Source organism: Actinocorallia sp. B10E7 (assembly GCF_039871655.1).
Taxonomy (GTDB): Bacteria; Actinomycetota; Actinomycetes; order Streptosporangiales; family Streptosporangiaceae; genus Actinocorallia.
The window spans coordinates 1-55713 of sequence record NZ_JBDPLZ010000017.1 but is presented as its reverse complement, the minus strand read 5'-3'; the positions used below and the strand labels follow the sequence as shown (position 1 = coordinate 55713).

Below are 55713 nucleotides of genomic sequence, written 5' to 3'. Positions count from 1 at the left end.
TTCTCGCCCAGCAGCGAGGTCTTGGCCACCGAGGCGGTGACGCCCTGGGGCAGCTTGAGGCCGGGTTCCAGTTCCATCTTCACGTGCGCGCGGAACCTGTCGTCCAGTTCGATCCCGGTCACGGTGCCGACCGGCACGTCGGCGATCTGCACGCTGTGCCCGACGACCAGGGTCTGCACGTCGGTGAACTCGGCCTCGAACTCGAAGCCGCCCTGCGGCGCGCCGAGCGTCTGCACCGAGCACGCGCTGGTCGTGGCGGCCAGCACGGCCACGACGAGGAGCTTTCTCATGGTGCCCCCGCCTTCTTCTTTTTCTTCTTCTTGCTGTCCTTGTCGGTCTTCTTGATCGTCGGGTCGGCGCAGTTGCCGAGCGGAGCGTCCAGGCAGGGCACCGATCCCCAGCCCATCGCCGTGAAGATCGGCTGGAGCCAGGCGCGGGCGATCCCGCCCGGTGGCAGCCGGACGGTGACGACGTGCCGCTTGGGGTCCCAGGCCTTGACCACCACGCCGGCGAAATCCGCCAGGGCGGCGATGGCCTCTGCGGTCGAGCCGCTGTTCGCCTTCATCGTCATGACGATCTCGGAGAGGTCGGCCACGGTCGACGGCAGCTTCTCGTGGTAGACCTTGATGACGACGTCGCCCTGGCGGATGACGGCTTCGAGCCCGCTCAGGAAGCCGCGCAGCTGCTCGCGTTCGTCGCCGAGCAGCCCGCCCGCGTCGTTGAAGGCCTTGAACAACGCCTTCAGTTTCTCGTCCCGGCGGTTCAGCGAACCGGCGAGGTCGTTCAGCGAGGTGGCCAGCGAGATCAGCCGCTTGTCCTGGGCCGCCAGGTTGTTGGTGAGGTCGCCGATGGTCTGCAGCCCGTGGTTGATGTCCTCGCCGTTGTCGCGCACCAGGTCGGCACCGCCCTTGAAGGTGGAGCGCAGCTTCTCGGGGTCGACCGACTCGGCGAGGGTGGTGAAGGCCGACAGCGCGTCGTCGATCTCGACCGGGAGGTCGGTGCGCTCCTGCGGGATGACGGTGCCCGGCTTCATCCGCTCCGCGCCGGGCTTCCAGGCCGGGTACAGGACGATGTTCCGCTCGCCGACGGTGTTGGCCGACACGATCGCCGCGTGGGCGTCCGCGGGGATCGGGATGTCCCCGTCGATGAGCAGTTTGGCCTTCACCCGGTTGTTGGCGTTGTCCACCTCGATCCGCTCGATCGTGCCGACGTTGGCGCCCATGATCTTCACCCGGGACTTCTCGTACAGCGAGGGGGTCTTGGCGAAGAACACCGTCAGCTCGTAGGTCCCCCCACCGCCGACGGCCGAGCAGCCGCCGGCGGTGGTCATGACGGTGAGCGCGAGCAGGCTCGCGAGCCCTCTTCTCATTGCGACTCCTTCAGCATCTGCGCGAGCTGGGCCAGGTCTCCCGGGGACACCTGGCCGATCTGGCTGAAGATGACGTCGGTGAAGTTGCCGTACTGGCCGATGGACGCGAACGCCGAGAGGGTGGGGCCCGCCCAGGCCAGCGCGGTGTTCAGCTCGTCCACCTTCGGGTCGAGCGTGTCCATCGTGTGCTGCAGGTCGCCGATGATCTGGTTGAGCTGCTTCTGCTGGTCGGAGATCAGGTCGCCGACGCTCCGCACCGCCGAGCTGCCTCCCCCGAGCAGCAGGGTGAGCTGGGTGCGCCGCTGCCGCAGTACCTCCAGCAGGGTCATCGCGTTGTTCACCAGGGTGGACAACGTCGCGTCCTTCTCCTTGACGATCTTCAGGATCCGGTCGCTGTTGTCGAGCAGCTCGGTGATGCGGCCCTGGCCGGTGTTGAGCTCCTCGGCGAGGTCGACGAGGTTGGACAGGGACCGGGAGAGTTTCTTGCGGCTCTCCTCCGACAGGCCGCCGAGCTGGTCGATCACCTTGCTGAAGGTCTTGGCGTCTATGCCCTTCAGCAAGGTGGCGCCCTCCTTCAGCACCTCGTTGACGGTGATCGGGGTCCGGGTGCGCTCCAGCGGGATGCGCCGCCGGGACTCCGGCTGGTCCGCCAGGTAGGGCGTGGTGACCGGTCCGGTGAGCCGCAGGTAGCGGCCGCCCAGGATGTTGGACATCCGGATCTCCGCGCGGGTCTGCGGGCCGAGGTCGATGCCGCGGTCGACCTTCCACTTCACCAGGACCAGGCCCTTGCCGAAGTCGGGTTCGACCGCGGTGACCTCGCCGACCTGGACCCCGGCGACCAGGACGTTGTTGCCGTCGCGCAGCCCTCCGGTGTCGCTGAAGACGCCGCTCATCTCGTAGCGGTTCTTCAGCAGGCCCATGGTTCCGGTCAGGAAGGTCCCGGCGATGGCCAGCACGAGGGCCGTCAGGGAGACCAGGCCGACGGTGATCGGCGAGCGGTCGCGGAAGGACTTGAGCGCCATCACTTCCCTCCGACGAGGATCTTGCGCAGGGTCTGCGGGCTCTGCGGGTTGCCCTGGTAGTCCTTGAGGACGACCGGGTAGGGGCAGGTCCCGTCGACGAGGGTGAGGCAGGCGACCCCGCCCTTGGCGTAGTCGCCCGCGTTGAGCATGGAGAACAGGCGCTGCAGCTTGGGCCCGGCCAGGTCCAGCGTCTTCTTGACGCCGTCGAGGTTGCCGTCGACGCCGGCCGTGATGATCGCGAGGGCGGCGATGACCTTCTCCAGCTGGTCTCCGTTGCGGCCGATGACCTTGTCGGAGGTCTGGAACGTCTTGCTGAGCTCGACCAGGGACTTGTCGAGCAGTTCGCGGTTGCGCACGAAGGCGTCGCTCAGCTCGACCAGGTTGTCGGTCATCTGGCGGATCTGCTGGTCCCTTCGTGCGATCACCCCGGTGACCGTCGTGTAGTCCTCCAGGAGCCGGTTCAGCGTGGTGCGCCGGGAGGCGATGGTCGAGGAGAGCTGGTCGACGTTGGAGATCAGCTGGGTGACGTTCTCCTTGTTGCCGTCCAGCGCCAGGTAGATGGAGGTGAGCAGCTCGTTCAGCTGCTCCGGGTCCAGGCTTTTGGCCAGCGGGGAGATCTGGTCGACCAGTTCGCCGATGTCCACCACCGAACGGGTCTTCTCGATGTGCGCGCCGTCCTTGATCTTCTCGGTGCTGGTACCGGGGATCACGTAGACCACCCGCTGGCCGATCGCGCTGCGCCAGCGGATGGCGGCCTCGCTGTCGGCGGGCACCCGGTACTTCTCCTGGATGGTCAGGGTGACCACCGCCTTGCCCCGTTTGACCTCGATCGAGGCGACCTGGCCCACCGGAGCTCCGGCGACCTTGACGACGTCGCCCTTCATCAGTCCGGTGACGTCGTCGAAGGTGGCCGTGATCTGGTAACCGCCGCCGAAGGCGACCCGGGCGATCTGGGTGCCGATGAGGAAGGTCAGGGTGCCGGTGACCGCGAAGAACACCGCCAGCTTGAGCAAGGTCGTCCGGCGCAGCCTGGAGCGGGAGCTGAGCGTCATCACTCGCCTCCCTTCTTGGTCTTCTTCGAGCCGCCCTGAGGGCAGACCCCGAGCAGGATCTGGCAGGGGTCGCTGGGCAGGAGGATCTTCACCGCCAGCATGCGTCTGCCGTCCGTGCCCGTGGCGGGCCAGCTGAGCTTGCGGTAGACGGGCAGGAGGTTGTTGCCGGTGCGCAGCCCCGGGCCGATCAGCCCGAGCTGGGCGTAGATGACGCCGACCGCGCGTTCTCCGGAGTGGAAGCCCTCCCGGAGGTCTCCTCCGTAGTTGTGGAGGCCGCGGCCGGTCGTGGCCGACAGTTCCGCGACGTTCAGGGCGAACCGCCGCAGCCGTCCGTCGCCCTTGGCCGCGGTGTCGATGACCGCGTTGGTGTCGGCGACGATCGAGGCGACGTCCTCGCCCGCGCCCCGGATGCTCGCCAGCCGGCCCAGGTCCTTCAGGAACGTCCGGGCGTTCTTCCGGTTGTCGTGCGCCACCTGGACGATCACTTCGAGGCTCTCGATGGTCTCGCGCAGGTTCTCTCCTTGGCCGCCCAGGCCCTGGGCCAGGGCGTCGACCACGATCGCGATGTCCGAGGGGTCGAGCGCGGCCAGGGCCGCGTTGGCGTCGGCGAGCAGGTCGTTCAGGTCGCGCGGGTCGGAGGTGTTGGTGATCTCGGATCCGCCGGGCAGGTAGGGGCCGGTGGTCTCGTGCTCGCCGGGCAGCAGGTTGACGAACTTCGGGCCGAACACCGAGGCCGGCTCCAGCGAGGCCACCGTCGTGTCGGGGAGGCGCACCCCGTCGTTGATCCGCAGGGTGAGCCTGGCCCGCCCGTTCGGCAGCAGCTCGATCCGGTTGACCTTGCCGACCTCCATGCCCCGGATCTTCACCGGGGAGGTGGTGCCCAGTCCCTGGCCCGCCTGGGTGAACTCGGCGGTGAAGGGGGTGCCCTTGGACGCGAAGGGCTTGAAGATCGCGGTGTACAGCGCCAGCACGACGACCAGGAGCGAGGCCGCCGAGACGACGAGCCGGCGGCGCAGCGTGAGTTCCTTCATCCGGACAACCTCACCGTTCCGCCCTGACCCCAGAACACGTAGGACAGCAGCAGGTTCAGGACGACGATCATGATGATCGACAGCCGGATCGCCCGGCCTGCGGCGGTGCCCACGCCGACCGGGCCGCCGCTGGCGTAGAAGCCGTAGTAGCAGTGGATCGTGATGACCGCGAAGGCGAACACGCCCACCTTGACCGCGCTGAAGAGCAGGTCCTTCAGCGGCAGGTAGAGGTGGAAGTAGTAGTCGTAGACGCCGGGGGCCAGCCCGAAGAACTCGGTGCTGACGAACCTCGTGGCGAAGAAGCTGGCGAACAGCGCGATCAGGTAGAGCGGGACCAGCGCGATGAGCGCGGCGACCACCCGGGTGCTGATCAGGTAGGCGAAGGAGTTGATGCCCATCACCTCGAGCGCGTCGATCTCCTCGGAGATGCGCATCGCGCCCAGTTCGGCGGTGAACGCCGAGCCGCACTGGGCTGCGAGCGCGATCCCCGCGATGATCGGCGTGATCTCCCGGACGTTCATGAAGCTGCCCACGAGGCCCATGAAGGACTCCGCGCCGATGACCTGCAGGCCGGTGTAGACCTGCAGGCCGATCTCGGTGCCGACGAACAGCGACATGGTGAAGGTCACGAAGACCATGCCGCCGCCGACGACCGTGCCGCCGACTCCGATGACGATGTCGCTGACGTGCTGGGCGACGGTCTTGGCGTACTTGAACCTGAAGAGGATGTCGCGGATCGCGTACAGGAGGACCCGGCCCAGGAAGATCGGCCAGCCGGACAGTCCGGCGAACCGCTCGACCGCGGCCGTGGTGCCCTTGCTCGCGCCGAGCGCGACCTTTCGGGGGGCGTTGATCAGCATCCGGTCTCAGATCTTGGGGGGGAAGGCGATGACGTAGATGGTGGTGATCACGTAGTTGAAGGCGAAGACGAGCATCAGCGCCACGACGGTGGCCTGGTTGACCGCCCGTCCGACGCCGACCGGGCTCTGTTCGCAGCTCATGCCCTTGTAGCAGGCGACCATCGCCGCGATGAAGCCGAACAGCCAGGCCTTGAACAGGGTGACCACGAGGTCGGAGACCCGCAGCAGTCCCAGCGCCCCGTCGAAGTAGGCGCCGGGGGTCACGTTCTGCAGGAGGACGTTGAAGAAGAAGCCGCCGATCGCCCCGGACAGGATGACCAGGGAGGCCAGCATCGTGGAGACCAGGCTGGCCGCCCACATGCGCGGGGTCACCAGCCGGTGGATCGGGTTGACGGCCATCACTTCCATGGCCGACAGCTCGTCGCGGATCCGCCGGGCCCCCATGTCCGAGGTCATCGCGGAGCCTCCGGCGCCGGCGATGATGAGGGCGGCGGCGAGCGGGGCGACCTCGCGGACGAGCCCGACGAGGACCGCGCCTCCGGTGGCCGACTGCGCGCCCAGCTGTCCGGCCAGGTCACCGACCTGAAGTGCGACGGTCGCGCCCAGCGGAAGCGCGATGAGAACGACCGGAAGGGTGGTGACCTTCGCCAGGAACCAGCACTGTTCGACGAACTCCCAGAACCAGTTCTTTACATCCCAAGTCCGTCTCAACCCTTCCAGAGCGATGGTGAACAACTCACCGATCTGGGTAAGAAGGTCGCGGATCCTACTGGTGACCATCACCGGCACGCTTGCCAAGGCCACCTCCAGTGACGTCATGCATCAATTAACGACCAAGCGCTTGGTACGGTAACGCGCGTCACACGAGAACCACAAGACCTCACGTCCAATAGATGGTGAAGCGGGACGGTCCTCCGGCTTTCACAGCTATCACTTGGCTTTCTCCCCTGGCAGCACCGGTGACACGATCCGGCCAGACCTGGTCGTCCGCCGGCGCCGGAAGGCATGTCAGTAACCACTTACTTCGATCGGTTAGGGTGTTCTCCGAAGCCAAGACCTAGATCAAGGAGGCGACCGGTGGACTTCACCCTCCCGGAGAGCGCGCAGGCCGTTCGCGACGGCGTCGCGGCCGTCACCGCCAAGTACGGCTACGAGTACTGGGACAAGTGCGACGCCGATCACCGCTGGCCCGAGGAGGTCTTCCAGGACCTGGCCGAGGGCGGCTGGCTGGGTCTGGCCATCCCCGAGGAGTACGGGGGCGGCGGGCAGGGCCTGCTGGAGCTGGCCGTGGCGCTGGAGACCCTCGCCGCCTCCGGGGCGGGCGCCGCGGCGTCCTTCATCTACCTGCTGACCCCCGGCTTCGGCGCGCTGACCATCAACCGGCACGGCACCGCGGAGCAGAAGCAGAGGTTCCTCCCCAAGCTGGCCGCCGGCGAGCTTGAGACCTGCTTCGCGCTCACCGAGCCCGACGCCGGCAGCAACGCCATCAACATAGCCACCCACGCCCGCCGCGACGGCGACGGCTGGCTGGTCAAGGGCCAGAAGATCTGGATCTCCGGTGTCGAGCGCGCCGACCACATGCTGCTGGTCACCCGCACCATCCCGGCGGCCGAGGCCAAGCCGCGCACCGCGGGCTTCACCGTCTTCCTGGTGGACGTCAAGGCGGGCGTCGAGGCCGGCACCCTCACCTACCAGCCGATTCCGAAGATGGGCACCAACACCGTCGCCTCCAGCATGGTGTTCCTCGACGACCTGCGGGTCACCGAGGCCGACGTGCTGGGCCGGGTCGACGGCGGGTTCGCGGTGCTGTGGGACATCCTCAACCCCGAGCGCATCCTGGCCGCGGCCTCCGGCGTCGGCGGCGCCGAGGCCGCCCTGAAGGTCGCGGTGGAGTACGCCGTCGACCGGGCTCCCTTCGGCAAGCCGATCGGCACCAACCAGGCGCTGGCCTTCCCGCTGGCCAAGATCAAGGCGCAGACCGAGCTGGCCCGGCTGATGACCTACAAGGCCGCCTGGCTGTGGGACCGCGCCGAGCCGTGCGGCAGCGAGGCCAACATCGCCAAGCTGACCGCCTCCGAGGCGGCCTGGATGGCCGCCGACCGCGCCTTCCAGACGCACGGCGGCATGGCCTACTCGCTGGAGTACCCGGTGGCCCGGATGTTCCGCGACGCCCGCATCGGCAAGAACATCCCGGTGGCCGAGGAGCTCGTCCTGGCCCACATCGCCCAGCACGACCTGGGGCTGCCCAAGAGCTACTGAGCAGGGCAAGGGTCACTGAGCAGGGGCCGCCGGCCCCGGCTCACTTCGCGGCGGCCTCCGCCAGCGCCTCGAAGAGGCGGAGGTCGTCGCCCTCCTCGGGGTGCCACTGCACCCCGAGGCCGAACCGGTGGCCCTGCACCTCGACGGCCTCCACCACCTGGTCCGCCGCCCAGGCGACGGGGACCAGGCCCCTGCCCGGGTGCCGCACCGCCTGGTGGTGGTAGGTCGGCACATCGACCAGCTCGCCCAGGAGCCGCCCGGTCAGGCTGTCGGGGGCGATGCGCACCCGGTGCCGGGTGAACCTCCCCTGCTGCGGCAGATGCCTGTCGTGCCCGACCTCGTCGGGCAGGTGCTGGATGAGGGTGCCTCCCTGCACCACGTTGAGCAGCTGCATGCCCCGGCAGATCGCCAGGAAGGGCGTGTCGGCCTCCATCGCGGCGCGCAGCAGCGCCGACTCCCACCGGTCGCGCGCCGGGTCCGGGGTGCCGGTGCGCTCGTGGGGCGCCTCCCCGTACCGGGCGGGCTCGACGTCGGGGCCTCCCGCGATCACCAGCCCGTCCAGCCGGGACACCAGCGACTCGACCCCGTCCAGGCTCGCCGGAGGCGGCAGCAGTACCGGCTCTCCCCCACCGCGCTCCACCGAGCGGGGGTAGGAGGTGGCCAGCAGCGCGGCCTCCCGGATCCACACGCCCCAGCGCGCGGCCTCCTGGTAGGTCGTGATCCCGATCAGAGGTCTGGTCATCCCGCCCCTTCCGTCTCACCAGTAGCTTGCCGCAATTCGACGGCGGGCGCAGCCCCTCCGCCGCTCCAGGCCCCTTGCGATCAAGGTGAGATCGGCGCGGGCGTCCCGTGAATTCCCGAGGATCCGCCCCGGAAAGACCACACTCCCATTTCCTAGAAAATCAAGAAAAATCATGCAACCTCTCTCATTTCGAGACTTACGGTTTCTTGATGGGAACCTGTTGAGGTTCTCCACCTGGGATGCGACACTCCCCGTGAGTGATCGACAGCACGCGATTCCGCGATCGGGTACCGGGGAAGGGGCGGCCCCGGTCAAGACGCGCTGGATCGGAAGAGAACCGCGCGCCAGGGGGGCGTTGATCCGGCATGTCCGTGAACACCGGACTGATCAAAGAGAGTCTGGCACTTCTCGCACCGCACACCGATGCTTTGACCTCCTATTTCTACGGCAGGCTCTTCGCGGCGAATCCGGAGCTGCGCGCGCTGTTCCCGCCCGCCCTCGACGCACAGCGGGGACGGTTCTTCCCGACACTCGGCGAACTGGTCGAGGATCTCGACGAACCGGGCGGGCTGCTGCCCTGGCTGTCGGAGATGGGCCGCGACCACCGCAAGTACGGGGTCGTCGACGAGCACTACGCGGCGGTGGGCGAGGCGCTGCTGGCCACCCTGCGCCGGTTCCTCGGACCGCGCTGGACCCCGCGGCTCCAAGAGGAGTGGACGGCCGTCTACCGCTTCGTCGCCGAGGCCATGATGGAGGCCGCCCGCGCCGCCGCGGAGAACTCGCCCTCCTGGTGGATCGGCGAGATCGTCGGGCACGAGCAACGGGCCCCCGACCTGGCCGTGCTGGCCGTCCGGCCGGGCCAGCCGCTGCCGTTCGCCGCGGGCCAGTACGTCACCGTCCAGACCTCGCACTGGCCCCGGGTGTGGCGGCCCTACTCCATCGCCAACGCCCCGCGCGAGGACGGGCTGCTCAGCTTCCACGTCAGGGCGCTGCCCGGCGGATGGGTGAGCGGCGCGCTGGTGCGGCGCGCCGAGGTGGGTCAGGCGCTGCTGCTCGGGCCCGCCAGGGGCTCCATGACCCTGGACCCCGGCTCGGACCGCGACCTGCTGTGCGTGGCCGGAGGCACCGGGCTCGCCCCGCTCAAGGCGATCGCCGAGGAGGCGCTGGCGCGGGACCGCGACCGGCGCGTCCTGCTGGTGTTCGGCGCCCGCACCCGGGAGCGGCTCTACGACCTGGACGGCCTGCGCGCGATGGAGGCCGCCCATCCCGGGCTCAGGGTCATCGCGACCGTCTCCGACGACCCCTTCTACCCGGGGCTGCAGGGCACCGCGGCCGAGGCGGTCGGCGGCCTGCGGGACTGGTCGGGACACGACGTCTACGTCGCGGGGCCTCCCGGGATGGTCTCGGCGACGGTGGCCCGGCTCCGCCGGCTGGGCGTCCCGGAGGAACGCGTCCGCCACGACGCGCCGCCGCCCGCCGTGCCCGGTCCGTCCGCTCCCGGGGGAGCGGACGGACACGGGTCCGCGGTGCCGTGCTCCGGCGCGTGAACCGCCGGGGCACGGCGATCAGCCCCTGGAGGCCCCGGCGGCGCTCTCCGAGCGGGCGCGCGCCTGCCGCAGCACGTTAGCGACGATCCGGTGGCCGTGGCCCCCGGCGGCGGTGAGGATCGACTCCGGGTGGAACTGCACGGCCCAGCGGCGGCGCACCGGGTCCTCGATGGACATGACGACGCCGTCCTCGGTCATCGAGGTGATGGTGAAGCCGTTCTCCCCCAGCAGTTCCCCGGTGGTGTGCAGCGAGTGGTAGCGGGCCGCGGTGAACTCCTCGGGCAGACCCTCCAGGATCTCCCCGCCGGTCCGCCGGACCCGGCCCGGCTTGCCGTGCTGCGGGTAGGACAGCACCGCCAGCTCGCCGCCCGCGTGCTCGACCATGGCCTGCAGGCCCAGGCAGACGCCGAAGGCCGGCTTGTCACGGACGTCGATCGCCTTGAGCAGCGCGTCGGTGTCGAAGTCCGACGGGCGGCCCGGACCGGGCGAGAGCACCACCAGGTCGGGGTCGAGCTCGTCCAGCATCCGCTCGGGGAAGCCGAAGCGCAGCGTCGTCACCTCCGCGCCCTGCTGGCGGAAGTAGTCGGCCAGGGTGTTGACGAACGAGTCCTGGTGGTCGACGAGGAGGACCTTCATGCCGCTGCCCGCCGTTTCCGGCTCCGGTTCCGGCGCGGCGGCCGCGGCCTCGGCGGCACCGCCCTGCGAGGTGGCCAGGGCCTCCAGCAGCGCGCTGGCCTTCAGCAGGGTCTCGCGCTCCTCGGCGTCGGGGTCGGAGTCGTACAGCAGGGTCGCCCCGGCCCGCACCGCCGCGACGCCGTCGCGGATCTGCGCGGTGCGCAGGGTCAGGCCGGTGTTCATGGAGCCGTCGAAGCCCACGTATCCGACGGCCCCGCCGTACCAGCGGCGCGGGGTCTCCTCGTTGTCCTCGATGAACTGCATCGCCCAGGTCTTGGGCGCGCCGGTGACCGTCACCGCCCACATGTGGGTGAGGAAGGCGTCGAGGGCGTCGAAGCCGGGCCGCAGCCGCCCCTCGATGTGGTCGACGGTGTGGATGAGGCGGGAGTACATCTCGATCTGGCGGCGGCCGATGACCTTGACGCTGCCCGGCACGCACACGCGGGACTTGTCGTTGCGGTCGACGTCGGTGCACATGGTCAGCTCCGACTCCTCCTTGAGGGAGCTGAGCAGGGTGCGGATGTTCTCGGCGTCCTCCAGCGGGTCGCCGCCGCGCTGGATGGTGCCGGAGATCGGGCAGGTCTCCACCCGGTCGCCGGTGACCCGGACGAACATCTCGGGGGACGCGCCGACGAGGTACTCGCCCTCTCCCAGGTTGAAGAAGAACTCGTACGGGGCCGGGTTGGTCTCGCGGAGCCGGTCGAAGAACCGGGCCGGGGAGTCGCACGGCCCGTACATGACCTGGCCGGGGACCACCTCGAACAGGTCGCCCCTGATGAACTTCTCCTTGGCCCGGCGGACGACCTCGGCGTACTGGCCGGGCTCCGGCTGGCCGGGGACCTGTCTGGGCACCGGGACCGGGGTCGGCTCGGTGCCCCTGGGCAGGCCCCGGGTGTCCCCCGCGTCGGTGGAGAACTCATAGGACAAGCGGGTGTAGGACTCGCGCTTGCGGTCGATGACCAGCAGCTCGTCGGCGAGGTGCAGGACCAGGTCGCGGTGGTCGGGCGAGCGCGGGATGCGCAGTTCGATCGGCTCGAACTGGAAGGACAGGTCGTAGCCGAACGCCCCGTACAGGCCCAGGTGGGGGTCGGCGTCGGCGGGGTCGGCGGGCCGGAACAGACCGGCGACGGCGCGCAGCGCGGTGAACACCGTGGGCTGGCGGCTGCGCTCCTCCTCGGCGAAGACCTCCTCGCTCCGTGGGACGTGGACCTCGATGAGACCGGGCTCGTCGAGGCGCACCTCGCCGGTGCCGCGCATGACGGCGGCGACGGCGGGCAACAGGGTCTCGCCCCTGGCGTTCAGGGCGCGGGCGCTGATGGTGCGCCCCCGGGCGACGAGTTCCAGTGACGGGTCGACATAGCCCATCGCCCAGCGGCTGTAGCGCCCCGGATACTCCATTCCGGAGCTGAGCACCCCGCCGCGCCGCACCTCGACGGCGGAGACGAGCCGGGCGAGGAGCTCGGCTTCGCTGTCGGCGTCCACCGGCACCGCGGTCCGGGTCACCGTGATGCCCCCGGCGGTCCGGTAGGTCGTGCTGGTCTGACTGTCCACCCTCTGGTCTCCTCTTGGCCTTGCCGGCTCAGGACGGAAACACGAAACGACCGCCCTGAGGGCGGTCGCTTGGGTTCAGAACATGCTCAACCGGCGCCGCCTCAGCGACGCCACCACCACTGGATGATCGTTTCGGTCCGCATGATGTTCAGCAGGTTACCGGGTCGCCGGGGCGTTGGCCAAGCAGAACTCCTCCCCGAGAGGGTTTTGTCACGGCACGGTTCCTGCCAGGATAGGGATAAAAGCAATCACTTACTTGGTGGGTGGGTTCGTGGCGAACAACGAATTCGAGATGCGGGGCTTCAACCACCTCGCGGTGGTGTGCAGCGACATGCAGAAGACGGTGGACTTCTACCAGGGGCTGCTGGGCATGCCCCTGATCAAGACCATCGAGCTGCCCTTCGGCTACGGCCAGCACTTCTTCTTCGACGCGGGGGGCGGCAACGCCCTGGCCTTCTTCTGGTTCGCCGACGCCCCCGAGGCGGTGCCCGGGATCTCCGCGCCCAAGGGCGTGCCCGACTCCGGCGAGCTGCTCTCGGCGGTCGGCTCGATGAACCACATCGCCATCGACGTCCCGGCCGAGAAGCTCGAGGAGTACCGCGAGAAGCTCATCGCCAAGGGCATCGAGGTGGGCAACATCCTCAACCACGACGACAGCGAGTACGGCGCCGCCCCCACCTGGGACGAGGGCGTCTTCGTCCGCTCCCTGTACTTCAAGGACCCCGACGGCATCCTCGTGGAGTTCGCGGGCTGGACCCGCGCCCTGGACCGGCCCGAGGACGTCCGGCACACCCCGAAGACCGCCGCCGACCTCACCCGCAACCGCACCAGCGACTGAGAGGACCAGACATGCCGAGACTTCGCCAGGTCAAGCGCGACGAGACCGACGACCCGCTGGTCCTGTTCTTCTACGACCGGCTGTTCGGCGAGGGCGTCGACCCCGTCGACAAGCCCGGCACCGCGACCGGCACGCCCGGCGACTGGTGGACGACCTTCGCCCTGGACAGCACCATCTTCAAGCACTGCGTGAAGGGCTTCCAGCTCTACCGCGGCGTCAAGCTCGACCCGCTGCTGCGCGAACTGGGCCAGACCCTCGCCGGCTACCTGCGGGGCAGCCAGTTCGTCTTCTCCCAGCACTGCAAGCAGATGCGCGCGATGGGGGTGCCCGAGGAGAAGATCCAGGCGATCCCGTCCTGGGAGGTCAGCGACGTCTTCGACGAGCTGGAACGTGCCGTTCTGGCCTACACCAACGCGCTCGTCCTGGGCGGCGGCCGGGTCCGCGACGAGGTGTTCGACGTGCTGAAGAAGCACCTGCCCGACGAGCAGATCCTCGAGCTGACCTACACCACCTGCCTGTACGACATGCACGCGGTCATGACCAAGGCCCTGCGCCTGGAGTACGACAACCGGGAAGAGGTGATCGTCGAGGTCGCCGCCCCCGAGGGCTACGACGGCCGCGACATCGCCGACGACATCACCGGCGGGGCCTGAGGCTCAGGGCGAGAAGGCGGCGGCGGGCAGGCCGCTGAGCACCAGGTCGGTCAGCGCGTCCACCACGCTCTCGCGCGGCACCTCGGGATGGTCCAGCCACCAGTCACCGGCGTTCTGGACCATCCCGACGATCGCGTGGCCCCACACCTGGGCCCGGATCCGGTCCCCCGGCGTGCCCTCGCCCGCCATCAGCTCGGCGATCTCCCGCCCCAGGCTCTGCATCACCGTGGACATGACGCTGTGCGTGGCGCTGTCCTCGGCCCGGGCCCGGTGCATGAGGAAGCGGTAGAAGTTCAGGTTCTCGGAGATCATCGCCAGATAGGTGTCGATGCCGCCGCGCACCCGGTCGGGGGTCTCCTCGGCGCTGAGCATCCGCGCCCTGATCGCCTCGATCAGCACCCGGCTGTGCCGCTCGGCCAGGGTCCGGTAGAGCCCGCTCTTGGCGCCGAAGTGCCGGTAGAGGATGGGTTTGCTGACGCCCGCCTCGGCGGCGATGGCCGCCATGGACGCCTCGGGGCCCTCCCGCTGGATCACCGCGTCGGCGGCCTCGAGCAGCGCGCGCCGGCGGTCGGGGTCCCGGCCGCCGAGAGCCGTCCCGCCCGTGCCCGCGGTCACGCTGCCTGTGCTCACGGCGCAAACGTTACGGGCAGGGCGATCTCCCCCGCCAATCGGATCCGGGTATCGTCTGCGCGTGCCCGAAGGTCATGTCATCCACCGTCTCGCCCGCAGGTTCACCGAGGCGTTCGCGGGACGGCCCGTGGCGGCCGCCAGCCCCCAGGGGCGCTTCGCCGAGGGCGCGGCCCGGCTGCACGGGCAGCCGGTGACCGAGGCCGAGGCCCACGGCAAGCACCTGTTCGTCGGGTTCCCCGTCGGCTGGCTGCACGTCCACCTGGGCCTCTACGGCAAGGTGACCTGGGGGATTCCGCCCGTTCCCGCCCCGGTCGGCCAGGTCCGGCTGCGGCTGGCCGATCCCGACACCTACTTCGACCTGCGCGGTCCCGCCGCCTGCGAGCTGCTCACCCCGGGCGAGAAGGACGCGCTGCACGCCCGGCTCGGCCCCGACCCGCTGCGCCCGGACGCCGACCCCGAACGCGCCTGGGCGATGGTCGGCCGGAGCAGGCAGCCGGTCTCCACCCTGCTCATGGACCAGAAGGTCATCTCCGGAGTCGGCAACATCTACCGCGCCGAGGTGCTCTTCCGCCACGGGATCGATCCCCGGAAGGCCGGACGCGACCTGACCCGCGAGGAGTGGAAGGCGATCTGGGCCGACCTGGTGGAGCTCATGGCCGACGGCGTCGAGGCCGGCCGGATCGACACGGTCCGCCCCGAGCACACCCCTGAGGCGATGGGACGCCCGGAGCGCGTGGACGCGCACGGCGGCGAGGTCTACGTCTACCGGCGGGCGGGGCTCCCCTGCCTGGTCTGCGGGCGGGAGGTGCGCACCGAGAGCCTCCAGGCGCGCAACCTGTTCTGGTGCCCCGGCTGCCAGGCCGCCCCCTGAGCCGTCCGGTGCCCGGGGAGCGGGAACGGGCCTGTGGGACAGACCACTAAGATCAGTACATGGTGAACGAGCGCGCCGGGCTGCAGGCCCGCCCCGAGGATCTCGTCGACGTCGCGAAGCTGGTCACGGCCTACTACGCCCTCCAGCCCGATCCGCAGGACCCCGCGCAGAGAGTGTCCTTCGGCACCTCCGGGCACCGGGGATCGTCGCTGCGCTCGTCCTTCAACGAGGCGCACATCCTGGCGACGACCCAGGCGATCTGCGAGTACCGGGCAGCCCAGGGCATCGACGGTCCGCTGTTCCTCGGCGCCGACACCCACGCGCTGTCGGAGCCCGCGCGGGTCACCGCGCTGGAGGTCTGCGCGGCCAACGGGGTGACCGTGCACCACCAGGACGGCTACACCCCCACCCCCGCCCTCTCCCACGCCGTCCTGGCCTGGAACAAGGCCCGCGCCACCCACTTCGCCGACGGCATCGTCGTCACGCCCTCGCACAACCCGCCGCAGGACGGCGGCTTCAAGTACAACCCGCCGCACGGCGGCCCCGCCGACACCGACGCCACCTCCTGGATCCAGGACCGCGCGAACGCGATCATCGCCAACGGCCTGAAGGAGGTCAAGCGCCTCCCCTACGAGCGGGCGCTGAAGACCGCGCAGACCCACGACTTCCTCGGCTCCTACGTGGCCGACCTGGGCTCGGTCCTGGACCTGGACGCCATCCGCTCGGCCGGGGTCCGCATCGGCGCCGACCCGCTGGGCGGGGCCAGCCTGGAGTACTGGGGCGCGATCGCCGAGACCCACCGGCTCGACCTGACCGTGGTCAACCCGGTGGCCGATCCCACCTGGCGGTTCATGACCCTGGACTGGGACGGCAAGATCCGCATGGACTGCTCCTCCCCGCACGCCATGGCCTCGCTCATCGGGAACCGCGGCGCCTACGACGTCTCGACGGGCAACGACGCCGACTCCGACCGGCACGGCATCGTCACCCCCGACGCGGGGCTGATGAACCCCAACCACTACCTGGCCGTCGCGATCTCCTACCTGTACTCCCACCGGCCGCAGTGGCCCGCCGGGGCGGGGGTCGGCAAGACCCTGGTGAGCAGCGGCATGATCGACCGGGTGGCCGCGGGCCTGGGCAGGCGGCTGGTGGAGGTCCCGGTGGGCTTCAAGTGGTTCGTGCCCGGCCTGCTGGACGGCTCGCTGGGCTTCGGCGGCGAGGAGAGCGCCGGCGCGTCCTTCCTGCGCCGTGACGGCGGGGTGTGGACCACCGACAAGGACGGCATCATCCTGGCCCTGCTCGCCGCGGAGATCATCGCGGTGACCGGGAAGTCCCCCAGCGTGCTGTACACCGAGCTCACCGAGCGGTACGGCGCGCCGAGCTACGCCCGGGTGGACGCTCCGGCGACCCGCGAGCAGAAGGCCGTGCTGGCGAGGCTGTCGCCCGAGCAGGTCACCGCCTCACAGCTGGCCGGGGAGCCGATCACCTCGGTGCTGACGGCCGCGCCGGGCAACGGCGCCGCCATCGGCGGCCTCAAGGTCGGCACCGAGAACGCCTGGTTCGCCGCGCGTCCGTCGGGCACCGAGGACGTCTACAAGATCTACGCCGAGTCCTTCCGCGGGCCCGAGCACCTGGCCCGGGTTCAGGAGGAGGCGCGTGCCCTGGTGTCCTCGGCGCTGGGCTGAACCTCCGCCGCGGTGAGCGGCGCGCGTCTCCCGCCGGCCGCCAGGCGGAACTCCTCGTAGGGGTTCTGCAGGCGGCCGAGCGCGACCATCTCCCGGTGGAAGAAGAGCGCCAGCGTCCAGTCGGCCACCACCCGCACCTTGCGGTTGAAGGTCGGGACCCGGGTCAGGTGGTAGGTCCGGTGCATGAACCAGGCGGGCAGGCCGCGCAGCTTGACCCCGTAGACCTGGGCGACGCCCCGGTGCAGGCCGAGGCTGGCGACCGAGCCGACGTAGGCGTGCCGGTAGGGCTTCAGCGGCTTGCCGGCGAGGGTCGCGATGACGTTGTCGGCCAGCACCCTGGCCTGGCGCACGGCGTGCTGGGCGTTGGGGGCGCAGAACCCTCCGGGGTTCGTCAGGTCGGGGACCGCCGCGTTGTCTCCGGCGGTGAAGGCGTCGCGGTGGCCTTCGACGGTGAGGGTGGGGTCGGTCTTGATCCGGCCCTTGTCGTCCAGCGGGAGGTCGGTGTCGCGCAGCATCGGGTGGGGTTTGACGCCCGCGGTCCACACCAGGGTGGAGGCCTCGAACTCCTGGCCGTCCGACAGGACGATCCGGCCGCCCTCGGCGGACTCCAGCCGGGTGCCCAGCAGCACCTCGATGCCGTGGCGGCGCAGTTCGTCCACGGTGTAGCGGCCCATCTCCTCGCCCACCTCGGGCAGGATGCGGTCGCTGGCCTCCACCAGCACCCAGCGCGGCTTCTCCGGCAGGTCCGGGAGGTACTTCAGGGCGTCGTCGGTGAGGTCGGCCAGTTCGGCGAGGGCCTCCACGCCCGCGAAGCCGCCGCCGACGAACACGTACGTCAGGGAGCGGCGTCGCTCGGCCGGGTCGCGGGTGGAGGCGGCGCGGTCGAGCAGGCCGAGCACCCGGTTGCGCAGGTGGATGGCCTCCTCGATGGTCTTGAAGCCGATGCCGTTCTCGGCCAGCCCGGGGATGGGCAGGGTGCGGGAGACCGAGCCCACCGCCACCACGAGCAGGTCGTAGCGCACGGGCCAGTCCTCGCCCTCCACGATCTCCACCCGCGCGGTGTGCCGCGCGTGGTCGATGGAGGTGACCCTCCCGATGATCAGCCGGGTGTGCTCGAGCACGGCTCTGAGCGGGACGGTCACGTGCCGGGGCTCGAGGTTTCCCGCCGCGGCCTCCGGCAGGAACGGCTGGTAGGTCATGTAGGACTCGGGGTCCACGAGGGTGAGCTCCACCTCGCCGCGTCGGAGCCGGCGCCGCAACTTCCGTTCCAGCCGCAGAGCGGTATAGAGGCCGACATATCCCCCGCCGACGATCAGGATTCTTTTCGTCATATCCCATGCGGTGCCCGATGTCCCCCCGGGGAAACTGTGAGCCTATCTTCAGTGACATGTCACGTTTGGAACCGTCACGCTGGACCCGTCCGATTCCACTGATCGGTGACCCCTCCGCCGCCTCGGAGCGGGCGTCCGACCCCGCTGCCTGGGCCTTCGACCCCGCGGAGCGCGCGGCCTTCTACGAGATCGTGGGGGCGCGGCGCGACATCCGGCGGTTCCGGCCCGACCCCGTGCCCGAGGAGGTGCTGCGGCGGGTGCTGGAGGCCGCGCACGCCGCGCCCTCGGTGGGGCACAGCCAGCCCTGGCGGTTCCTGGTGGTCAGGGACGGCTCGCTGCGGGACGCCGCCGCGCTCATGGCCGAACGGGAGAAGCTCGCCCAGGCCGACCTGCTGGAGGAGGAGCGCGCCCGGAGGCTGCGCGACCTGTCCCTGGAGGGCATCCGGGCCGCGCCGCTGGGCGTGGTGGTCTGCTGCGACCGCCGGACGCCCGCCGCGGGCGTCCTGGGGCGCGCCACGTTCCCCGACGCCGACGTCTGGTCCTGCGCCTGCGCCATCCAGAACCTGTGGCTGGCCGCCCGCGCCGAGGGGCTCGGCATGGGCTGGGTCACCCTGTTCCCGCCGGAGGAGCTCGCCGCGCTGCTCGGCCTGCCCGAAGGCGTCGTCACTCTGGGCTGGCTGTGCCTGGGCTGGCCCGACGAGCGGCCTCCGGAGCCGGGACTGCAGCGCAGGGGCTGGTCCAGCAGGCTGCCGCTGGAGGAGGTCGTGCTCACCGACCGCTGGCCCGGCGACGAGCCGGCTCCTCCGCCGTCCCACCTGGCCGCGCCCCCTCCCCCGGCGGTCGTCGCCGCCCGGGACGACGCCGACGAACTGCTGACCGTCCCCTCCTCGCTGGGCGTGCTGGACACCGTGCTCGACCGGATCCTCGCGGTACGGCCCGAAGGAGTGGACGGCGGCCATCTCGTCCTGGCCGCCTGCGACCATCCGGTGACCCGGCACTCGGTGTCGGCCTACCCCGTCTCCGTCACCCGGCAGATCCTCGACGCGACCAGCGCGGGCACCTCGCAGGGCGCGGTCGCCGCGCGGGCGGCGGGGCTGGGCGTGCTGGCGCTGGACGGCGGAGTCCTGCCGCCCGAGTCGGTGCCGAGGCCGCCTCTGCCCGACGGGCTGGAGGAACTCGTCACGCGGGCGGTGCGCACGGCCTCCCGGCGCGGCGACCTGGTGGAGGAGGACGCCCTCACCGGCGAAGGCGCGCACGCCCTCGTCGAGGCCGGACGCGCCGTGGGCGTGTGGGCGGCCCCGCGCGGGCTGGTCGTGCTCGGCGAGGCGGGGATCGGCAACACCACCCCGGCCGCCGCGCTGGCGTCCGCGCTGCTGGACGCCCCGGCGCGCGAGACCGTGGGTCTGGGAGCGGGCGCGGACAGCGCCATGGTCGGGCGCAAGCAGCGGGTGGTGGAACGCGCCTTGGCGCGTCTGGACGGCCGCCGGGATCCGCTCGAGGTGCTGGCGGTGGCGGGCGGCGCGGAGTTCGCCCTGCTCACCGGCGTGGTGCTGGGTGCCGCGGAGCACAGAGGGGTCGTCGTGCTGGACGGGCTGGCGACCTCGGTCGCGGCGCTGGCGGCGGTGCGGATGTCGGCGGGGGTCGCCGCCCATCTGGTGGCGGGCCAGCGCAGCCGCGAGCGCGGACACGCGCTCGTGCTGCGCTCGCTGGGCCTGGAGCCGCTGCTGGATCTGCGCCTGCGGGCCGGAGAGGGCGCGGGGGCGTGCCTGGCCGCCGGGATGGTCCTGGACGGGCTGCGCATCCGCAGGGAGATGGCCCGCACGTCCTGAGGTCCGCCGTCCCGGCGGCCGGCCTCAGGGCTGGGACTCCAACTGGGCGCGAAGCCAGTGGTAGGAGGCCTTCGGGGTGCGCTCCTGCGTCTCGAAGTCGACGTGGACCAGGCCGAAGCGCTGGCTGTAGCCCTCGGCCCACTCGAAGTTGTCCAGCAGAGACCAGACGAAGTAGCCGCGGACGTCGACGCCGTCGGTGATGGCGCGGTGCAGGGCGCGCAGGTGGGCGTCCAGGTAGGCGACGCGGTCGTCGTCGGGCCTGCCCGGCTCGTCGTGGGAGGAGCAGCCGTTCTCGGTGATCGTGATCGGCGGGAGCGCCGCCCCGTAGTCGTCCCGCAGGCCGGTGAGGAGCGTGTGCAGGGCGTCGGGGACGACCGGCCAGCCGAACGCGGTCACCGGATGGCCTTCGATCGGGGTGTCCTGGAAGGGCAGGCCCGCTTCCTGGATCCGGTCGCCCACCTCGCCCAGCACCGACGGCCCCTGGTGGGAGGGCGCCTGGGCCGGGGCGGCGATCCTGGTCGGGCTGTAGTAGTTGACGCCGAGCCCGTCGATCGGGGACGCGATGAGGGCGAGGTCGCCGTCCCGGACGAACGGGAGGCCGGTCACCCCGTACGCGGTCAGGTCGGGGTAGCGGCCCAGGAGGACGGGGTCGGTGAACAGCCGGTTCTGCAGGGCGTCGAAGGCGTCGGCGGCGGCCCGGTCGGCGGGGTCGCCGGTGGCGGGCAGGACCGGGCTGTAGTTGTTGGTGAGCATGATGTCGCCGGTGACGCGCCCCCGCAGCGCCCGGACCGCCAGGCCGTGGCCCAGCAGCAGGTGGTGGGCGGCCGGCAGCGCGTCCAGCAGCAGCGCCCTGCCCGGGGCGTGGCTGCCGAGGCTGTATCCCTCTGACATGTGGACGAACGGTTCGTTCAGCGTGATCCAGGCGGTGACGCGGTCGCCCAGCCGGTCGGCGACGAGGGCCGCGTAGTCCGCGAACCGGTGGGCGGTGTCGCGGTCGGTCCAGCCGCCGAGGTCCTCGAGGGCCTGCGGCAGGTCCCAGTGGTAGAGGGTGAGGAAGGGCGCGATGCCCCGTTCGAGGAGGGCGTCGACCAGGCGCTCGTAGAAGTCCAGCCCCTTGGCGTTGGCGGGGCCCCGGCCGTCCGGCTGGACGCGCGGCCACGCGACGGAGAAGCGGTAGGCGCCGACGCCGAGGCCGTCCATCAGCGCCACGTCCTCGGGCCAGCGGCGGTAGTGGTCGCAGGCGGTCTCGCCGGTGTCGCCGTTCTTGACCCGGCCGGGCTCGGCGCAGAAGGTGTCCCAGATGCTCGCGCCCCGGCCGTCGGCCCGGACCGAGCCCTCTATCTGGTACGACGCGGTGGCGGTGCCCCAGCGGAATCCGGGCGGGAAGACGGGGAGCGGGCGCACGGGTGACTCCTGTCCTGGCACATGAGCGGCATCACATTAGAACATGAACAAGTGTCATGTTTCTATCGCTCGGGACGATCGCACAGATCCTCGAGAACAGCGGGAATGCGTGTCCCGGATCCGGCGTTCGGGATGATCAAGATCTTCGAAAGGAACCGGAATGCACAAGGTGAACCTGGGTTCCCAGGGATTGACGGTCTCCGCGCAGGGACTGGGATGCATGGGCATGAGCCAGTCGTACGGACACGCCGACGACTCGGTGTCCATCGCCACTCTGGACCGGGCGCTGGAACTGGGCGTGACGTTCTTCGACACCGCCGACGTGTACGGCGTGAGCGGCGTCTACGGGTTCGGCGCGAACGAGAAGCTGCTCGGCTACGCGTTCCGCGACCGCCGCGACGAGATCACCCTCGCCACGAAGTGCGGCATCAAGAGCATCATCGCCAACGGCCGCAGTTTCCAGCTGGGCGCTTCTCCGGATTACGTGAAGAAGGCGTGCGAGGACTCGCTGAAGCGGCTGCGCACCGACCGGATCGACCTGTACTACCTGCACCGGGTCGACCCCGAGACCCCGATCGAGGACACCGTCGGCGCGATGGCCGAACTCGTGCGGGAGGGCAAGGTGCGCTACCTCGGCCTGTCCGAGGTGACCGCCGAGCAACTGGAGAAGGCGCACGCCGTCCACCCGATCAGCGCCCTGCAGAGCGAGTACTCGCTGTGGACGCGCGGGATCGAGGAGTCCGTGCTGCCCGCCGCGCGACGCCTGGGCGTCGGAATCGTGCCGTTCTCCCCGCTCGGCAGGGGATTCCTCACCGGATCCGTCTCCAGCGCGGAGTTCAACGACGACGACATGCGCCGCTCCAATCCCCGCTTCAGCCCCGAGGCCGTCGCCGCCAACCAGGCGCTCGTCGACGTCGTCAAGCGGATCGCCGAGGAGAAGGGCGTGCTCCCCGGACAGATCGCCCTGGCCTGGGTGCACTCCCGGGGCGAGGACGTCGTCCCCATCCCCGGCACCAAGCGCCCCGCCTACCTGGAGCAGAACGCCGCCGCCGCCGACCTGGAGCTCACCGCCTCCGACCTGGAGCGGCTCGACCCGCTGGCGGAGCGGGTGACCGGCAGCCGGTACTAGGTCACCGTAGGGTCACAGAGCAAACCGTTACGGGCGCAGCCGCGTCCTACCCGTGAGAACGCATCCGAGGAGCCGCCCATGCCCGACGTCCAGCCTCTGCAGCCCGAAGACCCCGAGGCCATCGGCGCCTACCGGCTGACCGGACGGCTCGGTCAGGGCGGCCAGGGCGTCGTCTACCTGGGCGAGGGCTCCGACGGGCGGCGCGTGGCGGTGAAACTGCTCCAGGCCCACCTGGACGACGACGCGCGCCGGCGGTTCGTCCGGGAGCTGGCGGCCACCAAGCGGGTCGCCCGGTTCTGCACCGCGCAGGTGCTCGACGCCGACCTCGACGGCGACCGCCCGTTCATCGTCAGCGAGTACGTGGACGGGCCCTCGCTGGCCACGGCGGTCGCCGCCCAGGGGGTCCTGGCCGACGGTGCGCTGGAGCGCCTGGCGACCGGCACCCTCACCGCGCTGGCCGCCATCCACCAGGCCGGGGTGGTGCACCGCGACTTCAAGCCCCACAACGTCATCCTGGGCCCGGACGGGCCGCGGGTCATCGACTTCGGCATCGCCAAGGCGCTGGACGCCGCCGCGGCGGCCACCCAGCCCAGCGCCGTCATCGGCACCCCCGCCTACATGGCGCCCGAGCAGGTCAAGGGCGAGGCGATCGGCCGGCCCGCCGACGTGTGGGCGTGGGCGGCGACCCTGGTGTTCGCCGCGACGGGGGTGCCGCCGTTCGGGCTGGACGGCATCACCACGGTCATCGGGCGGATCCTGCACGCCGACCCCAACCTCGGGGAGATGAGCGGGCCGCTGCGCGACCTGGTCCGGGACGCCCTCGCCAAGGACCCGTCGGCCCGGCCGACCGCACAGGAGCTGCTTCTGAGGCTGCTAGGCGGACCCGATCTGCCCTCCGCGGCCTCCCAAGCCCCGGCCACCGCACTGCTGGAGCTGGGCGAGGACCGGTCGGTCCCCGAACCGGCGCCGACCGCTCCCCTGCCTCCGGGCCTCCACGCGGCGGGGGCTCCGCCCTTCGGAGCCGTCCACGCCCGTTCCCGTTCGGGATTCCGGCCCGGCGTGGCCGCCGCCTCCGCGGTGGTCGCGGCACTGCTGGTCGGCGGCGGGGCGCTGCTCGCCGCCAAGGCGCTGGACCAGAAGGAGAACATCTCCCGGTCCCCCGGCCTGGTGCTCCCCTCCCCCACTGCGAAGGACGACGACCAGAGCAGCGCGCCCCAGCCGTCCCAGAACCCGGCCGAACCGAAACCGACCGGGACGCAGCCGCCCACCAGTTCACCCCCGACCTCGCAGGCGGGGGTCCTGAAGTGCACCGACACGGGCACCTACACGCTGGGACCCGACGAGGACCGCGCCGGCATCGGTTTCGACGCCGTCGGCGGCCCGGTCGTGTGGACGGCCTCCCTCAGCGGTCCCGGCACGCTCAGTTCCACCGGCGGCACGCTCGAGACGGGCGGTCACCTCTACGTCGGGATGTCGCTGTCGCCGGCGGAGCGGGCCGTGCCCGGATCCGCCACCGTCACGGTGGCCGGCGGAACGGGAACACCCTGCACCCGGTCCTTCGTCTGGGAGGCGCGGGTCGTCACCGAGCCGACCACGGTCCCGCCCGAGCCGACGACCTCGCCCACCCCGGACGTCACGAACGCCCCGGACGAGACCGCGCCCTAGCCACACGGGCCGGGGTGCTCCTCCGTGGGCGCCCCGGGTCCGGCGCTTCCCTCCAGCCGGTTCAGTGCTCGAACTCCAGCAGCGGCACGTCATACATGTCCGCTTTGGGAGGGCGTCGCATCCGCGGACCGGTCACCTCGACGACCAGCAGCTCGGTGACGAACTGCACGGTCGCGCCGAGCAGGTGGCTGGTGTGCGCCCGAGCCGAGTGCGCCTTCAGCCCGACCGAGGCGTGCAGGTGCGGGAGCACCCGGTCCTCGGCCGGATCGTAGGCCAGCGTGCCGCAGCCGATGGCCTCGACGTTGGTGACGTGGACCTTGCTCCAGACCGGTGCCGCGGGATCCTCGATCCGCTCGCAGGTGCCCACCAGCTCGGCCGAGGAGAAGGCGGCCAGGAACATCGGGATGTACCCCTGGCGCACCCCGTTGGCCGCGCAGAAGTCCGCCAGGGCGGTGAAGAAGTCCTCCCCGAGGTCGAAGACGACGCCGAACGTCCGGCCCTGGGTCAGTTCAGTGCTGCGCATGTTCCCCTTCAAGATAGGTGAGCCAGCTTCCGTGTCCGCTGATGTCCGGAGCCTCCCGGGTCGCGTAGGCCTCGCAGAGGAAGCCGTGGACGGTCCGGCCGTCGGCCAGCTCGAGCGTGCCCAGACCCAGCGGCGGCGCGGTCTCGGTGAGCAGCTCACCCAGCCCCGCCGCGTCCAGGACGTAGAGCTCCACCTCCACCTCCACGCCCCGCCCGGCGACCCGGACCAGCCCCGGACGCGGGATCCGGCCGCCGGGCAGTGCGTACAGCCGGTAGCGGGGCGCGGTCACGGCGACGCCCAGGGGCCGCGCGCCCAGGGCGCGCAGCCTGCCGTGCAGGGGCTGCCCGGCCCGATGGGCGCCCACGACCGCCAGGACCGCGCCGTCCGGTGCCGGCGGCAAGGGCTCGTGCGGGGCGAGGAAGGCCGCCGAGGCCGAGGCCGGGAGCGCGTCGCGGCCCGCGGGCGCCAGCAGGGTCAGCCCGTGCGGACGGCCGGTCGCGGTCATCCCCGCGGGCACCGACACCGCCGCCAGGTCCAGCAGGTTGGCGAACGTCGTGTAGTGGCCCAGGGTTCGGTTGCGGCCGATCGGGTCCTCGGCCATCTCCTTGACGGTGAAGGTGGTCGGCACCGTGGGAACCGCCAGGACGTCCATGAGCCTCCACGACTCCCGGGTGCGTGACCGCAGCTCCCGCAGCCGGTGCTGGTCGGTGAAGACGTCCACCGCGGTGAGCGAGGCGCCGGGCCGCAGGACGCGGCGGGTCACCGGGTGCAGCGCCTCGGGGTGGCGTTCGGCGAATCCCCCGATCGCGGCGAGCCGTTCGGCCAGCCAGGCGCCCCCGTAGAGCAGCCTGCCCGCCTGGAGGAATGGGTCGAGGTCGATCCGGACGAGGGTGTGGCCGAGTTCCTCCAGCCGGGCCAGCACGTCCTGGAACGCCGCCGCGGCGGCCGCGTCGCCGAAGAACTCCAGCCTCCTGGGCACGCCGATCCGCAACGGCCTCGTATCCTCCAGCGGCGGCACCGGCAGTTCCCTGGCCCACGGGTCGCCGGGCACCGGCCCCGCGATGACCGACAGGACCGTCCAGGCGTCGTCGACCGAACCGGCGAACACGCTCGCGCAGTCCAGCGACGCGCACGCCGGGACCATGCCCAGGGTGCTCACCAGGCCGCGGGACGGTTTGAGGCCGACCGTCCCGGTGAACGCCGCGGGGACCCTGCCGGAGCCGGCGGTGTCGGTGCCGATCGCGAAGGAGACCAGGCCGGCCGAGACCGCGACGGCCGAGCCGGAGCTGGAGCCGCCCGAGATCAGCCCCGGGACCAGCGGCGATTCGCACGTCCCGTACGGGCTGCGGGTGCCCGACAGGCCGGTGGCGAACTGGTCCAGGTTCGTCTTGCCGATGAGCAGCGCCCCCGCCGCGCGCAGCCTCTCGACCAGAGGCGCGCTGCGTTCGGGTACGTAGGCGAACTCGGGGCACCCCGCCGTGGTCGGCAGTCCCGCCACGTCGATGTTGTCCTTGACCGCGTACGGGATGCCGTACAGCGGCCCGTCCGGAAGCGCCGCGGCCTCCGCGAGCACCTCCTCCTTCGGCCGCAGCGTGATCCAGACGTGGTCCTCCCCCCGTGCCTCGATGCGTTCGTAGACCTCTCTGACGACCTTCTCCGGCCGGGCCGTCCCGGCGCCGTAGCGCCGGGACAGCTCCCCCACCGACAGCGAGCCGGTCATGTGCCTCCCAAGGTTTCGAGCAGGGCCGCGCTCGGGGCGATCGCCCCGAACACGCCGCCCTGCATCGTGATCATCTTCAGTGCGGCCCGGTGGTTGCCCGGGTCGGTCGCTCCCGTGCAGTCGGTGAGCAGCAGGCATTCATAGCCCCGGTCGTTGGCGTCGCGCATGGTCGTGTGCACGCACACGTCCGTGGTGATGCCGGTCAGGATGATGTGCGTGATGCCCCGGGTGCGCAGCAGCAGGTCCAGGTCGGTCGCGTAGAACGAGCCCTTGCCCGGCTTGTCGACGACGAGCTCGCCGGGCAGCGGCGCGACCTCCGGGACGATCTCCCAGCCGGGTTCGCCGCGGACCAGGATCCGGCCCCGCGGGCCCTCGTCCCCGATGCCGGCCCCGATGCCCTTGGACCTCCAGAGCTTGTTCGGCGGGCAGTCCGACAGGTCGGGGCGGTGGCCCTCCCGGGTGTGGACGATGGTGAACCCGAGCGGGCGCATCACCTCCAGCACCCGGGTGGTGGGCTCCAGACCCGCGCGGGTCAGCTCCAGGTCGTAGCCCATGGTGTCGACGTACCCGCCTTCGCCGCAGAAGTCCACCTGCCAGTCGATGCAGATCAACGCGGTCTTCTCGGGCCTGAACGTCCCGTCGTAGGGCCAGTCGTAAGGCTGTGCCACGACAGGACCGTAAGCAGTGCTCATTTCACCCCCGTTACTTCCGTGTCAGGAGTCGGCTCCTGCTCCGAGCCGGAGGCGCCGGGCTCGGCGGGCACCGGCTCCGTCCCGGCCGTGCGGCGCTCCCGCAGGCCGAATCCGAGCAGCACCAGCCCCGCGAGCAGATAGCCGAGCGACACCTGCCCCGCGGCACCCCACCGCACCTCCTCACCGTGGACGAGGCCGATGAAGGACAAGGCGGCGCCCGCCCCGGCGTACCCGGCCGCCCACAGGAACCTGCGGTCGATGACGAACGCGGCGATCGCGCCCAGGATCAGGCCCGCGAGGATCGCGCCGCCGCCGAAGGACTTCAGCCCGTGGTAGACGACGCCCGCCCCGGCCAGCGCCTCCTCGCCGACCTCGGCGGCGCTCGTCCCTGCGGCGCTCAGCACGTTGTCCATCTGTCCGGTCGCCCAGGAGGCGATGTTCGGCAGCAGCGCCAGGACCACCGCCGCGGCGTGGGCCCTGGGCACCTCCTGGAAGGCCTGGGCGCCGATGAGCAGGCCGATGTAGAGCAGGATCGGCACGATCGCCGGGGTCGGCAGCAGCGCGTTGAGCAGGGAGAAGAAGCCGAGGAAGCAGAACAGGGCGATGACGACGCCGGTCGCCATGGAGTAGGCCGTCCGGCCTCCCGCCGCCTTCCAGCCGGGGTGGCCGATGTAGACCGCGGGAGGGAACGGCGAGCCGAGGGCCGCGCCGACGACCGCGCCGGTGCCGTCGGCGAGCAGGATCGCTCGCAGGTCGTACTCGTCGCCCGCGACCGCGGCGCTCTCCACGTTGGTCATGCCCTCGGTGAAGTTGTAGATGCCCAGCGGGATCGCGGTCGCCAGCAGCGGCGAGACCTCCTTGAGCCCGTCGACGAGCAGGTCGATCTGGAGGGTCGGCAGGCCGATCCCGATGTCCTTGGCGGCGGCGGTGACGTCGGCGGGCTCCATGTAGCCGCCGGCCCAGCCGATCGCGGTGCCGACCAGCAGCGCGACGAGGCCGACGGGCAGGCCGAACGGCAGCTTCAGGTCGGTGAAGAAGCCGATAAGCAGGATGACCATCACCGGCAAGGCGATCCAGGCCGCCTCCCACATCTGCCCGGCGGGCCGCATGGAGATGAAGGCGATAGAGATGCCCGCCAGGGTGCCGAGCATCGCGGCCTGCGGGGTGTACCTGCGGATGTAGGGGCCCACGAAGGCTCCCAGCAGGACGATGAGGCCGATGATGAACGACCAGGCCAGACCGGCCGCCCACGCTTTGAGCGGGTCCTTCGTCGCCAGGTATGTCGGCAGCATGATGACGAAGACGACGATGAACATGTGCGGCACGGACGGGCCGTAGGGCATCGCGCAGACGTCCGTACGGCCTTCCTTGGCCGCCAGGCGGCGGGCCAGATAGGTGTAGTAGACGTTGCCTATGAGCAGCTGGATGCCCAGCGCGGGCAGGATGACGCCGTAGACGTCGCTTCCCGGGATGTTGACGACGCCCAGGCACAACCCGGCCAGCGTGAGCACGTTGACCATGACGTTGAAACCGAGGCCGAAGAACGCGTTGGTGTCGCCGCCCACCCAGAACGGGAGCTTGAACGCGGGTGAGTCCTGCCCGTCCTGCGGGGGGCTGGTGGATGCAGCGGTCACGGAAGTGCCTCCAGGAACTGTCCGGCGGAGGCGACCCATCCGAAGATGCCGCCCTGCGCCGAGATCATTGCGAGTCCGGCCCGCTGGAACTCCTCGGAGTAGGAGCCCACGCAGTCGGACAGGACCAGGCACTCATAGCCCCGGTCGTTGGCTTCACGGACCGTGGTGTGCACGCACACCTCGGTCGTCACCCCCGTCACGACGAGGCTCGTGATGCCCTTCTCGGCCAGCAGGTCCTGCAGGCCGGTGGCGTAGAACGAGCCTTTGCCCGGTTTGTCGATGACGGGTTCGCCCTCGGTCGGGCGCAGTTCGTCGATGATGTCGTGCCCGTACTCGCCTCTGACGAGGATCCGGCCCCCGGGCCCGGGGTCCCCGATCCGCAGGCTGGGCTCGCCCCGGTTCAGCTTGGCGGGCGGGCAGTCGGACAGGTCGGGCAGATGCCCTTCCCTGGTGTGGATCACGAGCATCCCTGCCTCGCGGGCGGCGGCCAGCACCTCCTGCAGCGGCGGGACGACCCTGCGCAGCATGCTCACGTCGTTGCCGAGCGTCTCGCCGAAGCCTCCCGGCTCGACGAAGTCGCGTTGCATGTCGATGAGCAGCAGCGCGGTGGTGGCGACGTCGAAACCGAACGGGTAGGGCTCGGCTTCGACGGAAGGTCTGGTCATGGCGGCTCCGTCTCTCCCCGACTTCACTAACCGTCGATTGTCGACAGTTTTATGTCGGGGGTCGCCCGGTCCGGTTACGGCCCTGTCAACACGGCCTCACTCCAAGGGGATCCCTCACCCGATGTAGGTGCGGGCGCCGTGCGTCGCCAGAGCGGCCAGGGCGGTCTCCGGGTCGCCCGACGCGATCGCCTCGTAGAGCCTGCGGTGCCGGGCCACACCCTCCTCCGGCGCGCGCAGCTCGGCCTCGCGCCGCAGGTTCGCCGCCATGTACAACTGCAGCTTCAGGATGACCGGCTCGTAGACGAGCAGCATCTGGCGCTGCCCCGCCAGGGCGACCAGGGCCAGATGGAAGCGGTGGTGCGCCGCGTTCTCGGCGAGCGCGTCGCCCTCCGCCGCCGCCCTGTCCATGGCCTCCAGCGCGGCCGCCAGATCGGCCAGCGCGACCGGGCCGGGCAGCGCGCTCCGGACGGCGTGGCGCTCCAGCACGTCGCGCAGGCCGAACAGCTCGTCCACGTCCCGCGCCGACAGCTCGGCGACCCGCACCCCCCTGCGCGGCAGATGCTCCACCAGGCCCTGCTGGCCCAGCAGCCGCAGCGCCTCGCGCAGCGGGGCGCGGCTGATGCCGAACCTGGCGGTGAGCTGCTCCTCGATCAGCCGGTCGCCCGGCGCCAGGCCGCCGCCGAGGATCTCCTCCCGGAGCCGTCCCATCACCAGCTCGACCAGGCTGGCGGGCTCCAGGACGTCCACGCGGGCTCCTCTCAGCGGCGGCGGTACCTCAGGAACAGGTGCTCCCCATCCTGCCTTACGCTCGCCAGCCCCAGTTCCTGCGCGGCCGGCGGACCGTGCAGGATGCGCAGCGCGCTGCCGCCCAGCAGCACCGGGCTGACGGTCAGGCACAGCTCGTCCAGCAGGCCGGCGCCCACCAGCTGACCCAGCAGGCTGGGGCCGCCCTCGCACAGCACCTTGGTGAGACCGCGCTCGTGCAGCAGCTTCAGCGCCAGGCGGTGGTCGACCGAGTGCTCGCCCGCGACGATCACCTCAGCGTGGTCGCGGGCCTCGGCCAGACCGGGGGCGGTGGCGGTGGTCACCAGGATCGTCCGCCCCTGGAACAGCGGGCTGGAGTAGTCGAAGCCCAGAGTGCGGGACACGACGGCCAGTGGAACGCTTGCGGGCCCGTACCCCTCCGCCCTGACCGTCCCGGCGCCGACCAGGACCACGTCGGCCAGTCCGCGCAGCTTGTGGAACAGCACACGGTCGGCCTCGTTGCCCAGCGCGCCGCTCAGCCCCCCGCGGGTGGCGGCGCCGTCGACGCTGGCGATCATGTTGGCGCGCAGCCAGGGATCCTCCGGGTAGGCGTATTCCGCGTATGCGTCGTGTTCAGCCATGCCTCCAGCCATACACGATCTCCGGGCCCGACGGGACGTCCCGGCGGGTCCGGAGGGGATGAGAATCACACCCGGCCCGCGTGCTCCGCCACGAGCCCGGCCACCTCCTCGGGATGGGTCACCGGGGCCCAGTGCCGGGCGGGAATCCTGGCGAACCGCAGGTCGGGGACGTGGTGCAGGGCCGATTCGGCCAGGTGCGCGGTCACGAACGGGTCGCGGGTGGGAATGACCACCTGTACCGGGACGTCCGTGGAGCGTTCCCGCGGCCGCAGCAGCCGGGAGGGCATGTTCGCCCGGTAGAGGGAGACGCCCGCGGTCCCGTCGTCCCGCAGGGTCGGGGCGAAATGCCCGCCCTCCGGCAGCCCGTCGGCGCCGGTCAGGATCCGCGCGGCCAGCCCGGAACGCCAGGCCAGCGCGGGCAGCAGCGGCAGCTGGAAGAACCCGATGTACCAGGAGCGCAGCGCCTGGGCCAGCCGGGCGGAGGGGCGCGCCCCGTTCCGGCTCCAGCCGCCCACATGGTCCAGGCAGGGGCCGGAGATCGCGGTGTAGGAGGCGAACCGTTCCGGCATGGTGGTCACCGCCTCCCAGCCCTGGATCGCGCCCCAGTCGTGCCCGGCCAGGTGCACCGGTCCGCCGGGGCCGGCCTCGTCCAGCACGGCGCGCAGATCTTTCATCAGATGGACGAACCGGTAGGCGGCACGGCCCCTCGGCCTGCCGGACTCCCCCGCGCCCCTCATGTCGTAGGTGACGACGCGGAACCCGGGGGCGAGCCGCTCCACGACCCCGTCCCACACCCGGTGGGTGTCGGGATAGCCGTGGAGGAGGACCAACGTCGGGCCCGACGGATTCCCCCGCACCTGGACCGCGAGTTCGACTCCGTCGCCCTGGATCTTCCTGTGCATCCGCCGATTACAGTGCCACGCATTCGCGGGGTCAAGCTCTACCCGGGGTGCCACAGAGCTTGACAGACCCGCCGGTACACTGTGTCCCGTTGCATCACCCCTGGCGAAAGGCTCACACATGTCTGGCAACGGAGGCGGTTCTCACGCGGGCAAGGCCCAGTCCTGGGTAGCGGTCGCGGTCATCTTCATCGGCTTCGTGATCGGCGCGCTGGGCCTGCCTTTGGGCATCTGGCCCATGTTCTGGGCGGGCGTGGCCGTCGTCGCCGTCGGCGGCATCTTCGCCCTCTACGTCCGGATCATGGCCGACGTCGTCGTCGCTGTCCCCCCTCAGATCTGAGATGGCCATGAAACTGCGCCGCCTGTCCCTCGACGAGGAGATCCGGGCCCGTCAGCAGGCCCGCGGCCCGCTCGAGGAGGGCAAGACCTTCGAGCACGGCCCGGCGAAGTTCGTCTTCATCACGCTGCTCGTCGTGGTCGTGGTGTCCCATCTGATCGCCCTGCTCATGCTCGCCTACACCCCGAGTTGATCCGGGCCACTGCGGCGAAGCGATTCCCACCGGTAAAGTCCCGTAGCTGATGAACATGGGCGTACCGGGAGGTCTGGTGACGATCCGAATGGCGATCGGCACTCCGGCGGCGGCGGCTCCGGCCCGCTGCGCGATCGGCACCTGGAAACTCGCCAGGGCCGTGCTGCACGTCGACTCCGCGACCGCCCACCTGCGCTTCAGCGGAGGCGCCGGCGCCCGCCTCCGACTGGACGGGCGCACCGCCACCCACTCCTTCGACTCCTCCAGCAGGTTCACCGAGACCGGCACGGCCAACGGGCGTCCCGTCTCCGGCTGGCTGAGATACCGCAAGACGCTGCGCCTGCAGACGAAGATCTCCACCACGAGACTGACCGGAACCGCGGCCTCGGCGTCCGGACCGGCCACCCTCAAGATCCGCCAGACCCGCCCGCTGAACTACGACCCCTCCCCCCAGCGGGTGGCTTCGCTGCTCAGGCGCGGCGAGTTCAGCGGAGTCCCGTACCAGGCGACCTACACATGCGGTTCCGGCACGCTGCACCTCCACCAGAAGCTGGTCGCCTCCGGCGGAACCCTCAACGGAACCTGGACCTACCACCGGGTCTAAGCCCCGACCAGGTCCAAGGCCTCCAGGAGGCTGTCGACGACCGGGGCTCCCGCCAGCTCCAACTCCTCGCGGCGCTGCATGCCCCCGGTGTAGAGGACGGACCGCGCGCCGATGTGGGCGGCGGCGAGGGCGTCGTCGGCGGCGTCGCCGATCACCACCAGATCCGACGGGTCCAGGCCCAGCGCGGCGGCGTGGCGGACCATGTGCTCGGCCTTCCCGCCTCCGGGAGGGGCGTCGCGCAGGCCGTCCACCAGGGCGAAGAACGGGGTGATCCCGAGCCTGCCGACGGTGCTCGTCAGGTGCTCGTGCCCGGCCATCGACAGGATCGACTGGCTGCGCCCGCCCTCGGCCACCCGGTTCAGCGCCGCCAGGCAGTCGCCCGCCAGTTCGCAGGTCTCCATGAGCTGCTCGTAGGCGAGGTGGAACAGGCTGTCCATCCGCTCCCACTCGCCCTCGCGCAGGGGACGTCCGAGCAGCTTCTCGTAGGTCACCCAGATCGGACGGGTGTAGGCGGCGATGATCTCCGCTCCGGTGACGCCTTCGGCCTCGGTGCCCTTGAAGACCTCGGCGCTCGCGCTCAGCACGATGTCCCTGTCGTCGAAGAGCGTGCCGTTCCAGTCCCAGATGATGTGCTTCACGACCGTCATGTTAGGCACCCCTCCGGAGCCGGAGAAATCATTTTCCGGAGACGACGGGGCGGACGGCACCCCCCCAGGGGGGTGCCGTCCGCCCCGGTGGGGACGCTCAGGCGCTCTTGATCGCGGAGACCTCGAACTCGAGGTTGATCTTCTCGCTGACCAGCATGCCGCCGGTCTCCAGCGCGGCGTTGAAGGTCACGCCGAAGTCGCTGCGGTTGATCGTGGTGGAGCCCTCGAAGCCGATGCGCTCGTTGCCGAACGGGTCCTTGGCCGCGCCCTGGAACTCGAAGTCGACGGTGACGGGCTTGGTGACGTCCTTGATGGTCAGGTCGCCGGTGACCCGGAAGACCTCGGCGGAGACCTGCTCGACGGCGGTGGAGGCGAAGGTGATCTCCGGGTACTTCTCGACCTCGAGGAAGTCGCCGGTGCGCAGGTGGCCGTCGCGCTGCTCGTTGCGGGTGTCGATGCTGGCCGTGGCGATCTTCACCTCGACGGAGGAGCGGCTCGGGTCGTCGCCGTCGACCTGCGCGCTGCCGGTGAACTCGTTGAAGGCGCCGCGCACCTTGGTGATCATGGCGTGCCGGGCGGAGAAGCCGATGCGGGTGTGGCTCGGGTCGAGGGTGTAAGTGCCGGTCAACGCGGAAAGGGCGGTGCTCATATCTCTGCCTCCGAAGAAGTTGAACTTTCAATCCTTAGCCTAGCCAAGATTGGTGACGTGTCAAGTAATCTGGAGGGCATGACGAGATGGCTCTCCGAGCGGGAACAACGCCTCTGGCGTGACTTCCTGCGCATGCACACCGACCTCTGGGCCGTGGTCGGCCGCGACCTGCAGGCCGGATCCGGCCTGTCCCCCGGCGACTTCGAGGTACTCGTCCACCTCACCGACAGCGCCGAACACCGGCTGCGCGTCACAGAACTGGCGCACGCCATGCGCTGGGAGCGCAGCAGGCTCTCCCACCAGCTGGCGCGCATGGAGAAGCGCGGGCTGATCGCCCGGCGGAACTGCCCGGAGGACGCGCGGGGCGCCTTCGTCGTGCTCACCCCCGAAGGGCTGGCCGCGATCGAGTCCGCCGCCCCCTCACACGTCGAGAGCGTCCGCCGGGTGCTCTTCGACGTGCTCACCCCCCGGCAGCTGGAGTCGCTGGCCGACGTCTGCTCCTCGGTGCTGGCCCGGCTGGATCAGTCCGCCTCGGTCGACTCCGGCAGCTCCACGGTGCCCGGAATGAAGGGCAGCTGCTGAGTCGTCAGCGAGGACCGCTCCCTGACCCCCTGCTCCAGCAGCGCGATCTTGTGGTGCAGCGCCCCGTTCTGCCGGAGGAGCTGGTCGTTGTCCAGCCGCAGCCGCACCAGCTCCTTCTTCGACCGCCCGCGCACCAGCACTCCCCCGACGACCGTCCCGACCACCAGCGCCCCCAGCGCCGGCAACCACAACGCCCCCGCCACGATGAGGAGAAGGACCGTCCCCGCCGACAACGCCCGGCCGTGCTGCTCCGCCCAGTCCCATACGGCGTTGACTCGTTTGGGGATCCTCACCTGCGACCTCCTGTTCTCCAGCCCGATACCGGTGAACGGAGGAACAAGGTCACGACGTTCCCCCGAAACACCACTGCCACCGGGAAGAGGGGGAACTCACACCGCCCCCTCGTTCCCGTTCCCGCTCAGCGCCCCCGTCGCGCCCGGTCGTCCGAAGCCCGGTTCAGGGCCCGGCCGGCCCTGGCGGTGGGCACCGCGGAGGCGGGATCCTCCGGCCACGGGTGGCGCGGATAGCGCCCCCTCAGCTCGGCCCGCACCGCCCGGTACCCCTCACGCCAGAAGGACTCCAGATCCGCGGTCACCGCGGCGGGACGCCCCGCCGGGGACAGCAGGTGCACCAGCAGCGCGACCCTTCCCCCGGCCAGCGCGGGAGCCTCGACCCAGCCGAAGAGCTCCTGGAGTTTGACCGCCAGTACCGGCCGCTCCCCCGAGTAGTCCACCCGGATCCGGGACCCGCTGGGCACCGCGATCCGCTCGGGAGCCAGCTCCTCCAGCCGCGACGCCTCCGGCCACGGCAACATCCCGCGTAGCAGGTCCTCCGCCGCAAGTCTCCCACGGACCGCGCCGCCCGCGAACTCCCCCACCAGCCGTTCCGCGGTCCGCTCCGTCAGCGCCGCGTCGTCCACCGCCGGCCACGGCTCCCCCAGCTCGCGGTGCAGGAAGTCCAGCCGCGCCCGCAGCCGCCGGGCCTCCCCGCTCCAGTCGAGGAAATCCGGCCCTGCGGTGCGAAGCCCGGCCAGCACCGCCTCCCGAGCCGTCTCCGGATCGGGTTCGACGGGCCTGGACACCAGTTCGATCGCGCCAAGGCACTCCACCTCTCTGGCCCTGACCGTCCCGCCCTCCCAGACTGCCTCCCGCCGGACGGCCAGCAGCGCGGACGCCGCCTCCCGCGCGGTCGCCTCGTCGATCTCCACCGCCTGGCGCACCCGGGCCGAGGCCGCGCCCACCGGACGGTCGGCCACCGCCACCGCCAGCCAGGGCGCCCGCGCCAGTCCCCCGGGCACCGACGCGCCCGTCCCCGAGGCCATGAGGTGCCCGCCCGCGGCCCGCGCGCGGGCCACCCGCTCCGGGAAGGCCAGCGCCACGACCAGGCCCGCCGCCGCCTCGTCGGACAGGCCCCCTGAGGGCTCGGGGCCGTCGTGTCCGGACAGGGCGTTGCCGAGCCGCCTGGCCTCGGCCTTCCAGCGCGGCTGACCGCGCAGCCGGTGCCAGGCGGCGACCAGGTCCTCGGGGGCGTCGGACGGCAGCGGCTCGGAGAGCAGCGCGACGAGTTCGGCGGCACGGCGGGAGCCGGTGCGCGGGGAGGCGTCGAGCAGCGCCCGCGCCAGCCGGGGGTGCAGCCCCAACCGGTTCAGCCGTCTGCCCCGTTCGGTGATCCTGCCGTGCCCGTCCAGGGCGCCCAGGCCGCGCAGGGTCGTGCGGGCCGCGGCCAGCGCCGCCTCGGGCGGTCGGGTGAGCAGCGCGAGCTCCGCCGGGTCCGTCGTCCCCCAGCAGGCCAGGTGCAGGGCGAAGGGGGCGAGGTCGGCCAACGCGATCTCGGGCCGCGGCCACGGCGCGAGCCGCTGCGACTCGTGCCAGCAGCGGTAGACGGCGCCCGGGGCCTCCCGGGCCGCGCGGCCGGCCCTCTGCTCGGCGGTGGCGCGGGAGACCCGGACGGTGGCGAGTGCCCCGAGGCCCCGGGCATGGTCGGTGCGGGGCTCACGGGCCAGCCCGGAGTCGACGACCATCCGGATTCCGGGAAGGGTGAGGCTGGACTCGGCCACCGAGGTGGCGAGGATCACCCTGCGTTCGGCCGATCCGCTCAGCGCCGCCTCCTGGACCTCTGCCGGCGCCTGCCCGTGGAGTTGCAGGACCGGAAGGCCGGAGAGCGCCCCGGCGACCCGCCGGAGCTCGCCGACCCCCGGCAGGAAGCAGAGGACGCCGCCTTCCCGTTCGTTCCACGCACGGCGGACGGTGAGCGCCACATGATCCAGGAAGGCCGGTTCCACCCTGGTGCCGTGGGCGGGCACGCCGGCCCGGGCGGGCGGGGCCCAGACCACGGCCAGCGGATGGGGGACGGAGGCGGCCTCGACGACGGGCGCGTCCTCCAGCAGGGACGACCAGCGGGCCGCGTCGGCGGTGGCGCTGGCGGCCACCACCTTCAGGTCGGGGCGGAGGGTCTGGCGGACCTCCAGCAGGAACGCCAGGGCGGTGTCGGCGTCCAGATGCCTTTCGTGGCACTCGTCGACCATGACCACGTCGATCCCGGCCAGCTCCGGGTCGCGTTGCAGGCGCTGCAGCAGCACGCCGGTGGTGACGGCCTCGACACGGCTGCCGGGCCGGTGCTCGCCGCGCACGGCGAAGCCGATCCGGTCGCCGACGCGTTCCTCCAGCATCCAGGCCATGCGGCGGGCGGCGGCGCGGGCCGCGATCCGCCGGGGCTCGGCGACCAGGACGCGGGCGGCGGGCCCGCCGTCGAGCAGCCCGGCCAGGGCGAGTGGGACCAGGGTGGTCTTGCCGGTGCCGGGCGGGGCGGTGAGCACGGCCGTGCCCGAGGCCACCGCCGCCCGCAGCCGCGGCAGGGCCTCGCGGATCGGCAGTTCCATCCCGCGCATGGCTCAAGGATAGGAAATACCGGGGATCTCTTTGGCGTTGCGGTGATCGGGAGCGCCCGTGTCGGGCGGGATCGTGTCGGGCGGGATGGAGGGGGATGGCGATGGACGAGCGTTTCGCGGACCAGACGGTGATCCGTCGGATGTTGTGGGACTCCGAGACCTGGGCGTTCGTCGGCCTGAGCGACAATCCCACGCGCACCGTCCACGGCCAGGCGCGGCTGCTCCAGGAGCGCGGAAAGAAGATCATCCCCGTGCATCCGGACCGGGCCCCGGTCCTGGGCGAGCAGGCGTACGCGAGCCTGGCGGAGGTCCCCGTGCCGATCGACGTGGTCGGCGTCTACCGGCGCGCCTCGGCCGCGGGCGAGGTCGTCGACGAGGCGATCAAGGCGGGGGCCAAGGGGGTGTGGCTGCCGCTCGACGTGATCGACGTGGCGGCGGCCGAACGGGCGCTGGCGGCGGGCCTGGACGTGGTCATGGACCGCTGTCCCGGCGTCGAGTGGTCGCTGCGGCACCGCCGCTGAGCCGGGTCAGCGGGCCGGGGCTCCGGGTCCGCGGGTGCGCAGGATCATCTCGATCTCCAGGCACCTCTGGGGATCGGTGAGGTCCTCGCCGAACAGCTTCTCCAACTGCCGGAACCGGTACCGCACGGTCTGCGGGTGAACGTGCATGTACCGGCCCGCCTCGGTGGCGTTGAACTTGTGGGCGAGCAGCGACAGCAGCGTCTCGGCGAGCCGCTCCCGCTGCGTCGGCGGCAGCCCCTCCAGCGGGGCGAGCCGGGTCGGCGCCATGGTGTCCAGCAGGCTCTTGGCGCCGAACATCACCAGGGTCGGCACATGGTCGGAGCATCGCACCAGCCCGTCGCCCGGCACGACGCCCCGTTCCACCAGGAGCAGGGTCCGCTGGGCCCAGCGGTGGGACTCGCCCGCGGCGGACAACGGCACGGGCGGGCCGAGGACCACGTGCCAGTCCTTCAGCAGCGGCTCCAGCAACCGGGTCCGGCCGGGCCCGTCGGGTTCGGGCAGCAGCGCACACGGCCGGGCGCGGCCCCAGTCGACCAGCACCTCCTCCGACAGCAGCCGGACGGGCTGGTGAGCGGGGTCGCGGGGGGAGAGCACGGCGACGGCCGCGGTCTCCGGCATCTTCCAGCGGGCGCGCCCGGCGGCCTCGGCGACGGCGGCCTCGCGGGCGTCCGGTGACAGGAGCGACGACAGCAGCGCCGAACGCCTGCGTTCGAACACCTCGGGGGTGGCCTCGCCCTCGGCCTCGTATCCCTGGCGGACCGCGGCGGCGACCGCGTCCATGTAGCTGAACTGCGCCTCGGCCAGCCTCCCGATGGTGGGGCGGTCGATGTCGAGCGTCTCCAGGACGCCCTTCACGCTGCGCCACACGGCCCGGCCGGTCTGGCGCAGCCCGTGGTGGACCTCCTCGGAGCCGCACCCCTCGCGGGCGAGCCTGCGGCCGAGGTCCTGGTACCAGGGGGCCAGCCTCCGCCAGGCGCCGCGCGGGTCCTCCACCAGGTCGGTGAAGTGCGCCAGGCCGCTCACCACCTGCTCGCGCGTCCGCCCGGAGGGCCGTTCGTCCAGTTCCCGCAGGAGTTCGGCGGCCACCCGGTCCAGATCGGCCCGCAGATGCAGGACGAGGCGCGGGGGGAGCGCCTCGAACGAGCTCACGTCCAAAAGGGTCTCTGTCATGAGAAGGCTCCTCGTCTTCCTCGCGAGATTCTGTGTCCCGCGGCGAGGAGCCTCCAGTGCCCGCCCTGCTAAAAGGCGGGCTTCGCTTCATGAGTCGAGTGCGGGTGGCCGCCCCGGCGTCACCCGGCGCGCACCGGGCCGGTATGCTCCTCGACGGTCTCGGGGTGCAGAGCGAGCCAGCCGTGCAGCACCATGTGCAGTTCCAGGCGACTCGCCGGGTCGTAGATGCCCTCGCCGAGCAGGCCCTCCAGCTGCCGCACCCGGTAGCGGATGGTCTGCGCGTGCATGTGGAGCCGCTGGGCGACCTCGGTGGCGTTGAAACCGGACTCCAGGCAGGCCAGCAGGGTCTCGGCCAGCACACGGCGCTGGCGCGGACGCAGCTCCAGCAGCCGGCCGAGGCGGCGCTCGGCGACCTGGCAGAGCAGGTCGGGCCGGTCCAGGATCATCAGGGACGGCAGGTGCTCGACCGCCAGGACCAGCCGGTCGGCGGGGACCAGGCCGCGGCGGGCCAGGTCCAGGCCCCGCCTCGCCCAGTCGAGGGAGCGGGTGGCCGAGGTGGGCGGGACGGTGGGCCCGACGACCGCGGTCCACTCGCGCAGCCCGTGCTCCAGCATCCTGCGCCGCCCGGGCCCCTCGGGGTCGGGCACGATCAGGCAGGGCTCGCTCAGGTGCAGCCCCACCAGGACCTCCGAGGGCAGCGCGGGGCGGCGCGCGGTCAGGTCCGCTCGCTCCCGCACCGCGACGACGGCGATCGTCTGCGGCAGCGTCCACTCGGCCTTGGCGGCCAGGTCGCGGATCTCCTTCAGGTCGGGTTCGGGCCCGGCGATGAGCAGTTCCAGCAGTCTGCGGCGCCTGCCCTGGTACTCGCCGACCTCGCGGGCGCTGGCCTCGGCGTGCCCGGCGGCCACCGCCTCGGCGAGCCGGTCGATGTAGGCCAGGACCGACGCGGTGATCTGGCCGACGACCTCGCCGGGCAGGTCGAGCGACGCGTCCCGGCCGCGGCGGGTGATGTAGTCGATGGCGGCGCGGGTGCCGATCCGCGCCGACCGCTGCCACGCCTCGAGGCTGCGGCCCTCCCTGGCCTCACCGACTCCCAGTTCGCGGAAGAAGCCGATGACCTCGTCGGACTCCAGCGCCGGGTCGGCCACCATGTCGAACCAGTGGCCGATGGCGTATTCGACGGCCTTCTGCACGACCTCGGCGTAACGCGGGTCGTGCGGACGCACGTAGTCGGGGATGGATCGTTCGATCGCAGCCGCGCCTTCCCGGGCGATCTGCGACAGCTGCGGCCGGTAATGCCGTACGAGATCGTCCAGGGCCTTCTGATGAGACTCGTAGTCCAAGATCCCCTGGAGCAGGCCCACGCCCGAGATCTCCTCTCGTCGAAGCAGAGCAGGTCTTTGCACTGTGCTCATGGTTCAACAGAGAGCCGTCTGTATCCAGACTGAAAGGGTGAAGCGTTTATCGCGCGAGTTATGTCACACTTGCCGCTCTAGCGGTCAGCCGTCGAGCCTGTCCAACGCGGACAGGAGCCAGCGGCCGTCCCGGCGGACCGCGTCGACCGCGAGCATCGCCGCCGCCCCGGCGCTCTCTCTGGGGTCGTCCGCCGTGGTGCCGATCTGGTCGGCGAACACCAGCAGGTGCGCGCGGTCTCCGTCCAGTGAGCGCACCGCGGCATGGCTGACCTTGGTCGTCAGGACGAGTCCGCGTTCCGGCGCGGCCTTCCGGAGCGGGCCGAAGAGCTGTTCGTATTGCACTATGGCGTCACCTGTGAGCAATTCTCGTACTGCTTGATGGGTTTCGTCCGGATCGAGATGATCATAGGAGAAGAGCCGCTCCACCGCCGCGGTCACCCGGCTGAGGACCTCGGCGGTGCGCGCGTTCTCAGTCAATGCAACATTGCGGACATCCGGGGTGTCCCTTACGGCCAGCGACCGGTGTGCGCCCCAGCCGGCGAACCCGCCGAAGGCGAGCACCAGAACGCTCAGGAGCAGAGGAAGCCTGCGATTCACCGGGCGCCTCCCGGAGCTCGGGTCAACGCGTCGACCTTCCATCCTCCGGAGGTGCGGGTCAGCTCGGCGATCAGCCTCATGCGCCTGTCGGCCGCCCGGGCGCCGGGCGGTGAGAGGGTCATCCGGACCGCGAACAGCAGCCGGGCGCGGCCCGCGCGTTCGTCGAGCTCGGCGACGGCTCCGTCCAGGACCTCCGCGGAGGTCACCGTCCGCGCTTTGGCGACCTGCCGCTCGAAGTCGGCCCTGCCCTCGGTGATCTGCCGGTGCAGCTCGCCGGTCGTGGAGCCCGCCCACAGGTCGAGCCCCTTCTCCGCCTCTCGGTAGTCGAAGGTGTTGAGGTTCTGGACGGCCTGCGCGCCCTCGCGCAGCACATGCTCCCGCAACCGGGAGAAGGCCGCCTCGTCGTCGTGGGCCGCCGCGTACCACGACCATCCCGACCAGGCCGCGCACAGGGCCGCGATGAGGGTGAACGCCATGAGGATCCGCTGCAATTCAGGTCGCCTTCAGTTCGGTGATGCGCCAGTGCCCGCCCTCTCGGCGGGCGGTGACGGTCAGTTGCGCGGCGGCCGGACCGCCCTCCGGCTCGCCGTCACGGCCGCTGGTCTGATCGAGGAAGACCAGCAGGACGGCCCGGTCGTCGATGAGCTCGACCACCCCGGCCCTGACCACCCGGGTGCGTAGCGACAGCCCCTGCGCGGGGGACTCCCGGCGCACCCGGGCGAACAGTCCCCGGTACTGCTCGGCGGCCCGCCCCCGGAGCACCTCCTTCGCGGACTCCTCGGTGCGGTCGAGTTCGTCCGGCCCGTAGGACAGGACCCGGGTCAGCCCGTCACCGACCTCGGCGATCACCTCCCCGGTCGCGGCGGAGTCCAGGAGCGACCGGTCCAGGGGCTCCTGCGGTCGCGCCGAGTACAGCAGCGCCGCTCCTGCGACCGCCGGCAGGAGCGCCGCGAGTGACGGAAGGAGACCGGGTTTCTTCATGTGCTATCCGTCCTGTGCGGGGAGTGCGATGAGGGAGGACAACAACCAGCCCCCGGACGTGCGGGTCAGGTCCGCGGTGAACCGTTTGCGCTGGACGCTCGGCTCCCCCTCCGCGGGGGTGATCTGGATGCTGACGGACGCGATGAGCCCGGCCGAGCCCTTCCGCCCGTCGAACGAGGTGAGGGCGGCGGCCAGCACCGTGCCGGTCGCCGAGGTGCGCGAGCGAGTGAGCCGCTCGGCGGAGGACTCGCGTTCGAGCTGCGCGCGCAGGTCCCCGGTGGCCGCCGCCAGCCAGGCCCGCCGCCCCGCCTCGGCCCGGGCGTGGTCGAGGGTGTTGAGAACGGCGATCCGCTCCCGTCCCTCGGCGAGGGCGCGGTCGCGTTCGGCGGCCGGGTCGGGCCCCTGATCCTGGTACGTCCAGGCCGACCAGGCGAAGAACACCGCCGACGCGGCGACCGCCCACCGTCCGGGCCGCGGGCGCCTCACCGCTCACCGAGCCCGAGCAGGGCGGCCAGGTCGGACGGCCGGTCGCCGAGCGGCGGCAGTGACAGCGCTCCGGGAAGCCGGACCGAGGAGGCGGGTGGCACCGGGCCGCCCTTCGGCGCGCGGGACGAGCCCCGGACGTTGACGCCGCTGGACACCGGCATCGCGCAGCGGGCCGCCGCGTTCAGCCCGATCTCGGTGAAGTCCAGGCCGTTGCGGTAGACGGTCCCGCCGTACCCGCGGGTGCAGGGAAGCGGGTCGAAGAACGTGGTGACCATGCTGAGGTCGAGCCTTCCGTCCTGGACTACCGAGGAGCCCGCGGCGATCGCGGCCGGGGCCCGTACGAGCAGCTCGCGCAGCGCGGGCCCCCGCGTGTACAGCACGTCGGAGGTGTTCAGCAGATGCGAGAGCAGCAGGCCGAGCTCCGGGTCGAGGTCGCGGACGAGCCCGCCGGCCTCGGCCGCCGCGCCGGGTACGGTCGCGATGAGCTTCCGCAGGTCGGGGTCGGACTTCTTCAGCTGAGCGGCCAGCAGCCTCGCCCCGGACGCGAAGTCCTTCAGCGCGGCGGCCTCCTGGTTCTGGGTGCGCAGCACCGCCTCGCCGTTCTCGATCAGCCCGGTCGTCTGCGCGCTGTGCTCGTTCGCGGCGGCGACGAAGTCCCCGCCGTGGTCCAGCAGCGCCTGCAGGTCGGGGCTCTGCCCGGTGAAGGCCAGGCCGAGCTCCTCCACGACGGTGCGCAGCGCGTCCAGCGGCACCGACGAGGCGAAGCCGTCCAGCCCGGCGAGCAGGTCGGTGACGGGCGCGGGCAGCGTGGTGGCGGCGCGCGGGACGACCGAACCCTCCTTCAGGTACGGGCCGGACTCCGTGGAGGGCCGCAGGTCGAGGTACTGCTCGCCGACGGCGGAACGCCCGGCCACGACGGCCTGGACGGAGGCCGGGACCTTCGGCGCGGAGTCCTCCAGCCGCAGGTCCGCGCGGACGCCGTCGTCCGTCAGGTGCAGGGCCCCCACCCGGCCGACCGAGACGCCCCGGTAGGTGACGTCTGCGTTGGGGAGCAGACCGCCCGCCTGCGCCAGCTCGACGTGGACGGTGTAGGTGCCGCCCAGCCCGATGTACTTCCCCAGGTCGGCGTAGTTCACGGCGATGTGGGTGAGGGAGAGCACGCCGATGACCAGGAAGGCGAGGTTCTTCAGCCGGGTGCCGAGGGTGATCACGGTTGTGCCTCCGGTTCCGCGGGCTTCTCCGGGGAGGGCGCGCTGATCGGCGGGATGAGCTCGGTGCCCTCCACCGCGGCGACCGTCAGATAGGAGTTGAGGTAGTCGCCCTTGACGGCGGGCAGGACGGCGTCGGTGAAGGGGTAGGTGAAGAGCACCTCCAGCGCTCGCGGCAGGTCGCGTCCGGAGTCGGCGAGGCGTTTCAGGGTCGGCTCCAGCGCTTTCAGGTCCTCGATCAGGTCCTTCTTGCTCCGGTCGATCGTGCGCGTCGCGATCCTCGAGAGGTCCTCCAGCGCCTCGAGCATCCCGACGAGCTCGGCGCGCTGGTCGGCCAGGACGTCCAGGCCGGGCCCCAGGTGGTCCAGGACGTCGCCCGCTTCGCCCTTGTGCCGGGCGAGGGTGAGCGACAGCCGGTTCATCCCGTCGATCGCGTCGGTGATGGCCTTCTTGTTGCCGTCCAGCTGGGAGGCGAGCTTCGACACCTGGCCGAGCAGGCTCCTGATGGCCGGTTCGTTGCCGTCCACCGCCTTGTTCAGCTCGGTGGTGATGGTCCGCAACTGGCTGATCCCGCCGCCGTTGAGCAGCAGCGACAGCGCGCCGAAGACCTCCTCGACCTCGGTGTTGCGGTTGGTGCGCTCGACGGGGATGACCGCCCCGCCGGTGAGCGTCCCGGCCCCTGCGGGCGGGGCGGAGAGCTGGATGAACTTCTCGCCCAGCAGGCTCGACTGCTTCACCTGGGCCTGCGCGTCGGCGGGAAGCCTCACCCCACCGTTGACGATCATGCTCACCCTGGCCGTCCAGCCGTCGGCGGCGAGGTCCACGCCGGTGACCCTGCCGACGGGCACGTCGTTGACCTTCACCGCGGCCTGCGGCACGAGGTTCAGCACGTCGGCGAACTCCGCGTGCACGGTGTACGGATGGTCGCCGAGGTCCGCGCCGCCCGGCAGGGTGACGTCGTCCAGGCCCGGCAGCCCGCACCCGGCCGTCGTGAGGAGCAGGAGGCCCGCCAGCAGCCTTCTCACCGGACCTCCCCCAGGGGCATGAGCTCCAGGACGTTGCCCCGGCCGCGCAGGGAGCGGGTGGCCGGGTCGTAGGCGTTGAGGACGTTCTGGACGGTGAGCGGGAGGGTGTCCAGCGCCTCGGCCAGGGCGGCGCGCTGCCGCACCAGCACCTTGGTGATCTTCTCGAGGCGTTCCACGTCCTGCCGGACGAGCGCCCGGTTGTCCTTGATGAAGGACCTCACCTCGACCATGGCCCGGGTGAGGTGGGTGAGGGCCGCGGCCAGCTCGTCGCGGTCCTCGGCGAGGAAGCCGGAGACCGCCGCGAGCTGCCGTTCGGCCTTGCGGACCTGCCCGTCGTTCGCCGCGAGCATGGACGTGAACTCGTTGAGGTCGCCGATCGCGCCGAACAGGTCGTCCTTGGAGGTGGAGAGCGTCTTGGACGCCTGCGCGAAGTCGTCGATCAGCCGCCGGACGTCCGTGCCGTTGCCTTCGAGGTTCTCCGCGCCCGCTTCCAGGGCGCGGCTGACCGCTCCGTCCCGGTTGGCTCCGTCCGGGCCGAGTGCCGTGGCGAGGCGTTTCATGCTGTCGTAGAGCTGGTCCAGCTCTACGGGAGCGGCGGTGCGCTCCTGCGGGACGACCGCTCCGGACGGCATGACGGGACCTCCGGTGTAGGCGGGGACGAGCTGGATGTAGCGGTCGGAGACGAGGCTGGGAGCGATGACGACGGCGCGGGCGTCGGCGGGGATCCGCACACCGTGGTCGACGGTCAGCGCCACCTTCACGCGGGTGCCTTCGGGGCGCACCGAGTCGATCGTGCCGGTCTTCACGCCCAGGACCCTGACCTCCGAGCCGGCGTAGACGCCGATCGCCAGGGGGAAATAGGCGGTGATGCGGGTGCCCGCGGGACCGCGAAGGACGGGGACGAGCGCCACGGCCACGGCGACGGCCGCCGCGAAGGCGAGGACGGGCAGGAGTCTTCGGAGCATCTCACTGCCCCTCTCGCTTGGGCGGAAGGCAGCCCGCCGCCGGGGGGTCGGACTGGTAGGAGCCCGGGACGAGGCCGCACAGGTAACCGTCCATCCAGCGTCCGTTGCCCAGGGCGTTGCCTAGCAGCCGGGTGTAGGGGGCGGTCAGCTTCAGCGCCCGGTCCAGGTTGTCCTGGTTGCGCTGGAGCACGTCGGCGACCTCGCCGAGCGCCTCCAAGGTGGGTCCGAGCTGCTTCTGGTTGTCGTCGACGAAGCCCGAGAGCTGCTCGGACAGGGTGCGGGTGCCGACGAGGAGGCCGCGGATGGCCTGGCGGCGGCGTCTGAGCTCGCCGAGCAGGAGGTTGCCGTCGCGGAGCAGCACCTCGAAGTCGGACGTGCGGTCGGCGAGCTGCCCGCTGACCTTCTTGGTCCCCTCGAAGAGCCCGGCCAGCTCGTCGTCCCGTGAGGCGATGGTCTTCGACAGGGCCGACATGCCCGACAGCGTCTTGCGGACGCCGGGAGCGGTGCCGGAGAACGTCTCGGCCAGGGTGTCGAGGCTCTGGGCGAGCTTCTCGGTGTCGATCTGGTCGATCGTCCCCGACAGGTCCTGGAAGGCGGTCACCACGTCGTAGGGGGAGGTGGTGCGGCTGGTCGGGATGCGTTCCTTCGGGTTCTGGGCGGAGGTTCCCAGCGGGTCGACCGCCAGGTACTTGTCGCCCAGGACCGTCTTGATGGCGATGGCGACCGTGCTGGCGTCGCCGATCCACACGTCCTGGACGCGGAAGCCGACACGCACCTCGGCGCCGTCCAGCGCCACCCGGGTGACCTTGCCGACCTTCATCCCTGCGATCCGCACCTCGCTTCCGGGACGCAGCCCGGCGGCCTCGGTGAAGCCGGCGCTGTAGGTGGTGCCGCCGCCGATGAGCGGCAGGTCCTCCGCCGAGTAGGCCAGGCCGCCGACGAGGCCCATCAGCAGCAGGCCGACGACGGCGACGGCGATCGGGTTCCGGTCGGCGATCCGCCTGCGGCGGCGTCCGCCGAGCCTGGGTCGGGGCCGGATCACGATCCGCACCTCGCCGCATCCCCGGTGACAGGGGCGAGAGGGGGCGGGGTCTCCCCCGGGTACTGCTTGTAGGAGACGCCGGTCACGGTGGCCTCGCAGACGTAGAAGTTCAGCCAGGAGCCGTAGGAGCCGAGTCGCGCGATCGTCTCGAGCTTCGTCGGCAGCCGCTCCAGGAACCGCTCGACGGTGGGCTCGTCCCGCTCGAGGTTGCGCGACAGCCGTCCCAGCTCGGCGATGTCGGCGCGGAGCGGCTCCCTGCCGTCCTCCAGCAGGGACGTGGTGGTCTCGGTGAGGTCGCCGAGCGCCTCGACGGCCTCGCCGATGGGTTCGCGGTCGGCGGCCAGGCCCGACACCAGCGCGCGCAGCGTCGAGATGAGGCCGCCGAAGCGGTCGCCGCGGGCGTTGACGGTCTCCAGCACGGTGTTCAGGTTGGTGATGACCTGGCCGATCACCTGGTCTTTCGCGGCGATCGCGGTGGTCAGCGAGCCGACCGTGGACAGCAGCGTCTCCAGCGTCCCGCCCTGGCCCTGCAGCACCTGGATGAGGGAGTCGGCGAGCCTGTTGACGTCCTGCGGGGACAGTGCCTGGAACAGCGGCTGGAAGCCGTTGAACAGCTGGGTCAGGTCCACGGCGGGGACCGTGCGCTCCGGCGGGATGAGGCCGCCCGGAGGCAGCGCTCCCCCGAGGCCCGCACCCCGGCCGAGATCCAGATACCGCTGGCCGACGAGGTTCAGCCACTTCACCGCGGCCGTGGCGGTGGCCGGCAGCGTGCGTCCCTTCTCGACGGAGAAGACGACCTCGGCGAGCCTGCGGTCGACGATCCGCAGCCGCTCGACCCGGCCGACCTGGACCCCGGCGATCCGGACGCTGTCGCCCGCCCGCAGCCCGGAGGCGTCGGTGAAACGAGCCCGGTAGGAGACGGTGTCCCCGGAGCCGCTCTGGGCGATCGTCACCCCCAGCACGACGGTGGCCAGCACCGTCGTCACGATGAACAGCGCCGACTTGACCAGCGGCGCGGCCAGTCCCTTGCGTTTCACTGGACGGTCACCTCCGCGCCCCGGTAGAGCGGGCCGACCAGGACGCTGCTCCAGTCGGGCAGGACCTGGGCGGGCTCCCCGAGTTCGGGGGCGATCAGCTCGTTCAGCAGGGTGTTCTCCTGCGGGGAGTTGGCGAGGCCGAGGCCGCCGCGCGCCACCTTGGCGTTGGTGTACGGGACGGGGTAGCAGGCGGGGCCGCCCCTGGCGTCGTAGACCGGCCGGTCCTTGCCCGGCCGGTAGGCGCCGGGGTTCGGGGCGGTCCGGACCCTGACGCGCACGCCGGGGCGTCCGGTGTCCTTGCCGAGCACCTCGTCCATCTTCGGGACGAACTCGGTGAGGGTCTTCAGCACGCAGGGGAACTCCGGCGAGTACTGCGCGAAGAGCTTCAGGGTGGGCTTGCCGCGTGCCGACAGGCGGATGAACGTCTCGGAGTTCGCCTTCAGGAAGGACGTGAGGTCCTGCGAGGCCGAGGTGACGGTGTCGTACAGCAACGCGAGGTTCGCCTTCTGGTCGGCGAGGGTCCGGCTGGTGACGGTCAGGTCGGACATGGCGGCCAGCAGGTCGGGGATCGCCTCGTCGTAGTGGCCGGTGAGCTCCACCAGCTCGCGGATGCCGCGGTTGAGGGCGGGCAGGGACGGGTTGAGCTTCTTCAGGTAGGCGTCCAGCTCGACCAGGGTCTCGCCGAGGCGCTCTCCCCGCCCGTCGAGGGCCTGGGCGATCGCGGTGAGGGTGGCCGACAACTTCGCGGGCTGGACGGCCTGCAGCAGCGGCAGCAGGTCGTCGAGCACCTGCTGGAGTTCGACGGCGTTGTGCGAGCGGTCCTGACCGATCGTCCCGCCCGCCTTCAACCGCTCCGGGCTGGGCTGCTCCGGCGGGATCAGCGCCACGTACCGGGTGCCGAAGAGCGTCGTCGGCAGCAGTTGGGCCGTCACGTTCGCGGGCAGCAGCCGGAGCTTGTCCGGCTCCAGCGCGAGCGCCAGCCGCGCGCCCTCGCCGTCCGCGTCGATCTCGCGGACCTCGCCGACGCGGACGCCGCGCAGCTTCACGTCCGCGTACGGGTGCATCTCGCTGCCGGCGGTGCCGGTCTCCAGCGTCACCATGCCGACGCGGGTGAAGCGCTTGTCGTAGACGGCGATCGACAACCACACCAGCAGGGCCGGGATCAAAAGGAACACCACACCCGCACACCTCTGCTTGTTCAACCCCGATCGCCTGTTCATCCGGCGACCTTGACCGTGGTCGTGGTGCCCCACAGGGCGAGGCTGAGGAAGAAGTCGGTGACGCTGATGAGCACGATCGACGTCCTGACCGCGCGTCCGACGGCCGCACCCACCCCAGCGGGGCCGCCGGACGCGCGGAATCCGTGGTAGCAGTGCGAGAGGATCACCAGCACGCTGAAGACCAGGGCCTTGAGGAACGACAGCAGCACGTCCACGGGGGCCAGGAACAGCGCGAAGTAGTGGTCGTAGGTTCCGGCCGACTGGCCGTTGAACCAGACCGTGACCTGCCGCGACGCCAGATACGAGCTGAGCAGCCCGATGCCGTACAGCGGGATGATCGCGACCGCGCCCGCGACGATCCGGGTGGTGACGAGGTAGGGCAGGCTGGGGATGCCCATCACCTCCAGCGCGTCGACCTCCTCGTTGATGCGCATCGCGCCGAGCTGGGCGGTGAAGCCCGCGCCGACCGTCGCGCTGAGCGCCAGGCCCGCGACGAGCGGGGCGATCTCGCGGGTGTTGAAGTAGGCGGAGGTGAAGCCGGTGAACGCGGCGGTGCCGATCTGCTGGAGCGCGGCGTAACCCTGCAGTCCCACGACTATCCCGGTGAACAGGGTGATCGAGATCATGATCCCGACGGTGCCGCCGACCACGCCCAGGCCGCCGCTGCCGAAGGCGACCTCGGCCAGCAGCCGCTGGATCTCCTTGAGGTAGCGGCGCACGGCCCTGGGAGTCCAGCGCAGCGCGCGGACGTAGAAGAGCAGCTGGTCCCCCGGGGTGTCCAGATAGGACAGCGGGTTGCGGACCCGCCTGGCGAGCCCGGCGAACACGGTGAGCACGGCCATCGGCTCAGCCTCCCTTCGGGGGGACGATCTGCAGGTAGACCGCGGTGAGGACGGCGTTGACGAAGAAGAGCAGCAGGAAGGTGATGACGACGGCCTGGTTGACCGCGTCGCCCACGCCCTTGGGGCCGCTCGCGGGGTTCAGGCCCCGGTAAGCGGCGACGACCCCGGCGATGAAGCCGAACAGCAGCGCCTTGAACTCGCTGACGTACAGGTCGGGCAGCTGCGCCAGGGCGGAGAAGCTCGACAGGTACGCGCCGGGCGTGCCGTTCTGCATCAGGACGTTGAAGACGTACCCGCCCGCGACGCCGACGACGGACACCAGCCCGTTGAGCAGCACCGCGACCAGCACGCACGCCCAGACGCCCGGTACCACCAGGCGGTGCACCGGGGAGACCCCGAGCACCTCCATCGCGTCGATCTCCTCCCGGATCTTGCGGGAGCCGAGGTCGGCGCAGATGGCCGACCCGGCCACCCCCGAGATCAGCAGCGCCACGATCAGCGGGCTCGCCTGCTGGATGATCGCCAGCACGCTGGCGCCGCCGGTGAAGGACTGCGCGCCGAGCTGCTGGGTGAGCGAGCCGACCTGGAGCGAGATGATCGCGCCGAACGGGACGGTGACCAGCGCCGTCGGCACGATCGTCACCCCGGCGATGAACCAGAACCGCTCCACCAGTTCGCGGAACTGGAACGGCCGCTTGAACGTCAGCGCGAGCACCGTCGCGCCGAGCGCGAACAGCCGTCCCGTCTGGCGCAGCGCGGCGGCCGGGACGCCGATCAGGGGGGTGGCCACGGGTCAGCTCACGCCCCGGCAGGAGGGCTCGGCCAGGAAGGCGATGTTCAGCTTGGGGTCGGCGACTTTGAGATCCTGCAGCGGGCCCTGGTACTCGCCGTACTTCACCATCACCTTGGCGACCGAGCCGAGCGCGGCCTGCAGCGACTTCTCGTCGGTGACCTCCGCCTTGTTCAGGGTCGTCGTCGCCCTGCCGACGGCCTTGCGCGCGCCGTCCAGCCGGGTGAGCGCCTTGTCGACCTTCTCCTGGCCGCCGTCGACCGGGGGCGGCCCGGCGGCGCGCAGGCCCTCGTCCATCTTCTGCATCTGAGCCGACACCTGGGTGAGGAAGTCGACGATGCCCTTCTTGGCCTGGGCGCCCTGGCTCGCGTCCAGGGCGGGCATCTTCAGTTGGAGGCCCTGTCCGGCCACCGTCGTGCAGACCTTCTCGGCCCACTCGGCCTCGGGGCCGAGCAGCGGGGTCTTGGCCGCCGCCTCCTTCTCCCCGCCGGACGAGCAGCCCGCCGCCGCGCCGCCGGCCGCGACGGCCAGCAGTGCGGCGAGAATCCATCGCCGTGCCATGGTGATACTCCTTGTTTCGGGTGGGTGAGGAGAGCCTAGAAATGCCCGGCGGGCTTGCATTGTCAGTCGGCGCACATTTAAAAGGAACTTGTTTGTGCCGAGTCCATCGATTCTCCGGACCGCGCATGAACTGAGCGGCCGGCGCCATGAAATCATCAATTCCGGCGCAGGTGCCCGGACCGCCCGATCGGTAGCTTGTCGACCTTGGATTCCCGGGAACAGCCACCGGCGGAAGAGGTCGACAATTGAATGCCAGGACGGGGCCGCCCGGCGGCCGCAACTCCCTCGTACTGACCCTGGTCGCGCTCACCGGCGTCGCGTGCGGACTCGCCGGGGCGGCGGTGAAGGCCTCGGCGGCTCCCCCGCCGGCCCTCCCCGCGGTCGGCGCGGCCGACGCGGCGGACGACGCGTTCTCCACCCCGCCGAGCCCGCTGCCCCAGGGCGCGCCCGGAGACGTCATCCGTTCGCGCCCCGCCAAGGCGGGCCCGCCCGGGGCCCGCGCGCTGGCCGACGCGTGGGAGGTGATGTACCTGTCGACGGACGCCCAGGGGAAACCGAACGCGGTGACGGGGATGGTGCTCGTGCCCAGGAAGGGCGACCGGTCGACGGCCCCGGTCGTCGGGTTCGGGCCGGGCACGCACGGTCCCGCCTACCGGTGCGCGCCCTCCCGGATGATCGATGACGGCGCCTTCTACGAGCAGCCCGCCGTCAACGACATGCTGGCCAGGGGCTGGGCCGTCGCGGTGACCGACTACGAGGGGTACCACCCGGACCCGAAGACCACCTACGTGGTGGGCCGCTCGACCGGGCCCGCGCTCATCGACGCCGTCCGCGCCGCCCAGCGGCTGCCCGCCGCGGGCCTGTCCGCGGACGCGAAGGTCGCCTTCCGCGGCTACTCCCAGGGCGGGGGCGCCGCGATGTGGGCGGGCGAGCTCCAGCCGTCCTACGCGCCCGAACTGAACCTGGTCGGGGTGGTCGGCGGCGGCGTCCCGGGCGACCTGGCCCTCGTCTCCCTCGCCCTCAACGGCGGGGTCGGCTTCGGCTTCCTCATGAACGCGCTCATCGGCCTGGACAACGCCTACGGGCTGGGCCTCGACGGCGTGCTCAACGAGAACGGCCGCGCCGCCTTCGCCGCCATGCGCGAGAACGACTGCGCGATCGAACTGTTCGCCGACTACCAGGGCCGCAGCGTCGCCGACTACTTCACCCGCAGCCCGCTCGCCGACGCGGCCTGGCAGCGTGCCTACGGCGCCAACAAGCTGGGCGGCTCGACCATCGCCGTCCCGGTGTTCCAGTACCACGTCACGAACGACGAACTCGTCGACCACCAGCAGGCCGCGACCCTGCGGAGCACCTACTGCAGCAAGGGCGTGAAGCTCACCTGGAAGACCTTCGACGCCGGCCACCTCAGCGGCGTGCAGCGCGGCAACGCCGACGCCCTGTCCTTCCTCACCGACCGCATCGCGGGCAGGGACGCGACCACGAACTGCTGACACGACACAGGTGAAGAGGGGGCGCCGTCGCGGCGCCCCCTCTTCACCTGTGGTCAGGCGGGCTTCAAGGTGAGGGAGATGGTGTTGCCCTGGCCTGCGGTGAAGCCGTTGATCAGCGGGGTGAACAGGCCGCAGCCGGTGAGCGCGGGGAGGGCGTAGGCGGCGGTGAGGGTGCCGCCCGCCGCGGGGGTGAAGGACGGGGACTTCAGGTCCAGCCGGGTGGGAGCCGAGGTGCGGCAGTCCTCCGTGCTCAGGGGCAGGCCGAACAGGCGGGCCGAGGGCAGGGACAGGTTCGTCTCCACGGAGGCGGAGAGGGCCTCGCCCGCGAGGGTGCCGGTCAGCGCGCCGGTGGGGGTGAAGACGGCGTCGGCGACGACCGGGAGGAAGCCCAGCGCCTTGAAGGTGCCCGTCGTCCTGTTCAGAGCGAGGTTCCCGTTGAACGTGCCGCCGGTGGGACCGCCGTCGAGGGTGCCGGTCAGCGGGAGGGTGGCCGAGCCGGCCTTGACGAAGGTGGACCCCTCGGCGGTGTAGCCGCCCGGGCCGGGGTCGTCGCCGACCTGGATGACGGCCAGGACGTCGTTCTGGCCGGGGTCCTGGACGCACTCGGACTCGAAGGCGCCGAGGCCGGTGAGCTCTCCGGACGCCTCGCGGGGCGTCAGTTTCAGCAGCAGGTCGCCCACGGTGATCCGGGCCTCGCCGGGGGTGTCGAAGACCAGGCCGGGGGTCGAGCCGCGGCTTTTCACGGTGAACTCCGCGCCCTTGGGGATCTCGGTCTTCTCCAGGGTGTTGGGGACGGTGAGGGGCAGTTCCATCCCGTCGGGGGTGGTCAGGGTGGCGGAGGCGTCGGCGGTGCCCTCCAGCGTGGCGGCGTACATGGTGGTCAGGCCCTTGGCGGCGTAGGCGCTGACGGTGTCCGCGGTCTCCAGCGTGATGGGCGGCATGCGCTCGCCGACGGCCAGGCGCCGGGGCAGGTCGGTGGTGACGCGCACCATGACCGGGTCGTCCGGTATCAACGGGAAGTTGCACCGGTACCGGAGTTCCAGGGTCACCGGGTCGGCCGCGGCGGGGCCCGTCACGCAGACGGCTCCCGTCGCGGCCAGCGCCAGGCCCGCCACTCTCATCCTGATCCGCACGGGTCGCCTTTCTTCGGGGTCATCGTCGGGGTTCGGGGACCCGGGGCGGGCACTCACCGGGGTCGGGGGGCGCGCACACGGGTCCCTGCACGAGCTTGAGGAGGTTTCCGGAGCCGGAGACGGCACCGGAGAAAATACGGCTGAGGTCTTCGCCGACTCCGCATCCGGTGAATTCGGGAATGGCGAAAGTGCCATTGAGTGAACCGCCGAGGAGCGGATTCTTGTAATCCTCTCCGCCGGTCGCCTCGATTTTCGCCGGAGTTCTGCTGCGGCATCGGGAACCCACTCTCATGGGGGTGCCGTTGACGGAGGCCTCCGTGATCCGGATTTCCATCTCGCCGGTGACGGTCAGTTTCCCGGTGGCGATGGCGAGGTCGACGAGGCCCTTCTCCCGCTGGGCCATCTCGATGACGGCGGTGGCGGGCATGAAGCCGAACACCAGGAACGTCGAGCGGGCGCGCAGCGGCGAGGCGAACTGGAAGTCCACCAGGAGGTGGCCGGCCTTCGGCGGGTGGACGATGACGTTGGTCAGCGCCGGCCCGGGGGCCGCGGGGTCGTTCAGCAGGGTGGCCGCGCCGAGCTTGGTGACGTTCGCGAAACCCGACATGTAGGCGCAGCCGGTGTTGCCGGGGTTGGCGGGATCGACGGTGATCTTCCCGCATTCGGGGGGTGTGCCGGGGGCTGCCCCGGACGCCACCGGGACGGTCGCCACGGCCGTGGCGGTGCCGGGTTCGGGGGTGCAGGAGACGTCGGCGGTCTCGCCCCCGCTCGAGGTCAGCGCCAGTTTCAACGCGCCCGCGGTGAAGACCGCGCTCCCCTCCGCGGAAGGGGTCACCGCGGGGACGGCGGCCGAGCCCGTCAGGGTCAGGTCGCCGGATGCGGGGACGGACGCGGCCGGAAGCGTGAAGGCGGGCCAGTCCACGGGAGTGGAGGCGGCCCCCTGCACGAGCGCCATCGCCAGGTCGGCCGTGGCCGCCGCGGTCGCGGCCGCGTCGGGCAGCGCGGTGCGGGGGACGGTGAGGGTCAGGGTGATGCGGCCGGGGGCGAGGGGTTGCCCCGCCGTACCGGTGTCAGGGAAGGCGCCGGAGACCGTCACGCCGGTCTTCGCCGGTCCGGCGGGGAAGGCGCAGGTGTACGCCAGGTCGGCCTCGGCGGGCTGCGCGCGGGCGGGCCGCCGGGCGAGGGGCTCGGCCGCGACCGCCGCCAGCGCGAGCAGCAGCGCCAGGACGACGGCGGGCGTCCGGGGACTTCCGGTCATCGGGGTCTCTTCCTGGCGGGGGCCTCCGCCGCGGCGCGGCGAAGGCCCCTCTCGGGTGCGGGTCAGCCCTGGGTCTTGGGCGTGAGGACGATGTCGATGGTGTTGCCGGAGCCGGAGGTGAAGAGGCTGAGGATGCCGGTCAGGGCACCGCAGTCCTGCAGCTTGGAGATCTTGTAGTCGGAGGCCTTCAGCGGCCCGCCCTTCGACGGGTTGAAGAAGGACTCGGTGGACTTCAGCTTGATCTCGGACGGCTCGGCGGTCTGGCACTTCTCGCCGCCGCCCAGCGGGATGCCGAACGCCTTGAGCGACGGCAGCTTCACGGTCATCTTCGAGGTGGTCGACAGCACGCCGCCGGCGTACGTGCCGGTGGTCCCGCCGACGTCGCCTTCGCTCCCGGCGGCGGGACCCC

At 71.4% G+C, this 55713-nt stretch carries 56 protein-coding genes and 1 pseudogene (1 of these 57 only partly in view); 15 read left to right on the top strand and 42 right to left on the bottom strand.

Annotated elements, in window-relative coordinates; all coding sequences use genetic code 11:
* The 7 genes in view from ABGB12_RS33920 to ABGB12_RS33890 are tightly spaced (at most 6 nt apart) and all read right to left on the bottom strand, a layout consistent with a single transcriptional unit that may run on beyond the window.
* Positions 1 to 290, bottom strand: the 5' portion of a protein-coding gene (locus ABGB12_RS33920) for an MlaD family protein (protein WP_347684454.1). Its footprint begins 754 nt before the window's first position; only the first 290 of its 1044 coding nucleotides appear in the window; it begins with the start codon at positions 288 to 290; the stop codon falls past the left edge of the window.
* A complete protein-coding gene (locus tag ABGB12_RS33915) occupies positions 287 to 1369 on the bottom strand; it encodes an MlaD family protein (protein ID WP_347684452.1) in 1083 nt (360 codons plus the stop codon). Before ABGB12_RS33915 ends, ABGB12_RS33920 begins: the two co-directional genes overlap by 4 nt.
* The gene (locus ABGB12_RS33910; protein ID WP_347684450.1) at positions 1366 to 2391 is read right to left on the bottom strand and encodes an MlaD family protein; all 1026 of its coding nucleotides are present in this window, start codon (positions 2389 to 2391) and stop codon (positions 1366 to 1368) included. The genes ABGB12_RS33915 and ABGB12_RS33910 overlap by 4 nt, the downstream gene beginning before the upstream one ends.
* Positions 2391 to 3443, bottom strand: coding sequence for an MlaD family protein (locus ABGB12_RS33905; RefSeq protein WP_347684449.1), 1053 nt, complete (start codon positions 3441 to 3443; stop codon positions 2391 to 2393). The genes ABGB12_RS33910 and ABGB12_RS33905 overlap by 1 nt, the downstream gene beginning before the upstream one ends.
* Positions 3443 to 4474, bottom strand: coding sequence for an MCE family protein (locus tag ABGB12_RS33900; protein WP_347684448.1), 1032 nt, complete (start codon positions 4472 to 4474; stop codon positions 3443 to 3445). The genes ABGB12_RS33905 and ABGB12_RS33900 overlap by 1 nt, the downstream gene beginning before the upstream one ends.
* Complete coding sequence (locus ABGB12_RS33895; protein WP_347684447.1) at positions 4471 to 5334, bottom strand: ABC transporter permease; 864 nt, start codon at positions 5332 to 5334, stop codon at positions 4471 to 4473. Before ABGB12_RS33895 ends, ABGB12_RS33900 begins: the two co-directional genes overlap by 4 nt.
* Positions 5335 to 5340: 6 nt before the next feature.
* Positions 5341 to 6153, bottom strand: coding sequence for an ABC transporter permease (locus ABGB12_RS33890; protein WP_347684446.1), 813 nt, complete (start codon positions 6151 to 6153; stop codon positions 5341 to 5343).
* Positions 6154 to 6411: 258 nt separating this feature from the next.
* On the opposite strand from ABGB12_RS33890, the gene ABGB12_RS33885 reads away from it, so the two are divergent.
* Positions 6412 to 7593, top strand: a complete 1182-nt coding sequence (locus tag ABGB12_RS33885; protein ID WP_347684444.1) for an acyl-CoA dehydrogenase family protein — start codon at positions 6412 to 6414, stop codon at positions 7591 to 7593.
* A 40-nt stretch (positions 7594 to 7633) separates the two neighbouring features.
* On the opposite strand, the gene ABGB12_RS33880 is transcribed toward ABGB12_RS33885, so the two are convergent.
* Positions 7634 to 8335: a gamma-glutamyl-gamma-aminobutyrate hydrolase family protein gene (locus ABGB12_RS33880; protein WP_347684442.1), complete on the bottom strand. Its 702-nt coding sequence runs from the start codon at positions 8333 to 8335 to the stop codon at positions 7634 to 7636.
* 428 nt (positions 8336 to 8763) lie between these two features.
* Here ABGB12_RS33880 and ABGB12_RS33875 point away from each other — a divergent pair, with 428 nt between their 5' ends.
* On the top strand, positions 8764 to 9882 hold the full coding sequence (locus ABGB12_RS33875; RefSeq protein ID WP_347684440.1) for a globin domain-containing protein: 1119 nt from the start codon (positions 8764 to 8766) through the stop codon (positions 9880 to 9882).
* Between the two features lie 18 nt (positions 9883 to 9900).
* Here the strand turns inward: ABGB12_RS33875 and ABGB12_RS33870 are convergent, their stop codons facing one another.
* Entirely contained in the window at positions 9901 to 12108 is a 2208-nt protein-coding gene (locus ABGB12_RS33870; RefSeq protein WP_347684438.1) for an anthranilate synthase component I, read from the bottom strand.
* 271 nt (positions 12109 to 12379) lie between these two features.
* On the opposite strand from ABGB12_RS33870, the gene ABGB12_RS33865 reads away from it, so the two are divergent.
* Together ABGB12_RS33865 and ABGB12_RS33860 are read left to right on the top strand one after the other, a co-directional pair.
* A complete protein-coding gene (locus ABGB12_RS33865; protein WP_347684436.1) occupies positions 12380 to 12946 on the top strand; it encodes a VOC family protein in 567 nt (188 codons plus the stop codon).
* Between the two features lie 11 nt (positions 12947 to 12957).
* Positions 12958 to 13599 (top strand): carboxymuconolactone decarboxylase family protein, encoded by a 642-nt coding sequence (locus ABGB12_RS33860; protein WP_347684434.1) that lies wholly within the window; start codon positions 12958 to 12960, stop codon positions 13597 to 13599.
* 3 nt (positions 13600 to 13602) lie between these two features.
* Here ABGB12_RS33860 and ABGB12_RS33855 read toward each other — a convergent pair whose 3' ends face one another.
* Entirely contained in the window at positions 13603 to 14229 is a 627-nt protein-coding gene (locus tag ABGB12_RS33855; protein WP_347684432.1) for a TetR family transcriptional regulator, read from the bottom strand.
* A gap of 61 nt (positions 14230 to 14290) precedes the next feature.
* Here ABGB12_RS33855 and ABGB12_RS33850 point away from each other — a divergent pair, with 61 nt between their 5' ends.
* Positions 14291 to 15100 (top strand): DNA-formamidopyrimidine glycosylase family protein, encoded by an 810-nt coding sequence (locus ABGB12_RS33850; RefSeq protein WP_347684430.1) that lies wholly within the window; start codon positions 14291 to 14293, stop codon positions 15098 to 15100.
* A 59-nt stretch (positions 15101 to 15159) separates the two neighbouring features.
* Positions 15160 to 16785: a phosphoglucomutase (alpha-D-glucose-1,6-bisphosphate-dependent) gene (gene pgm / locus ABGB12_RS33845; protein WP_347684428.1), complete on the top strand. Its 1626-nt coding sequence runs from the start codon at positions 15160 to 15162 to the stop codon at positions 16783 to 16785.
* Here the strand turns inward: pgm and ABGB12_RS33840 are convergent.
* Positions 16743 to 18116: an NAD(P)/FAD-dependent oxidoreductase gene (locus ABGB12_RS33840; protein WP_347684426.1), complete on the bottom strand. Its 1374-nt coding sequence runs from the start codon at positions 18114 to 18116 to the stop codon at positions 16743 to 16745. The two genes, pgm and ABGB12_RS33840, sit on opposite strands and share 43 nt — an antisense overlap.
* A gap of 56 nt (positions 18117 to 18172) precedes the next feature.
* Here ABGB12_RS33840 and bluB point away from each other — a divergent pair, with 56 nt between their 5' ends.
* The gene (gene bluB / locus ABGB12_RS33835; RefSeq protein ID WP_347684424.1) at positions 18173 to 19945 is read left to right on the top strand and encodes a 5,6-dimethylbenzimidazole synthase; all 1773 of its coding nucleotides are present in this window, start codon (positions 18173 to 18175) and stop codon (positions 19943 to 19945) included.
* 24 nt (positions 19946 to 19969) lie between these two features.
* Here bluB and ABGB12_RS33830 read toward each other — a convergent pair whose 3' ends face one another.
* On the bottom strand, positions 19970 to 21349 hold the full coding sequence (locus ABGB12_RS33830) for a GH1 family beta-glucosidase (RefSeq protein WP_347684422.1): 1380 nt from the start codon (positions 21347 to 21349) through the stop codon (positions 19970 to 19972).
* A gap of 160 nt (positions 21350 to 21509) precedes the next feature.
* Between ABGB12_RS33830 and ABGB12_RS33825 the strand changes: the two genes are divergently transcribed.
* A complete protein-coding gene (locus ABGB12_RS33825) occupies positions 21510 to 22478 on the top strand; it encodes an aldo/keto reductase (protein ID WP_347684420.1) in 969 nt (322 codons plus the stop codon).
* Between the two features lie 78 nt (positions 22479 to 22556).
* Positions 22557 to 24143: a protein kinase gene (locus ABGB12_RS33820; RefSeq protein WP_347684418.1), complete on the top strand. Its 1587-nt coding sequence runs from the start codon at positions 22557 to 22559 to the stop codon at positions 24141 to 24143.
* 61 nt (positions 24144 to 24204) lie between these two features.
* On the opposite strand, the gene ABGB12_RS33815 is transcribed toward ABGB12_RS33820, so the two are convergent.
* From ABGB12_RS33815 to ABGB12_RS33780, 8 genes are all read right to left on the bottom strand, one after another.
* Positions 24205 to 24666, bottom strand: coding sequence for a DUF296 domain-containing protein (locus ABGB12_RS33815; RefSeq protein WP_347684416.1), 462 nt, complete (start codon positions 24664 to 24666; stop codon positions 24205 to 24207).
* On the bottom strand, positions 24653 to 26386 hold the full coding sequence (atzF, locus tag ABGB12_RS33810) for an allophanate hydrolase (RefSeq protein WP_347684414.1): 1734 nt from the start codon (positions 26384 to 26386) through the stop codon (positions 24653 to 24655). The genes ABGB12_RS33815 and atzF overlap by 14 nt, the downstream gene beginning before the upstream one ends.
* Positions 26383 to 27054 (bottom strand): isochorismatase family cysteine hydrolase, encoded by a 672-nt coding sequence (locus ABGB12_RS33805; RefSeq protein ID WP_347684412.1) that lies wholly within the window; start codon positions 27052 to 27054, stop codon positions 26383 to 26385. The genes atzF and ABGB12_RS33805 overlap by 4 nt, the downstream gene beginning before the upstream one ends.
* A gap of 20 nt (positions 27055 to 27074) precedes the next feature.
* On the bottom strand, positions 27075 to 28712 hold the full coding sequence (locus ABGB12_RS33800; protein WP_347684410.1) for a hypothetical protein: 1638 nt from the start codon (positions 28710 to 28712) through the stop codon (positions 27075 to 27077).
* Positions 28709 to 29377 carry an isochorismatase family cysteine hydrolase gene (locus ABGB12_RS33795; RefSeq protein ID WP_347684408.1) on the bottom strand — a complete coding sequence of 223 codons (669 nt, stop codon included), beginning with the start codon at positions 29375 to 29377 and terminating at the stop codon, positions 28709 to 28711. Before ABGB12_RS33795 ends, ABGB12_RS33800 begins: the two co-directional genes overlap by 4 nt.
* 114 nt (positions 29378 to 29491) lie before the next feature.
* A complete protein-coding gene (locus ABGB12_RS33790) occupies positions 29492 to 30124 on the bottom strand; it encodes a GntR family transcriptional regulator (RefSeq protein ID WP_347684406.1) in 633 nt (210 codons plus the stop codon).
* 11 nt (positions 30125 to 30135) lie between these two features.
* Positions 30136 to 30762, bottom strand: coding sequence for a pyrimidine reductase family protein (locus ABGB12_RS33785; RefSeq protein WP_347684404.1), 627 nt, complete (start codon positions 30760 to 30762; stop codon positions 30136 to 30138).
* 65 nt (positions 30763 to 30827) lie between these two features.
* Positions 30828 to 31664 (bottom strand): alpha/beta fold hydrolase, encoded by an 837-nt coding sequence (locus ABGB12_RS33780; RefSeq protein WP_347684402.1) that lies wholly within the window; start codon positions 31662 to 31664, stop codon positions 30828 to 30830.
* A gap of 118 nt (positions 31665 to 31782) precedes the next feature.
* On the opposite strand from ABGB12_RS33780, the gene ABGB12_RS33775 reads away from it, so the two are divergent.
* The 3 genes from ABGB12_RS33775 to ABGB12_RS33765 all read left to right on the top strand — a co-directional run bounded on the left by ABGB12_RS33775 (position 31783) and on the right by ABGB12_RS33765 (position 32795).
* Positions 31783 to 32001: an HGxxPAAW family protein gene (locus ABGB12_RS33775; RefSeq protein WP_347684400.1), complete on the top strand. Its 219-nt coding sequence runs from the start codon at positions 31783 to 31785 to the stop codon at positions 31999 to 32001.
* A gap of 7 nt (positions 32002 to 32008) precedes the next feature.
* A complete protein-coding gene (locus tag ABGB12_RS33770; RefSeq protein WP_347684398.1) occupies positions 32009 to 32191 on the top strand; it encodes a hypothetical protein in 183 nt (60 codons plus the stop codon).
* Between the two features lie 76 nt (positions 32192 to 32267).
* Positions 32268 to 32795: a hypothetical protein gene (locus ABGB12_RS33765; protein ID WP_347684396.1), complete on the top strand. Its 528-nt coding sequence runs from the start codon at positions 32268 to 32270 to the stop codon at positions 32793 to 32795.
* Here ABGB12_RS33765 and ABGB12_RS33760 read toward each other — a convergent pair.
* Together ABGB12_RS33760 and ABGB12_RS33755 are read right to left on the bottom strand one after the other, a co-directional pair.
* The gene (locus tag ABGB12_RS33760; protein ID WP_347684394.1) at positions 32792 to 33442 is read right to left on the bottom strand and encodes an HAD hydrolase-like protein; all 651 of its coding nucleotides are present in this window, start codon (positions 33440 to 33442) and stop codon (positions 32792 to 32794) included. The two genes, ABGB12_RS33765 and ABGB12_RS33760, sit on opposite strands and share 4 nt — an antisense overlap.
* Positions 33443 to 33539: 97 nt before the next feature.
* Positions 33540 to 34091, bottom strand: coding sequence for a YceI family protein (locus ABGB12_RS33755; protein ID WP_347684392.1), 552 nt, complete (start codon positions 34089 to 34091; stop codon positions 33540 to 33542).
* A gap of 78 nt (positions 34092 to 34169) precedes the next feature.
* Here ABGB12_RS33755 and ABGB12_RS33750 point away from each other — a divergent pair, with 78 nt between their 5' ends.
* Positions 34170 to 34673 (top strand): MarR family transcriptional regulator, encoded by a 504-nt coding sequence (locus ABGB12_RS33750; protein ID WP_347684391.1) that lies wholly within the window; start codon positions 34170 to 34172, stop codon positions 34671 to 34673.
* On the opposite strand, the gene ABGB12_RS33745 is transcribed toward ABGB12_RS33750, so the two are convergent.
* Together ABGB12_RS33745 and hrpB are read right to left on the bottom strand one after the other, a co-directional pair.
* On the bottom strand, positions 34613 to 34966 hold the full coding sequence (locus ABGB12_RS33745; protein ID WP_347684390.1) for a hypothetical protein: 354 nt from the start codon (positions 34964 to 34966) through the stop codon (positions 34613 to 34615). The two genes, ABGB12_RS33750 and ABGB12_RS33745, sit on opposite strands and share 61 nt — an antisense overlap.
* Before the next feature lie 125 nt (positions 34967 to 35091).
* Positions 35092 to 37560, bottom strand: coding sequence for an ATP-dependent helicase HrpB (gene hrpB / locus ABGB12_RS33740; protein WP_347684389.1), 2469 nt, complete (start codon positions 37558 to 37560; stop codon positions 35092 to 35094).
* Positions 37561 to 37661: 101 nt separating this feature from the next.
* On the opposite strand from hrpB, the gene ABGB12_RS33735 reads away from it, so the two are divergent.
* Positions 37662 to 38081: a CoA-binding protein gene (locus tag ABGB12_RS33735; RefSeq protein ID WP_347684387.1), complete on the top strand. Its 420-nt coding sequence runs from the start codon at positions 37662 to 37664 to the stop codon at positions 38079 to 38081.
* A gap of 6 nt (positions 38082 to 38087) precedes the next feature.
* On the opposite strand, the gene ABGB12_RS33730 is transcribed toward ABGB12_RS33735, so the two are convergent.
* The 15 genes from ABGB12_RS33730 to ABGB12_RS33660 all read right to left on the bottom strand — a co-directional run bounded on the left by ABGB12_RS33730 (position 38088) and on the right by ABGB12_RS33660 (position 51420).
* Positions 38088 to 39251 carry a helix-turn-helix domain-containing protein gene (locus tag ABGB12_RS33730; RefSeq protein WP_347684386.1) on the bottom strand — a complete coding sequence of 388 codons (1164 nt, stop codon included), beginning with the start codon at positions 39249 to 39251 and terminating at the stop codon, positions 38088 to 38090.
* 119 nt (positions 39252 to 39370) lie between these two features.
* Complete coding sequence (locus tag ABGB12_RS33725; RefSeq protein WP_347684384.1) at positions 39371 to 40615, bottom strand: helix-turn-helix domain-containing protein; 1245 nt, start codon at positions 40613 to 40615, stop codon at positions 39371 to 39373.
* Between the two features lie 135 nt (positions 40616 to 40750).
* Positions 40751 to 41263 carry a hypothetical protein gene (locus tag ABGB12_RS33720; protein WP_347684382.1) on the bottom strand — a complete coding sequence of 171 codons (513 nt, stop codon included), beginning with the start codon at positions 41261 to 41263 and terminating at the stop codon, positions 40751 to 40753.
* Positions 41260 to 41754 carry a hypothetical protein gene (locus ABGB12_RS33715; protein WP_347684380.1) on the bottom strand — a complete coding sequence of 165 codons (495 nt, stop codon included), beginning with the start codon at positions 41752 to 41754 and terminating at the stop codon, positions 41260 to 41262. The genes ABGB12_RS33720 and ABGB12_RS33715 overlap by 4 nt, the downstream gene beginning before the upstream one ends.
* A 1-nt stretch (position 41755) precedes the next feature.
* Positions 41756 to 42244 carry a hypothetical protein gene (locus ABGB12_RS33710; protein ID WP_347684378.1) on the bottom strand — a complete coding sequence of 163 codons (489 nt, stop codon included), beginning with the start codon at positions 42242 to 42244 and terminating at the stop codon, positions 41756 to 41758.
* Positions 42245 to 42247: 3 nt separating this feature from the next.
* Entirely contained in the window at positions 42248 to 42730 is a 483-nt protein-coding gene (locus ABGB12_RS33705; protein WP_347684376.1) for a hypothetical protein, read from the bottom strand.
* Complete coding sequence (locus ABGB12_RS33700; RefSeq protein WP_347684375.1) at positions 42727 to 43941, bottom strand: MlaD family protein; 1215 nt, start codon at positions 43939 to 43941, stop codon at positions 42727 to 42729. Before ABGB12_RS33700 ends, ABGB12_RS33705 begins: the two co-directional genes overlap by 4 nt.
* Positions 43938 to 44963 carry an MCE family protein gene (locus tag ABGB12_RS33695; RefSeq protein ID WP_347684373.1) on the bottom strand — a complete coding sequence of 342 codons (1026 nt, stop codon included), beginning with the start codon at positions 44961 to 44963 and terminating at the stop codon, positions 43938 to 43940. Before ABGB12_RS33695 ends, ABGB12_RS33700 begins: the two co-directional genes overlap by 4 nt.
* Positions 44960 to 45928 (bottom strand): MCE family protein, encoded by a 969-nt coding sequence (locus ABGB12_RS33690; RefSeq protein WP_347684371.1) that lies wholly within the window; start codon positions 45926 to 45928, stop codon positions 44960 to 44962. Before ABGB12_RS33690 ends, ABGB12_RS33695 begins: the two co-directional genes overlap by 4 nt.
* A 1-nt stretch (position 45929) precedes the next feature.
* A complete protein-coding gene (locus tag ABGB12_RS33685) occupies positions 45930 to 46970 on the bottom strand; it encodes an MCE family protein (RefSeq protein ID WP_347684369.1) in 1041 nt (346 codons plus the stop codon).
* Entirely contained in the window at positions 46967 to 48007 is a 1041-nt protein-coding gene (locus tag ABGB12_RS33680) for an MlaD family protein (protein WP_347684367.1), read from the bottom strand. The genes ABGB12_RS33685 and ABGB12_RS33680 overlap by 4 nt, the downstream gene beginning before the upstream one ends.
* Positions 48004 to 49185: an MCE family protein gene (locus ABGB12_RS33675; protein ID WP_347684365.1), complete on the bottom strand. Its 1182-nt coding sequence runs from the start codon at positions 49183 to 49185 to the stop codon at positions 48004 to 48006. Before ABGB12_RS33675 ends, ABGB12_RS33680 begins: the two co-directional genes overlap by 4 nt.
* Before the next feature lie 38 nt (positions 49186 to 49223).
* Positions 49224 to 50069: an ABC transporter permease gene (locus ABGB12_RS33670; RefSeq protein ID WP_347684363.1), complete on the bottom strand. Its 846-nt coding sequence runs from the start codon at positions 50067 to 50069 to the stop codon at positions 49224 to 49226.
* Positions 50070 to 50073: 4 nt separating this feature from the next.
* A complete protein-coding gene (locus ABGB12_RS33665; protein WP_347684361.1) occupies positions 50074 to 50859 on the bottom strand; it encodes an ABC transporter permease in 786 nt (261 codons plus the stop codon).
* A gap of 3 nt (positions 50860 to 50862) precedes the next feature.
* On the bottom strand, positions 50863 to 51420 hold the full coding sequence (locus tag ABGB12_RS33660; RefSeq protein ID WP_347684359.1) for a hypothetical protein: 558 nt from the start codon (positions 51418 to 51420) through the stop codon (positions 50863 to 50865).
* 245 nt (positions 51421 to 51665) lie between these two features.
* Between ABGB12_RS33660 and ABGB12_RS33655 the strand changes: the two genes are divergently transcribed.
* Positions 51666 to 52913 (top strand): lipase family protein, encoded by a 1248-nt coding sequence (locus tag ABGB12_RS33655; protein WP_347684357.1) that lies wholly within the window; start codon positions 51666 to 51668, stop codon positions 52911 to 52913.
* Positions 52914 to 52966: 53 nt separating this feature from the next.
* On the opposite strand, the gene ABGB12_RS33650 is transcribed toward ABGB12_RS33655, so the two are convergent.
* The 3 genes and pseudogenes from ABGB12_RS33650 to ABGB12_RS33640 all read right to left on the bottom strand — a co-directional run.
* Complete coding sequence (locus ABGB12_RS33650; protein WP_347684355.1) at positions 52967 to 54046, bottom strand: DUF6801 domain-containing protein; 1080 nt, start codon at positions 54044 to 54046, stop codon at positions 52967 to 52969.
* A 19-nt stretch (positions 54047 to 54065) separates the two neighbouring features.
* Positions 54066 to 55304 (bottom strand): DUF6801 domain-containing protein, encoded by a 1239-nt coding sequence (locus tag ABGB12_RS33645; RefSeq protein ID WP_347684353.1) that lies wholly within the window; start codon positions 55302 to 55304, stop codon positions 54066 to 54068.
* A gap of 62 nt (positions 55305 to 55366) precedes the next feature.
* Positions 55367 to 55713 (bottom strand): annotated as a pseudogene (locus tag ABGB12_RS33640) (hypothetical protein); the annotation flags it as partial.

Bases quoted from the DNA above. Each gene is read 5' to 3' on its own strand.
- ABGB12_RS33760 (WP_347684394.1), bottom strand. From the start codon at position 33,442: ATGACGGTCGTGAAGCACATCATCTGGGACTGGAACGGCACGCTCTTC.
- ABGB12_RS33815 (WP_347684416.1), bottom strand. From the start codon at position 24,666: ATGCGCAGCACTGAACTGACCCAGGGCCGGACGTTCGGCGTCGTCTTC.
- ABGB12_RS33775 (WP_347684400.1), top strand. From the start codon at position 31,783: ATGTCTGGCAACGGAGGCGGTTCTCACGCGGGCAAGGCCCAGTCCTGG.
- ABGB12_RS33900 (WP_347684448.1), bottom strand. From the start codon at position 4,474: ATGAAGGAACTCACGCTGCGCCGCCGGCTCGTCGTCTCGGCGGCCTCG.
- ABGB12_RS33730 (WP_347684386.1), bottom strand. From the start codon at position 39,251: ATGACAGAGACCCTTTTGGACGTGAGCTCGTTCGAGGCGCTCCCCCCG.
- ABGB12_RS33755 (WP_347684392.1), bottom strand. From the start codon at position 34,091: ATGAGCACCGCCCTTTCCGCGTTGACCGGCACTTACACCCTCGACCCG.
- ABGB12_RS33780 (WP_347684402.1), bottom strand. From the start codon at position 31,664: ATGCACAGGAAGATCCAGGGCGACGGAGTCGAACTCGCGGTCCAGGTG.
- atzF (WP_347684414.1), bottom strand. From the start codon at position 26,386: ATGACCGGCTCGCTGTCGGTGGGGGAGCTGTCCCGGCGCTACGGCGCC.
- ABGB12_RS33670 (WP_347684363.1), bottom strand. From the start codon at position 50,069: ATGGCCGTGCTCACCGTGTTCGCCGGGCTCGCCAGGCGGGTCCGCAAC.
- ABGB12_RS33910 (WP_347684450.1), bottom strand. From the start codon at position 2,391: ATGGCGCTCAAGTCCTTCCGCGACCGCTCGCCGATCACCGTCGGCCTG.
- ABGB12_RS33750 (WP_347684391.1), top strand. From the start codon at position 34,170: ATGACGAGATGGCTCTCCGAGCGGGAACAACGCCTCTGGCGTGACTTC.
- ABGB12_RS33840 (WP_347684426.1), bottom strand. From the start codon at position 18,116: ATGACGAAAAGAATCCTGATCGTCGGCGGGGGATATGTCGGCCTCTAT.
- pgm (WP_347684428.1), top strand. From the start codon at position 15,160: ATGGTGAACGAGCGCGCCGGGCTGCAGGCCCGCCCCGAGGATCTCGTC.
- ABGB12_RS33785 (WP_347684404.1), bottom strand. From the start codon at position 30,762: ATGGCTGAACACGACGCATACGCGGAATACGCCTACCCGGAGGATCCC.
- ABGB12_RS33880 (WP_347684442.1), bottom strand. From the start codon at position 8,335: ATGACCAGACCTCTGATCGGGATCACGACCTACCAGGAGGCCGCGCGC.
- ABGB12_RS33820 (WP_347684418.1), top strand. From the start codon at position 22,557: ATGCCCGACGTCCAGCCTCTGCAGCCCGAAGACCCCGAGGCCATCGGC.
- ABGB12_RS33710 (WP_347684378.1), bottom strand. From the start codon at position 42,244: ATGAAGAAACCCGGTCTCCTTCCGTCACTCGCGGCGCTCCTGCCGGCG.
- hrpB (WP_347684389.1), bottom strand. From the start codon at position 37,560: ATGCGCGGGATGGAACTGCCGATCCGCGAGGCCCTGCCGCGGCTGCGG.
- ABGB12_RS33915 (WP_347684452.1), bottom strand. From the start codon at position 1,369: ATGAGAAGAGGGCTCGCGAGCCTGCTCGCGCTCACCGTCATGACCACC.
- ABGB12_RS33860 (WP_347684434.1), top strand. From the start codon at position 12,958: ATGCCGAGACTTCGCCAGGTCAAGCGCGACGAGACCGACGACCCGCTG.
- ABGB12_RS33795 (WP_347684408.1), bottom strand. From the start codon at position 29,377: ATGACCAGACCTTCCGTCGAAGCCGAGCCCTACCCGTTCGGTTTCGAC.
- ABGB12_RS33735 (WP_347684387.1), top strand. From the start codon at position 37,662: ATGGACGAGCGTTTCGCGGACCAGACGGTGATCCGTCGGATGTTGTGG.
- ABGB12_RS33825 (WP_347684420.1), top strand. From the start codon at position 21,510: ATGCACAAGGTGAACCTGGGTTCCCAGGGATTGACGGTCTCCGCGCAG.
- bluB (WP_347684424.1), top strand. From the start codon at position 18,173: ATGTCACGTTTGGAACCGTCACGCTGGACCCGTCCGATTCCACTGATC.
- ABGB12_RS33690 (WP_347684371.1), bottom strand. From the start codon at position 45,928: ATGCTCCGAAGACTCCTGCCCGTCCTCGCCTTCGCGGCGGCCGTCGCC.
- ABGB12_RS33770 (WP_347684398.1), top strand. From the start codon at position 32,009: ATGAAACTGCGCCGCCTGTCCCTCGACGAGGAGATCCGGGCCCGTCAG.
- ABGB12_RS33645 (WP_347684353.1), bottom strand. From the start codon at position 55,304: ATGACCGGAAGTCCCCGGACGCCCGCCGTCGTCCTGGCGCTGCTGCTC.
- ABGB12_RS33905 (WP_347684449.1), bottom strand. From the start codon at position 3,443: ATGACGCTCAGCTCCCGCTCCAGGCTGCGCCGGACGACCTTGCTCAAG.
- ABGB12_RS33895 (WP_347684447.1), bottom strand. From the start codon at position 5,334: ATGCTGATCAACGCCCCCCGAAAGGTCGCGCTCGGCGCGAGCAAGGGC.
- ABGB12_RS33890 (WP_347684446.1), bottom strand. From the start codon at position 6,153: ATGACGTCACTGGAGGTGGCCTTGGCAAGCGTGCCGGTGATGGTCACC.
- ABGB12_RS33660 (WP_347684359.1), bottom strand. From the start codon at position 51,420: ATGGCACGGCGATGGATTCTCGCCGCACTGCTGGCCGTCGCGGCCGGC.